The sequence below is a fragment of the Streptomyces sp. bgisy130 genome (assembly GCF_057708345.1).
Window position 1 is genome coordinate 173015 of the sequence record NZ_JBYISA010000012.1, and the last position, 57671, is coordinate 230685.

A 57671-nucleotide genomic window follows, 5' to 3' on the forward strand; every position below is an offset into this window, starting at 1 on the left:
GGGCGGCCTGGAGAAGATGCGCTGGTCGGTCTCCGAGACCGCCGAGTGGGGCGACTACATCACCGGCCCGAGGATCATCAACGAGAACACCAAGGCCGAGATGAAGCAGGTGCTCGCCGAGATCCAGGACGGCACCTTCGCCAACAACTGGATGGCCGAGTACAACGCCGGTCTGCCGAAGTACAACGAGTACAAGAAGGCCGACGAGGACCACCTGCTGGAGACCACGGGCAAGAAGCTCCGCAAGCTCATGAGCTGGGTGGACGACGAGGCGTAAGCCCGGTGACAGGGGGTCGCGGCGATGCTGCGGCCCCCTCGTCCATGGCGCCCCGCGGCGCCTTGTCCGCCGCGTAGAACCACGCACGGGTGATCCTTCCGCAACGGCACAGGACGCGCCCCCCACCGCCACTACACTGCCAAGCACAAGCGCGTCAGGCTCACAGCGTCGTGCGTCTTCCACGCGGCATCCCCCCTTCACCGCCTTCGGCCGTCGGGACGGCCGTCCGCGAAGGACAAGTGAGGACTGAAGACCACGTGAGCTCGAAACCTGTCGTACTGATCGCCGAAGAGCTGTCGCCCGCCACCGTCGACGCCCTCGGCCCGGACTTCGACATCCGGCACTGCAACGGCGCGGACCGCGCCGAGCTGCTCCCCGCCATCGCCGACGTCGACGCCGTCCTCGTGCGCAGCGCGACGAAGATCGACGCCGAGGCCATCGCCGCCGCCCGGAAGCTGCGGGTCGTCGCCCGCGCGGGTGTGGGCCTGGACAATGTCGATGTCTCCGCCGCCACCAAGGCCGGCGTGATGGTCGTCAACGCCCCGACCTCCAACATCGTCACCGCCGCCGAGCTGGCCTGCGGTCTGCTGGTCGCCACGGCCCGCAACATTCCCCAGGCCAACACCGCCCTCAAGAACGGCGAGTGGAAGCGCAGCAAGTACACCGGCGTCGAGCTCAGCGAGAAGACCCTCGGTGTGGTCGGCCTCGGCCGGATCGGCGTCCTGGTCGCCCAGCGGATGTCGGCGTTCGGCATGAAGGTCGTCGCCTACGACCCCTACGTCCAGCCGGCCCGTGCCGCGCAGATGGGCGTCAAGCTGCTGACCCTCGACGAGCTGCTCCAGGTCTCCGACTTCATCACGGTGCACCTGCCCAAGACGCCGGAGACCGTCGGTCTCATCGGCGACGAGGCGCTGCACAAGGTCAAGCCGTCGGTCCGGATCGTCAACGCCGCGCGCGGCGGGATCGTCGACGAGGCAGCACTGGCCACCGCGCTGAAGGAGGGCCGGGTGGCCGGCGCGGGCCTGGACGTCTACGCCGTCGAGCCCTGCACGGACTCCCCGCTCTTCGAGTTCGACCAGGTCGTCGCCACCCCGCACCTCGGTGCGTCGACGGGTGAGGCGCAGGAGAAGGCCGGTATCGCGGTCGCCAGGTCGGTGCGGCTGGCGCTGGCCGGCGAGCTGGTGCCGGACGCGGTCAACGTCCAGGGCGGTGTGATCGCCGAGGACGTCAAGCCCGGGCTGCCGCTGGCCGAGCGGCTCGGCCGGATCTTCACCGCGCTGGCTGGCGAGGTCGCCATGCGCCTCGATGTCGAGGTGTACGGCGAGATCACCCAGCATGACGTCAAGGTGCTCGAACTCTCCGCGCTCAAGGGCGTGTTCGAGGACGTGGTGGACGAGACGGTGTCCTACGTCAACGCCCCGCTGTTCGCGCAGGAGCGCGGTGTGGAGGTGCGGCTGACGACCAGCAGCGAGTCGCCCGAGCACCGCAATGTGGTGACCGTGCGCGGCACCCTCGCGGGCGGCGACGAGGTGTCGATCTCCGGCACGCTGGCCGGCCACAAGAACATCCAGAAGATCGTCGCGGTCGGTGAGCACTCCATCGACCTGGCGCTCGCCGATCACATGGCGTTCCTGCGCTACAGCGACCGCCCCGGTGTCGTCGGCACCGTCGGCCGGATCCTGGGCGAGGCGGGCATCAACATCGGCAATATGCAGGTCTCGCGGGCGGATGTCGGTGGCGAGGCGCTGGTCGCGCTGACCGTCGACGACACCATTCCGCCGAACGTGCTCAGCGAGATCGCCGACGAGATCGGCGCGACCTCGGTACGCGCGGTGAACCTCGGCGACTGACCGCCAGGTCTTCGCAGGTCAACGGGCCCGGGCCCCGCTTTTCGCGGGGGCCGGGCCCGTTTGCGTGCCCGCATCGTACGGGCGCCGGCGTGGTCCGCGAGCGGGCGTCCGGCGTGGTCGCACCGCTCCGGCATTCACCCGAATGGCCTATTCGGGGGTGGGTGCGCGGGAGCCGTCGGCACCGTCGTGGGGCCGCCGGAGCCGTCGGCCGCCGGTCCGCCCGATTCGCAGCCGAGATGTTCGCGTCGCGCAATGGGAACTGCGCGTGCCCCCGCCGGTGCGTGCGGAAGGAGGGAGACGCCATGAATGCACCCCTGGGTGATGCCCCGCAGAGTCTGACCGGGTTGCATGTGGTCGATGCGGACGGCGCGAAGGTGGGCAAGGTCCAGCAGGTCTACCGGGACGATGCCACCAACGAGCCCGAGTGGATCACGGTGCGTACCGGGCTGTTCGGCATGAAGGAGACCTTCATCCCGCTCGCCGGGGCCCGGCGGACCGGCGACGAGCTGCATGTTCCGCACGCCAAGGACACCATCAAGCACGCGCCGCGGATCGATGCCGACGGCCATCTCGACCCCTCCGAAGAAGCCGAGTTGTACCGCCATTACGGGATGGCCCGGCCAGGCGCCGCCGATCCTGGCATAGGTGATCCGGGCACCGTCGATCCGGGCGTTGGTGGTCCGGACACCGGCATCCCGGGTGGCCCCACGGCGCGGAGCGGCCCCCGGGCGGCGGGGGAGGCCACACCTTCCGCCCCCATGCCCGGCGAGCGCGACAAGCCGGCCGTCGGGCCGATGGCGGGCGCCGGGGCCGGGGCCGGTACGCGGGCGGCCGACGCCGGCGACAGCGCGCGCGGCAAGGAGCAGGAGCAGCGGGAGATCGGCACCGAGGAGGGTGAGCGGGGCCGGCGCGAGGGGCCGGACCGGCCGCGGTGAGGGAGCGCATCCAGGGGACGTATACGTACGTTTAAAACGAGTGTCTGGTACGAGCGTATGTGTAGCGATAAGCTGCCCCCATGGGACACCGTGAAGATCTTCTGGAGGGCGCCAAGCGCTGTCTCCTGGAGAAGGGATATGCGCGCACCACCGCCCGCGACATCGTGGCCGCGTCCGGCGCCAACCTCGCCTCCATCGGATACCACTACGGCTCCAAGGACGCCCTGATGCGCCAGGCGATCATCGCGTCCAGCGAGGAGTGGGGGGCCGGGGTCGCCCAGGTGCCTGCCGGTGGCCAGGCGGTGCCGGCCGACGCCGAGCCGCTGGAGCGGTTCGCCGCGGTGTGGGACCTGTTCCTGCAACGGATCGCCACGGAGCGGGAGTTCATCGCCGCGCAGGTCGAGGTGCTGGGGCTGCTGCCCCGTGACGCGGCCCTGCGCGAGGCGATCGGTGAGGTGCTCCCGGAGGGCGGCGAGGGGCTCGTCGCGATCTTCGAAGGGGTGCCGGACACCGAGGTCGACCCGGAGGCGGCCCGGGTCGTCGGCTCCTTCTACCAGGCCCTGCTCACCGGCCTGATGGTCCAGTCGCTGCTCACGCCCGACAGCATGCCCACCGGCCGGGACCTGGCGGCCGCGCTGCGCCGGGTCGCCGCGGGAGAGGTGCTCGGGAAGGGCAAGTGACCACCGCCCGGCGCCCGTCGGTGGAGATTTGCGGCGGCGTGCGGGGCGTGCTGTCCTGAGAGGAAGAGGTTGCGCAGCCGACGCCTGCGGGCGTGGTGAAGAACCGTGCTTGAACGGCCGTCAGGAAAAGGCCGGCCGGTCGGCCGGGCCGGCGCCCGTGGGAGCTGAGCGGCGGATCCACCATCCACGGCACGCCAGTCCCTGTTCACTGGATGCCGGTGACGAAGGACCTGCGCATGACCCAGAATCCGCACGATTCCGCGACGTCGCGAAGGGCGGAGCGGTCGAAGAGGGCGGAGCGGTGGAAGAAGGCGGAGCAGCCGCCACCGCCGGCCGGTGCGCGGCCCGAACCGCGCTGGGCACAACGGGGACCGGCCTCCGCACGCGCCTACGCCCCCGCCTCGGCGCCCACCGTGTGTCCGGTCTGCCGGGGCCCGGTGGAGGGCGAGCTCACCTGCCAGTTCTGCGGGCAGGTCCTGGTGCTGCCGCCCGGAATCCGGCTGTCCTCCGTGGGGCTCCGCTTCGGCGGATTCCTGCTGGAGAACCTGCTGATCATCTGCACCCTGTACATCGGCTGGCTCATCTGGGCCTTTCTCGTCTTCCCGCAGGGACAGACCCCGGCCAAGCAGCTGCTGCACATGCGGGTCATCTACATTCCGGAGGCCCGCGCGGCCCGGTGGTGGCGGATGTTCTTCCGTGAATTCATCGCCAGGGGCATCATCGGCCTGCTCGCGGCCGTCACCCTGTTTATCCCGTACTTCTGGCTGCTGTGGGACCGCAACCGGCAGGAGCTGTGGGACAAGATGGCGACCACGCTGGTGGTCACCGACCGTGAGGACCGGCTCCGGCCGTCCCCGCAGCCGCCCGCCTCGCTCCCCGAGGGACGGAGCTGACGGTCCCGGCCCGGCCCTCCGCGTCGTTCACAGCCGGGCCGCCTTGAGCGCCATGTGCAGCAGCAGCCGGTGCTCGCCGTCGTCCAGATCGAGGCCGGTCAGCTTCTCCACCCGGCCCAGGCGGTAGTAGAGCGTCTGCCGGTGGATGCCCAGGGCCTGGGCGGTGCGGCCGGCCTGGCCGGCGCAGTCGAGGAACACCTCGGCGGTGCGCGCGAGTTCGGCGTGGGCGGGGGCCAGCAGCGGGCCGATGGCCGGGTCCGGTGCGGTGGCCGGCAGGGCGGTCAGCATGCGGTACGGGCCGATGGCGTCCCATTGGGTGATCGGGCCCAGCCGGGGCTCGGCGTGCGCCGCGCGGGCCGCGTCCAGCGCCTCCCGCCAGGTGGCCGGGAGGTCGGTCAACTCCCGGGTGCCGGCGCCGATTCCGGCGGCGCCCGGCCGGGGCGGCGGGGGGTGCCCGGAGCCGCCGCGCGGCGCCTTCCCCTCGGCCGGTACGGCACCCGCGCGCGGCGAGCGCAGCAGATGCTCGGCCACCGTATGGGCCGGGGCGGGTGCCCCGGACGCGCGCAGCCGTACCAGCGCGGCCAGCGCGGGCACCGGCGCCGCGGGCTGCGGCCGGGCGGCGGACCCGGTGCGGCCGCCGCGTCCCGCACCGGAGCGCGCGGCGGGCTCCGCCTCGTCCGTCCCGGCGACCGGGCCGTCCGCCGGGCCGCCGCCGGCCGGCAGCGCACAGGCCGCCAGCAGGCCGGGCAGGCTCGGCAGCGGTGCCGCGTCGGTGTCCGAGGTGTCCCAGGGCAGCACCGCGACCAGGGTGAGCGGCGCGCCGGCGGTGAAGCGCAGGCTGTCCCGCAGCGCATCGCGCAGCCCGGCCGCCGCGGCCGGCTGCCCGTCGGGCGGCGCGATCAGCAACTCTCGCAGCAGATCGCCGAGTTCGGCCCCGGCGCGGGCCTCGTCGGCCAGCAGTGCACCGATCCGGGCGGCGGTCTCCATCGCCTGCGCGATCCGCGGGTCGGGCGGTGCGCCCCGGGTGCCCAGTTCGAGATCGGTCAGATGGCCGTCGTCCAGCAGCCAGACATAGCCGTGCACGATGCCCCGGTGGCGTACGGGCAGACAGATACGGCCCCGGAAGACCCCCGCGGCCGGGTCCGGCGGGATGCGCAGCGCGGTCTTGGCGCGGGCGATCCCGAACGCCTCGAACCAGGCCCGGACCGCCGCCGAGGAGCGGCGCTGAAGGATCGAGCGGGTACGGACCGGGTCCATCACCTCGTCGTCCTCGCCCTCGTGCGCACCGAACGCAATCAGACCGAAATCCCGGTCCTCCAGCGTCGCCGGTGCGCCGAGCGCCGTCGAGATCTCGTCCACGAGCTGCTGGTAGTCGCCCCGCATCGGTCGCCCGGCTCCTCTCCTGTCGTCTCACCACCGGCACCACCGGTGACTCGGACACCTCTCACACCACAGTCACCACTGACACGGTCTCCTCACCCTCATTCTCATACATCTGTCTGAGATCCCGGCCACGAAGGCGTGACAGCTGTCGATGGCCGGGAAGTGGCGCGATCCTTAAGTTTCAGGTGGCTCAATATTGCCGACGCGTTCGCCCGCCCGGTGTCCGCCCGGTACTTGTCACCCTGAATCGTGGAGGTGCCCATGCTGGGTCCCGTGCTCCTGGCCGCAGCGCGCAGTGACAGCATCCGCCGGCTCGTGGCGGCCGCTCCGGTCACCCGGCCCGTGGTGGAGCGTTTCGTCGCCGGCGAGCGACTGGCCGAGTCCATGGCGGCCGTGCGGACCCTGGCCGCACGAGGTCTGGAGGTCACCCTCGACCACCTGGGCGAGGACATCACCGACCCGGCGGAGGCGCTGCGCAATCGCGATGCCTACCTTCAGCTGGCCGCGGCCCTCAAGGAGCTCGGACTCGGTGTCAAGGCCGAGATGTCGGTCAAGCTGTCCGCTTTCGGGCAGGCGCTGCCCGGCGGCCATGAGCTCGCGCTGAAGAACGTCACCCCGGTGGTCGAGGCCGCCGCCGAGGCCGGGACGACCGTGACCCTCGACATGGAGGACCACACCACGGTCGACTCCACCCTCGCGATCCTCGCCGACCTGCGGGAGCGGTATCCCCAGACGGGCGCGGTGCTCCAGTCCTACCTCTTCCGTACGGAGGACGACTGCCACGCGCTCGCCGGGGAAGGCTCCCGGGTGCGGCTGGTCAAGGGCGCGTACAAGGAGCCCGCGGCCGTCGCCTTCCAGGACAAGCGGGAGGTCGACAGGGCCTATGTGCGGTGCCTGAAGATCCTGATGGCGGGGGAGGGCTACCCCATGATCGGGTCGCACGACCCGCGGATGGTGGCCATCGGCCAGGAGCTGGCACACCGCAACGGCCGCAAGCCGGCCGACTACGAATTCCAGATGCTGTACGGCATCCGCGAGGCCGAGCAGCAGCGGCTGGTCGCCGAAGGACACCGTATGCGGGTGTACATCCCCTATGGCACCGACTGGTACGGCTACTTCATGCGCCGGCTGGCCGAGCGTCCCGCGAACCTCGGGTTCTTCCTGAGGTCGCTGGCCACCCGCGGCTGACGGCCGCGGCAGGCGGCGGCCCGCCGTCGCCGGCGATCCCCGGCTGATCGCCCCCGCGAAAGGCCGCTACGGGTGGATGCTGGAAACCGGGGGATGTCCCCGGACGGCACCGCCCGCAGCCGCCCACCCGAAGCGGCCGCGGCCGCACCACCGACGTACGAAAACCGACAGCGAAATCGAAGGAGACACGGCCGCTATGGACGCTGTGACCCAGGTCCCCGTGCCGGTTAACGAGCCGGTCCACACCTACGCCCCCGGCAGCCCGGAGCGTTCCCGCCTGGAAGCCAAGCTCAAGGAGCTGGCCGACAACCCGATCGAGCTGCCGATGACCATCGGCGGCGAGCACCGGATGGGCGGCGGCGAGCGCTTCGACGTCGTGCAGCCGCACAACCACGCCTCCCGGCTCGGTACGTACGCCAACGCCACCGTTCAGGACGCCCAGGACGCGGTCGACGCCGCGCTGGCCGCCGCCCCGGCCTGGCGTGCGCTGTCCTTCGACGACCGCGCCGCGATCATCCTCAAGGCCGCCGACCTGCTCTCCGGCCCCTGGCGCGAGACGATGGCCGCCGCCACCATGCTCGGCCAGTCCAAGACCGCCCAGCAGGCCGAGATCGACACCCCGTGTGAGCTCATCGACTTCTGGCGCTTCAATGTGCACTTCGCGCGCCAGATCCTCGCCGAGCAGCCCCCGGCGAACTCCCCGGGCGTCTGGAACCGCTCGGACCACCGCCCCCTCGAAGGCTTCGTCTACGCGATCACGCCGTTCAACTTCACCGCGATCGCCGGCAACCTCCCGACCGCGCCCGCGCTCATGGGCAACGTCGTGGTCTGGAAGCCCTCCCCGACGCAGACCTACGCCGCCGTGCTGCTGATGCAGCTGCTGGAGGAGGCCGGGCTGCCCAAGGGCGTCATCAACCTCGTCACCGGCGACGGCAAGGACGTCTCCGAGGTCGCGCTGACCCACCCCGAGCTGGCCGGTATCCACTTCACCGGTTCGACCAAGACCTTCCAGTACCTGTGGAAGACGGTCGGCAACAACATCGAGAACTACAAGACCTACCCCCGGCTCGTCGGCGAGACCGGCGGCAAGGACTTCATCGTCGCCCACCCCTCGGCCGACCGCGCCGTGCTGAAGACCGCCATGACCCGTGGCGCCTTCGAGTTCCAGGGCCAGAAGTGCTCCGCGGCCTCCCGCGCCTACGTCCCCGCCTCGCTGTGGAACAGCGGCCTCAAGGAGGAGTTCGCGGCCGAGGTCGACGCCCTGTCCATGGGCGACGTCTCGGACCTGTCGAACTTCATGTCCGCCGTCATCGACGAGCGCTCGTTCGCCAAGAACAAGGCGGCGATCGACCGCGCCAAGGCCGACCCGACCATCGAGGTCGTCGCCGGCGGCACCTATGACGACAGCGAGGGCTACTTCGTCCGCCCGACGGTCCTGGTCTCCACCGACCCGGAGAACGAGATCTTCAAGGACGAGTACTTCGGCCCGATCCTCGGTGTCTACGTCTACGACGACGCCGACTACGACGCGATGCTCACCCAGATGGAGTCCGCTTCGGCGTACGGCCTGACCGGTTGCGTCATCGCCCAGGACCGTGCCGAGGCGGCCCGCACCTGCGAGCTGCTGCGCTTCGCGGCCGGCAACTTCTACATCAACGACAAGCCGACCGGTGCCGTCGTCGGCCAGCAGCCCTTCGGCGGCGGCCGCGCCTCCGGCACCAACGACAAGGCCGGCGCCAAGCAGAACCTGATGCGCTGGACCTCCACCCGCTCCATCAAGGAGACCCTGGTCCCGCCGACGGACTACCGCTACCCGCACATGGGCTGACGTCCGTCCGGCCGCACGCCGACGGCCCGGCACCCCTCTCCCCGGGGGCGCCGGGCCGTTCGGCGTTGCTTCAGGCGCCCCGCGCGGGGCCGGTGATGGCCTCGCCGATCACGAAGCCCTTGGCGGGGCCTTCGGGGATGGTTGCTTCGGTGCCGAAGCGCACCCGGTTTTCGCCGGCGTACGTCGCTTCGTCGGGGCGAGGGTCGGTGAGCACGCTGACGACGCCGTGATCGTCGTATGCGTCGATGAGTACGTACACGGGAATGCCGGCGCGGGCATAAGCGCGGCGCTTGCGGACACGGTCACGCTGCGTGCCGTCGTGCCCGGGGGAGACGACCTCGACGATGAGCCCGACACAGCGGGCGTCGAGGCCGAGACCGTCATCGGTAACGAACTCCTCGTCGTCTTCCGGGGAAACGACTGCGTCCGGGATCCAGACCTTGCGGCCGTGCACGACGTTTATGTCGTTATTGACGACGTACGGGCTCGACTGGCCGTCGAGGTACCGGCTCAGCTCTCGGCGCAGTTGGTTACTGAGCTTGCTGTGGCTGTAGCGACCTGTGGGCGACACCTCGATGAACCCCTCAACGATCTCGGCGCGAAGGCCCTCGGGGAGTTCCATGGCTTTCCATGCCTGCCACAGGAGCTCGTCCAGGTCCAGTCCGGGCGTGGATTCGGGCGCCTCGTGTGCGAGAGCGGTCATGGTGCAGCACCTCCTCCTCAAGTGTGGGCGGGCTTGGCCGGGCGGCACAAGCGACACCGCCAAGCTAGGAAGCCGAGGACGTCCTCGACCTGCGAATGTCCATGGATCACTCGTTCGAGCACACGGTCGCCGTCTCAGATAGTAGGAAGCCCAAGTAATTGTGCAGACATCACGGCCGAGCTGTCCTAGCGTTGTAGAAGCCGAACGTAACGCTCCATCGAGCGATTGCGGATGCGGCCCGGTACGTGAGCGCAGGTGACCCCTGCCGTGCCGAGGCCCCCGCGTTTTCCGGCCGCTTCTGGATCGACGCATCCCATTTTTTCGGGGCTCTGGCATAGGAGACGTGAATCATGGCTGAGACTGCCGTCCGCAGGACCCGTCACTCCGCCCGTACGACCGGCGACGCCGACCGCAGGAATGCCGCGGCCGCCCTCCAGCGTGCCCTCGACCGCCGTGACAACGGCGGCTCCACCGGGCACTGAGCCGATGCGTGTGCGACCCGGGTCGGTCCTGTCGAGGCCGGCGTCGATGCCCTGCCGCTGCTGCTGGCGGATCCGGCTGTCCGTGGCCCGGTGGCTCTTTCTCTCCTGAGCGTTCCGCGCCTGTAGGGGGGCCCAGGATTCCGGGCGCCCCTACAGGCGAGCACTGACTACCGCGCGGGCGAGCGCGTCACCTCGAAGTGGTCGATGCGCTCGCCGGACTCGGCGAGGGCGGTGACCTTCATCCGCGGCCGGCTGCCCGGTGTGACCTCGACGGCGATGAAGGAGTAGCCGGTGTAGCGGACCCGGGACCACTCCACGGTTTCCTTGGTCTTCTTCTGGCCCTTCGACCAGTGGTAGGTGTCCACGTGGTCGAGGTCCTTGACGTGCCCCTCGTAGCTGTCCGGCACCGGGAAGTCGTAGAGGGCCCGGCCCGCGCCGCCCGCGGTCACGTACACGATGCCCTCGCGGGTGGTGTCCACGCTCGCGCCGACCGGCATCTTCTTGGCGACCCGCCCGCTCTTGAGGGCGTCGGTCCGCTCGTAGACGTGGTTGTGGCCGTTGACGACCAGGTCCACCTGGTGCTTCTCGAACAGCGGCAGCCAGGCGTCGCGCACCGCACCGTCCGAGGCGTGCGAATTGGTGGTGGAGAAGGCGCAGTGGTGGAAGAAGACCACGATGAAGTCGATGCCGTCGGCGGCGCGCAGCTCGGCCAGCCGGCGGTCGAGCCAGCGGGTCTGCCGGCCGTCGGTGTAGCCCTGGTTGGCGGGGATCTCGTAGGAGATGTCGTTGGCGTCCAGGGCGACGACGGCGGTGTTGCCGTAGGTGAACGAGTAGACGCCGGGGGCGTTCTCGGCGTCCGGGCCGTTGCCGGGCAGCGACCAGCGGGCGTTCTGGCCGCCGTAGCCGTTGGGGGAGTACCAGGCCTCCATGTCGTGGTTGCCGGTGGTCACCATCCACGGCACGGACTTGGCCACCGACTCGGTCTGCGCGAGGAACTGGTCCCAGACCCGGGCGTCGTAGGCGTCGTGCTCGGAGCCGTCGCCGTCGGTGTCCGCGTAGCAGATGTCGCCCGCGTGCAGGTGGAAGGACGGGTTCTGACCCAGGATCAACTGGTCGTTGGCGAGGGCGTGGTAGCTCACGCCCTGGTCGCCGAAGGCGGTGAAGACGAACGCCTCGGGACGGGCCGGGGCGGTACGGAAGGTGCCGACGGTGGAGAAGCGGCGCGGGTCGGCGGGGTCGAAGCCCTCGTGGCCGACGCCGTAGTAGTACGTCGTCCCCGGGCGCAGCCCGTCCAGCGCGGCGTGCAGGTAGTACTGCTGCACGGCCGGCAGCTTCGCGGACAGCGACGGGGTGTGCAGCGGACGGACCTCGGCCTCGATCTTGCGCCCCAGGTCCCACGGCTTCAGACCCACCCGCAGATACGGCCGCTTGACCGCGAGCGGCACCTGCCAGCTCACCCGCATCTGGTGCTGGGGGTCGGCGCCGAAGGCCAGATGGCGGCCGAACGGGGCGACCAGCGAACCGTCCACGGCGGCCGTCGCGGGCGAGGACAACAGGGTGGGCGACACGCCCTGGGCCGAACCGGCCAGCAGCCCGGAGCCCGCGACCACTCCCGCGGTGGCGGCCGAGGTGCGCAGCAGACCTCTGCGGCTCAGCTTGGTACGGAGGTAGTCATGCTGCTCCGGCATGCTCATCCGGGCCGCCAGCCGCTCCGGGATGCCGACGCGGGGGGTGTGCGAGGGCTGGGGGACGGTCCCCCGGGGATTTCCAGTCATGCCCCGAATTTCCCAGCGTGACCCGACCGTTGAGGGGACGGCGGGTGAACGCGGGCTGTCCGCCTCCCCATGTGTCCGTATGACGGACGTTACGTGTCAATCAATGGGACGGAGAGTAGGGTCCAGACATGTCTCGCAGCATTCGCCTCGCAGTGATCCCCGGTGACGGTATCGGCCAGGAAGTCGTGGCCCAGGGCCTGAAGGTCCTGACCGCGGTCCTCCCGCAGGACGTCAAGCTGGAAACCAAGGAGTACGACCTCGGTGCCCGGCGCTGGCATGCGACCGGTGAGACCCTCCCCGACGCGGAGCTGGAGTCGCTCAAGCAGCACGACGCGATCCTGCTCGGCGCGATCGGCGACCCGTCCGTACCCTCCGGTGTCCTGGAGCGCGGTCTGCTGCTGAAGCTCCGCTTCGCCTTCGACCACTTCGTCAACCTGCGCCCGTCGAAGCTCTTCCCGAACACCTCCACCCCGCTCGCCGGCCGCCCCGACATCGACTTCGTGGTGGTGCGCGAGGGGACCGAGGGTCCGTACACGGGCAACGGCGGCTCGCTGCGCACCGGCACCCCCGCCGAGGTCGCCACCGAGGTCAGCCTCAACACCGCCTATGGCGTGGAGCGGGTGGTCCGCGACGCGTACGAGCGGGCCAACGCCCGCCCCCGCAAGAAGCTCACGCTGGTGCACAAGAACAATGTGCTGGTGTACGCGGGCCACATGTGGAAGAACATCTTCGACAAGGTCGGCCAGGAGTACCCCGAGGTCACCACCGACTACCTGCACGTCGACGCCGCGACGATCTTCTTCGTCACCCAGCCCGAGCGGTTCGATGTGATCGTCACCGACAACCTCTTCGGTGACATCCTCACCGACCTCGCCGCGGCCGTCACCGGCGGTATCGGCCTGGCCGCCTCCGGGAACATCAACCCGACCGGCGACTTCCCCTCGATGTTCGAGCCGGTGCACGGCTCCGCACCGGACATCGCGGGCACCGGCAAGGCCGACCCGACCGCGACGATCCTCTCCGTCGCCCTGCTGCTGCGCCACCTCGGCTACGAGCCGCAGGCCGCCCGTATCGAGGAGGCGGTGGCCGCCGACCTGGAGGCCCGGGACGGCTCGGCGCGGAGCACGGACGAGATCGGTGACGCGCTGGTCGCACGAGTAGCGGGCTGAGGCCCACCGCGCAGACACGCACCACACACAGCGCCGGGCCGCCTCCAGGGGGCCCGGCGCTGTGCGCGTGGGCCCGGCACGGCCGCCGCCCCGGTTCCGGCCGCACGGACCCACGGGCGATAATCGGACGTGGCATCCTTGCCCGCGAGGAAACTCGGACGTCCCAGTAACGACCGGTACGTTCAAGGGCCCTCGTAGGCGCGGCAGCCACCGCACCGGTGCCGCAAGGTGGGGGACCGAACCCCTTACCCCCGGCCGGAGGGCTGGGCCGGTGATGCTCCCCAGCACACGCTGGGAGGTACCCCCCGGTATCGCACACGCAGTGAAGGACATGCATCCATGACGACGCCCACGATCGAGCTCAAGCCCTCCTCGCACCCGCTGTCCGACGCGGAGCGGGAGCAGATCCTGGCCGCCCCCGGCTTCGGCCGCCACTTCACCGATCACATGGTGACGATCAAGTGGACAGAGGGCCGCGGCTGGCACGACGGACAGCTCGTGCCCTACGGGCCGCTCTCCCTCGACCCGGCGACCAATGTCCTGCACTACGCCCAGGAGATCTTCGAGGGCCTCAAGGCGTACCGCCGGCCCGACGGCTCCGTCGCCACCTTCCGTCCGGACGCCAACGCCCGGCGCTTCCAGGCCTCCGCGCGCCGGCTGGCGATGCCCGAGCTGCCCGTCGAGACCTTCATCGAAGCCTGTGACCTGCTCGTCCAGCAGGACAAGGACTGGGTGCCCGCGCACGGCGGCGAGGAGTCGCTCTACCTGCGCCCGTTCATGATCGCGACCGAGGTCGGCCTGGGCGTGAAGCCCGCCAACGAGTACCTCTTCGTCGTCATCGCCTCGCCCGCCGGTGCGTACTTCGCCGGCGGCGTCAAGCCGGTCTCCATCTGGCTGTCCGAGAACCGGGTGCGGGCCGTCCCCGGCGGTATGGGTGACGCCAAGACCGGCGGCAACTACGCCGCGTCGCTGCTCGCCCAGGCCGAGGCCGCGGCGCAGGGCTGTGACCAGGTCGCCTACCTCGACGCCGTGGAGCACAAGTGGGTCGAGGAGCTCGGCGGGATGAACCTGTACTTCGTCTACGGCGACAAGATCGTCACTCCGACCCTGACCGGCTCGCTGCTCGCCGGGGTCACCCGTGACTCCCTGCTGTCCGTCGCCCGCGACCTGGGCTACGCGGCGGAGGAGGCCCGGGTCTCCATCGACCAGTGGAAGACCGACACCGCGAACGGCACCCTCACCGAGGTCTTCGCCTGCGGCACGGCCGCCGTGATCACCCCGGTCGGCACGGTCAAGAGCGCGGGCGGCGAGTGGACCCAGTCCGACGGTGAGCCCGGCAAGGTCACGCTGAAGCTGCGCGAGGCGCTCCTCGACATCCAGCGCGGGGTGGCCGAGGACAAGCACGGCTGGATGCACGAGCTGGGCTGAGCCCGCCACCGAGCCGCCCGGACCCGGCCGACCTCCGCGGGGGTCTCCGTCGCCGGGGCCGGGGGAGTGGCCGCCCGGGCGCGCGGCGCCGCGACCGGGCGCGGGTCCCGGACGGTGAGCGCCAGGTACGCGATCCCGCCCACGGCCGCCGCGAGCAGGAAGCTGAGGTCGATGCCGCCGGTCAGGGGGAGCAGCGGCCCCTGGTAGAGCGGGGTGTCCACGCCCGTCAGGCCGACCACGGAGCCCAGCGCCCAGGCCAGCGTCGCCCGGACGTGCCAGCCGGCCCGGTACCAGTACACGCCGCCGCGGGTGCCGCGGTTGTAGACCTGGAGCGACTCCGGGTCGTAGGCACCGCGGCAGCGGATGAAGCCGATCACGGTGATCACCGCCCAGGGCGTCCCGACGGCGGTCATCAGCAGCACGAACGAGGTCATCGCGTCCTGCGCCGCCCACAGGAAGTGGCCGGCGTAGACCAGCGTGGTCGCGAGCGCGGCGACGACATAGGTGGCCTGGGTGCGGGTCGCGCGCGGCAGGATCGCGTCCAGGTCGAGGCCCATGCTGTAGAGCATCAGACCGGAGTTGCCGACCGAGCCGGCCGAGGCGTTGAGCAGCAGCAGCGCCAGGTACCAGAACGGCGCGCCGGCCACCAGCGGGCCCGCGTAGTCCGCGCCCGCCCCGACCGCGAGCGCGGTGAACGTACCGAAGAGCTGCGGCACCAGGAGGCCGATCACCAGGCCCAGACAGGTGGCGCCGAAGACCTTCCGGCCGCTGTGCCGGCGCGGGGAGATGTAGCGGCTGTAGTCACCGAGCAGCGTGATGAAGGCGATCGGGCCGCTCAGGCCCGCGGAGACGGCGGCCAGCAGCCAGGTCTGCCAGAAGCCGCCGAGCAGGTAGGAGCTGCCGGGCGGTGCGGCGGTGGTGAAGGTGTCCGCGTAGGCGGCGATGCCGATGGCCAGCAGGACGGTCAGTCCGATGGCGAGCACCTTGCTCAGCCGGAGCAGCACCCGGTAGCCGTAGACCGCGCCGACGGCGGTGGCGCCCGCCAGCAGGGCGTAGACCAGGGCGTAGGTGGTGCCGCTCGACGGCAGCCCGGTCAGCCGGTGCAGCGCGCCCACCACCGCGTCGCCGCCGACCCACAGGGTCAGTGCGGTGTAGCCCAGCGACAGCAGCAGGCCGATGACCGAGCCGATCAGCCGGCCGCGCACCCCGAAGTGGGCACCGCTGCTGGTGGACAGGTTGGTGGCGCTGCGCAGCGAGACCAGGGCGAGCGGGGCGGTCAGCAGGGTGCCGACGAGGGTGCCCGCCACCAGGGAGGTCACCGAGGGCCAGAAGCCGAGCCCGAAGGAGACCGGGAGCCAGCCGAAGATCACCACACCCAGGGCGAGGTTCGACCCGAGCAGGATCGAGATCAGGTCGCGAGGGCCGCTGGTGCGTTCCTCGTCCGGGATGGTGTCGACTCCGCGTTGTTCGATCGGCATGAGGGCTCCCCTGAGAGGCCGGACAACAGTGTGCGAGCAGCGCTGCGGGCGGTGCTCCGTGCTGGGGGCGGTGCGCGTGAGGCGCGCTGCCCGCGCTGCGAGCTCATTTAGAGCGGCGTTCCATCACGCCGAATTGTTAGAGCAGCGCTCAATGTGACGCATGCGTGTGTCCTCGGTCAATGCTTTCCCATTGACGATTTTCGTGGTTAGAGTGTTGCTCTAATCGAGCGGGAGGTGTGGACGGGATGCGGTTGACCCCGACGGAACGCGACCGGCTGCTGCTGTTCGGCGCGGCCGAGCTGGCGCGGACGCGCCGGGCCCGTGGGCTGAAGCTGAATGTGCCCGAGGCGACCGCGTTGATCGCGGACACAGTCTGCGAGGCGGCGCGGGACGGGCGCCGCCTCGCTCAGGCCATCGAGGCGGCCCGCGGTGTGCTCGGCCCGGACGATGTGCTGCCGGGCGTGGCCGACATCGTCACCGAGGTGCATGTGGAGGCCGTCTTCGACGACGGCTCCCGGCTCGCGGTGGTCAGCGACCCGATCGGCGCCCGCCCGCCGGCCGGCCGGAGCGACGAGGCCCCCGCGCCCGGCGCGGTGCTTCCCGGCCCGGCCGGCCCGGAGCCCGCGCCCGCCGTGGTGCTGACCGTGCGCAACACCGCGACGGTGCCCATCAGCGTCACCTCGCACTTCCACTTCTTCGAGGCCAACCCCCGGCTGGCCTTCGACCGGGCCGCCGCGTACGGCATGCGGTTGTGCGTCCCGGCCGGCTCGTCGGTGCGGTTCGACCCCGGCGGCGCCGAGGAGGTCGGTCTGGTCCCGGTCGGCGGCGACCGGATCGCGATCGGCTTCGCCGGTCTCGTCGACGGCCCATTGGACGCGCCGGGCGCCAAGACGGAAGCGCTGCGGCGGGCCGCCGCCTGCGGCTACCTGGGAGCGGAGGAACAGGCATGACCGGCAGCATCGATCCCCACGAGTACGCGTCGGTGCACGGTCCGCGGGCCGGTGACCGGGTCGTCCTCGGTGACTCGGGACTGGTCGTCCGGGTCGAGTCCGACGCCCAGAAGCCCGGCGACGAGTTCCTGGCCGGCTTCGGCAAGACCGCCCGCGACGGGCTGCACCTCAAGGCCGCCGCGGTCCGCGATACCTGCGACGTGGTGATCAGCAACGTCCTCGTCATCGACGCGGTCCAGGGCATCCGCAAGGTATCCATCGGCATCCGCGAGGGCCGGATCCACGCGATAGGGCGGGCCGGCAACCCCGACACCCTCGACGGGGTCGATGTCGTCGTCGGCACGGGCACCTCGATCGTCTCCGGCGAAGGCATGATCGCCACCGCGGGCGCCGTCGACACCCATGTCCATCTGCTCTCGCCGCGCGTCATGGAAGCCTCGCTGGCCTCCGGCGTGACCACGATCATCGGCCAGGAATTCGGACCGGTCTGGGGCGTCGGCGTCAACTCCCCCTGGGCGCTGGGGCACGCCTTCAGTGCCTTCGACGCCTGGCCGGTCAACATCGGCTTCCTCGGCCGTGGTTCCTCCTCGGGCGAGGCCCCGCTGGTCGAGGCGCTCGCCGAGGGCGGCGCCTGCGGCTTCAAGGTGCACGAGGACATGGGCGCCCATGCCCGCGCCCTGGACACCGCGCTGCGGGTCGCCGAGGAGCACGACGTCCAAGTGGCGCTGCACAGCGACGGCCTCAACGAGTGCCTCACCGTCGAGGACACCCTGCGCGTCCTGGACGGCCGGACCATCCACGCCTTCCATATCGAGGGCTGCGGCGGCGGCCATGTCCCCAACGTCCTCAAGATGGCCGGAGTCCCCAACGTCATCGGCTCCTCCACCAACCCCACCCTCCCCTTCGGGCGGGACGCGGTCGCCGAGCACTACGGGATGATCGTCTCGGTGCACGATCTGAAGACGGATCTGCCCGGCGACGCCGCCATGGCCCGCGACCGCATCCGCGCCGGGACGATGGGCGCCGAGGACGTGCTGCACGACCTCGGGGTGATCGGCATCACCTCCTCCGACGCACAGGGCATGGGCCGCGCGGGCGAGACCGTCCGGCGCACCTTCGCGATGGCCGGCAAGATGAAGGCCGAGCTGGGGCCCCTCCTTCCCCGGAACGGGGAGTCCGGCGACGGCGACCACGACGACAACGCCCGCGTCCTGCGCTACATCGCCAAACTCACCATCAACCCCGCCATCGCGCACGGTCTCTCGCACGAGATCGGGTCGATCGAGGTCGGCAAGATGGCCGATGTCGTGCTGTGGAAGCCGCAGTACTTCGGCGCCAAGCCGCAGCTGGTGCTGAAGTCCGGATTCCCCGCCTACGGCGTCACCGGTGACCCGAACGCCGCCACCGACACCTGCGAACCCCTGGTGCTCGGCCCGCAGTTCGGGGCGTACGGCGCGACACCCGCCGAGATCTCGGTCGCCTTCGTCGCGGCCGCCGCGGTCGAGCAGGGCGGCGACCACCTGCCCACCCGCCGCCGCCGGGTCGCCGTCCGCGACACCCGGGGCATCGGCCCCGGCGACCTCGTCCACAACTCCCGGGTCGGACAGGTCCAGGTCGACGGGCGCAGCGGACTGGTCACCCTCGACGGCGACCCGATGCGCTCCGAGCCGGCCGACACCGTCTCGCTGTCCCGGCTGTACTTCCTGTGAACCGCACCGCCGCCGCACCCCACCGCCGGCGCCCATCCGCCGGCACCACCCCCACAGACCCTGAGGACCCCCGCATGAACACCCCTGTCGCCGACGGCTTCCGTATGCCCCCGGAGTGGGCCCGGCACGAGCGCACCTGGATGGCCTGGCCCGGCCCCGGCTTCACCTTCGGCGAGGAGGGCGGCGAGACGCTCGCCGGGGCCCGCCGTGCCTGGGCGGCCGTCGCCCGTGCGGTCCGCCGCTTCGAGCCGGTCACCGTCGTCGCCGGAACCGGCCGGTCGGCGGGCGCCCGCGCACTGCTCGGTACGGACATCGAGATCGTCGAGCGCCCGCTCAACGACGCCTGGATGCGCGACATCGGCCCCACCTTCCTCACCGACGGCGCGGGCCGACTGGCCGCCGCCGACTGGGTGTTCAACGGCTGGGGCGCCCAGGAATGGGCCTGCTGGGACCTCGACGAGAAGATTGCCGAGCAGGTCTGCGCGCTGGCCGGCGCCCGCCGCTACGCCACCTCCCTGGTCAACGAGGGCGGCGGCCTCCACATCGACGGTGAGGGCACCGTGCTGCTCACCGAGACCGTCCAGCTCGACCCGGGCCGCAATCCCGGCCGTACGCAGGAGGAGGTCGAGGCCGAGATCCACGCCCACCTCGGCACCACCAAGGCGATCTGGCTGCCGCGCGGTCTGGCCGCCGACTACGGGCAGTTCGGCACCCGCGGCCATGTCGACATCGTCGCCGCCTTCGCCCGCCCCGGCACCGTCCTCGTGCACACCCAGCCCGACCCCGACCACCCCGACCACGCCATCTGCCAGGAGATCGGGAAGCTGCTGCGCGCCTCCACCGATGCCCGGGGCCGGCAGCTGGAGGTCATCGAGGTGCCCGCGCCGACCGTCATCGAGGAGGACGGTGAGCTGGTCGACTACTCCTACATCAACCACTACCTCTGCAACGACGGCGTGGTGCTGTGCGGCTTCGACGATCCGCGCGACGAGGAAGCGGCCGGGATCTTCCGCCGGCTCTTCCCCGGCCGGACGGTGACCCTCGTCGACGCCCGTACGATCTTCGCAGCGGGTGGCGGTATCCACTGCATCACCCAGCAGCAGCCGAAGGTCTGATCCGCAGACCTGCCCCAGCCGACCCGGAGGTCCCCGTGCCCGGTCCCGCGCGCCGCCCCAGGCGCCGGCTCAACCAGCCCCGCGAGCAGGTCCTGGCCGCGGCGATGGCGACCATCGCCGCCGAGGGCCTGGACCGGCTGACCATGGCCGGACTGGGCCGCGAGGTCGGCATGAGCAGCGGCCACATCCTCTACTACTTCGGTACGAAGGACGAGCTGCTGCTCCAGACCCTCCAGTGGAGCGAGGAGCAGCTCGGCGCCGAGCGCCGGGCCGCCCTCTCCCGCCGCGTCCCGGCCCGGGAACGGCTGGACGCCCTGGTCGACCTCTACCTCCCCGAAGGCCACCGCGACCCGCGGTGGACGCTGTGGCTGGAGGTGTGGAACCGCTCCCAGAACGCCGACGACGAGGCCCGCGAACGCCAGCTGGAACTGGAACTGGCCTGGCACCGCGACCTGGTGGCCCTGCTCGTCGAGGGCATCTCGAAGGGCGAGTTCCGCCCCGTCGACCCCGAACGCTTCGCCACCCGCACCCGCGCCCTCCTCGACGGCTTCGGCTCCCAGCTCGTCGTCGGCCTCCCGGGTACCGAGCGGGAGGAAGTGGGGGACCACGTACGGGAGTTCCTGGACGAATCGCTGTCCGTCCCCCGGGACTGACCGCAGCTTCTCGCGCCCGGCCCGGGCCGCACCCCGGCGGCGGGGTCGGTGGCGACGCTATGCCGTAGGGGGGAGGCGTGCTGCGGCTGTGCCACGGGCCGGCGTCCGCGCCGGTGACCACAAGGCACGTAAGTACCTCCGATCGTTGCCGCTCGCGCCCTTGTCGCGGGCCCCCGGGTCCGCGACCGTAACCGGCTATGGGACGAGAGCAATGGAAGAAGATCTGGGTCGGCTCGGCCGGCAACATGGTCGAGTGGTTCGACTGGTTCGTGTACGCCAGTTTCGCGGTCTACTTCGCGGATTCGTTCTTCCCCAAGGGGAATGACACCGCGAACCTCATGAACACCATGGGGATCTTCGCGGTGGGCTTCTTCATGCGCCCGGTGGGCGGATGGGTGCTCGGCCGGGTCGGCGACCGCAAGGGCCGCAAGGCCGCACTCACACTGACGGTCACCCTGATGTCCGCCTCGGCGGTCCTGATCGCCGTCGCGCCCACCTACGGGGTCGCGGGCTACGGCGGAGTCGCCGTGCTGCTCATCGCGCGGATGCTCCAGGGACTCTCGGTCGGCGGGGAGTACGCGGCCAGCGCGACCTACCTCACCGAGGCCTCCGCGCCCGGCCGCCGCGGCTTCGCCTCCAGCTTCCAGTACGTCTCGATGACCGCGGGCCAGCTGCTCGGCCTCGGCCTCCAGATCGTGCTGCAGCGCACCCTGTCCGAGGACGCCCTGCACAGCTGGGCCTGGCGGATCCCGTTCATCATCGGTGCGCTGGGCGCCGCCATCGTCTTCTATCTGCGCCGCAACATGCTGGAGACCGAGGTGTACGCCGGGGACGACAGCGCCCACGCCGACCCGGCCCGCGGCACCCTCAAGGCGCTGCTGGCCCACAAGCGCGAGGCGTTCCTGGTCATCGCGCTCACCATGGGCGGCACGGTCGCGTATTACACGTACACGACCTATCTCACCAAGTACCTCTCGGGCAGCGCCGGTCTGCCCAAGCCGACCGCCTCCCTGGTCAGCTTCTGCGCCCTGTTCATCTTCATGTGCATCCAGCCGCTCGCCGGAAAGCTGTCCGACCGGATCGGCCGCCGTCCGCTGCTGATCACCTTCGCGGTCGGCTCGACGTTCCTGACCGTGCCGATCATGACGCTGCTCCAGCACGCCGGCAGCTTCTGGCCCGCCCTCGGGCTCTCGCTGCTCGCCCTGGTCGTCGTCACCGGCTACACCTCGATCAACGCCTGTGTGAAGGCCGAACTGTTCCCGACCGGCATCCGTGCGCTGGGGGTGGCCCTGCCGTACGCCATCGCCAACGCGCTGTTCGGCGGTACCGCGGAGTATGTCGCCCTGTGGTTCAAGGAAGGCGGCATCGAGTCCGGCTACTACTGGTACGTCGCCGGCTGCGCCGCGGTCTCGCTGATCGTCTACATCACCATGCGCGAGACCCGGTCCATCGATCTGCACCGGGTCGGCAAGCAGGACGAGGGCACGGGAGCCGAACGGGCGCGGGTGGGGGAGCCGGCCGCCGACTGAGGACCGCCCGTCCTGGCCGGAACCGGCCTTCGCCGCCCGCGGCAGGGCCGGTTCCGGGATAGGCGCGTGGGGCACCGGCTGGTTGGCTGGGGGCATGAAGATCACCAGACAGTTATGCCTGCCGCTGCTGCTCACCGGCCTGCTGGCCTCGGCCGTCGCGGCCCCGGCCACGGCGACGGCCCGGACCGGCGGGGCCCACCCGGCCACGGCGCCGCCGGCCACGGTGCGCCCGGCCGCCTCCCGCCCCGCCGCCGACGACATCAGGGAAAGGCTCGCGGCCGTGCCCGGGATGCGGGTGGTCAAGGAGAACCCCGCCCCGGCCGGCTACCGCTCCTTCGCGCTGACCTACCGCCAGCCCGTCGACCACCGGCACCCCGGGAGGGGCAGCTTCGAGCAGCGGCTGTCGCTGCTCCACCGGTCCACCGCCCGGCCGATGGTGCTCTACACCAACGGCTACGACCTCAACTACCAGGCTCCCGCGTACCGTTCCGAGCCGACCGAGATCCTGGACGGCAACCAGATCGGCGTCGAGCAGCGGTACTTCGGCACCTCCCGCCCCCGACCCACCGACTGGTCGAAACTCGACATCTGGCAGGCGGCGACCGATCACCACCGGCTGATCCGGGCCCTCAAGACGCTCTACCGTGCCGCCTGGATCTCCACCGGCGGCAGCAAGGGCGGCATGGCCACCGTCTACCACCGGCGCTTCTACCCGCACGATGTGGCCGGCTCCGTCGCGTACTCGGCGCCCAACAACACCGACGACCGGGACGACACCGCCGAGGACCGCTTCCTGGCGCGGGTCGGCTCGCCCGCCTGCCGGAGCGCGCTCACGGCGGTGCAGCGCGCGGTGCTGGGGCCCCGGCGCGCGGAGATGGCGGGCCGCCTCGCACGCTGGGCCGCGAGCCAGGGCGACACCTTCCACACCATCGGCAGCGCCGACCGCGCCCTGGAGCTCACCGCGCTGGGGTTGCCCATGCGCTTCTGGATGCAGAAGGAAGAAGCGGACGACTGCGGCGCGATCCCCGGGCCCTCCGCCGCCGGCGACGAGCTGTACACCTGGTTCGCCGGGGTGACCAGCCTCCAGGGCTTCACCGACCGCCACATGGCCCCCGTCACCGCGTCCTTCTACCAGTTGGGCACCCAGCTCGGCTATGTGTCGCTCGCGGCCCCGCAACTCGCCGGACTGCTGCGCTACCCCGGAATCCAGGAGATGCGCACCTATGTGCCGCGCAGCATTCCGCTGCGCTTCGAGCCGGACGCCATGCCCGACATCGACCGCTGGGTACGGCACCACGGCAGCGAGCTGCTCTTCGTGTACGGCGAGATGGATCCCACCCGGGCCGAGCCCTTCCGTACGGGCAAGGGCAGCCGGGACGCGCACATCTACCTGGCCCCCCGCACCAACCACCTCGCGCGCATCGAGAAGCTGGCGCCCCGGGACCGGGCACGGGCCACCGCCGCGCTCCTGCGCTGGGCGGGCGTGCCCGGCCGGACCACACAGCAGGATGGCCCGCCCGCATCGTGAGACGTTCCGCTGTGTCACCCGGGGTTGTGGCACACTGCGGACCGTGCTCTCGTTCGCCATGATTATTGGCAGCAGGCGCGCCGGTCCGCAGTGACCGCCCCGTACGAACCGAGTACGGCGCGGCCACCGTCGTCCCAGACCCGCGCGCAGACCTCTCGCACCCGCGAGAGGTTTTTTCGTTTCCGGCCCACATCTCACCGGAGGCGGAGCGCGAGGGAACATGGAGGGGCGGTGGAACCGGTTATTCCGGTAGACCGAGATCCCGACAGGAGCCAGACCAGCATGACGGACGCACCCGACTCCCACTCGTCCACCCCCGCCGACATGGTGTCCGACGACTTCCACGTCTTCGACACCACGCTCCGCGACGGCGCGCAGCGCGAGGGCATCAATCTCACGGTCGCCGACAAGCTGACCATCGCCCGGCATCTCGAAGAGTTCGGGGTCGGCTTCATCGAGGGGGGCTGGCCCGGCGCCAATCCGAGGGACACCGAGTTCTTCCAGCGGGCCCGCGCGGAGATCGACTTCCGGCACGCCCAGCTGGTCGCGTTCGGCGCCACCCGCAAGGCCGGGGTCCGCGTCGAGGACGATCCGCAGGTCGCCGCGCTGCTGGAGTCCGGTGCCCCGGTCATCACGCTGGTCGCCAAGTCCCATGTCGGGCATGTGGAACTGGCGCTGCGCACCACCCCCGAGGAGAACCTCGCGATGGTGCGGGACACCGTCCGGTACCTGCGCGACCAGGGCCGCCGGGTCTTCCTCGACTGTGAGCACTTCTTCGACGGCTATGCCCTGGACGCCGTCTACGCCAAGCAGGTCGTTCGCACCGCGAGCGAGGCCGGCGCCGATGTCGTGGTGCTCTGCGACACCAACGGCGGGATGCTCCCGGCGCAGATCACCGCCGTCGTCCGGACCGTCCTCGCGGACACCGGGGCGCGGCTGGGCATCCACGCCCAGGACGACACCGGCTGTGCCGTCGCCAACACCCTGGCCGCGGTGGACGCGGGCGCCACCCACGTCCAGTGCACCGCCAACGGCTACGGCGAGCGGGTCGGCAACTCCAATCTCTTCCCGGTCGTCGCCGCCCTGGAGCTCAAGTACGGGCGCCGGGTGCTGCCCGAGGGCAAGCTCGCCGAGACCACCCGGATCTCACACGCCATCGCCGAGGTCGTCAACCTCACCCCCTCCACCCACCAGCCCTATGTCGGTGTCTCCGCCTTCGCCCACAAGGCCGGACTGCACGCCTCCGCCATCAAGGTCGACCCGGATCTCTACCAGCACATCGATCCGGCGCTGGTCGGCAACAGCATGCGGATGCTGGTCTCCGACATGGCCGGCCGGGCGTCCATCGAGCTCAAGGGCAAGGAGCTGGGCATCGATCTGAGCGGCGACCGTGAACTGGTCGGCCGGGTCGTCGAGCGGGTCAAGGAGCGGGAGCTGGCGGGCTATACGTACGAGGCCGCCGACGCGTCCTTCGAGCTGCTGCTGCGCGATGAGCTCCAGCGGGCCGAGGGCGGCCGGCCGCGTAGCTACTTCACGGTGGAGTCCTGGCGGGCGATCGTCGAGGACCGCCCGGACGGTACGCACGCCAACGAGGCGACCGTGAAGCTGTGGGCCAAGGGGGAGCGGATCGTCGCCACCGCCGAGGGCAACGGCCCGGTCAACGCGCTCGACCGGGCGCTGCGGGTGGGGCTGGAGCGGATCTATCCGCAGCTGGCCCACATGGAGCTGGTGGACTACAAGGTCCGCATCCTGGAGGGCGCCCTGGGCACCGGCTCGATCACCCGGGTCCTGGTCTCCACCAGCGACGGCCGGGGCGAGTGGTCCACGGTCGGGGTCGCGGAGAACGTGATCGCCGCGTCCTGGCAGGCGCTGGACGATGCCTATGCGTACGGGCTGCTGCGGGCCGGGGTCGAGCCGCAGGAGTGACCGCCGCGGCCACGCCGCGACCGCGGCCCCGCACGGCCCTCGGGGGAGAGGCCGGCGCGGGGCCGCGGTCGTGGGGCGGAGCGGCGGGCTCAGGCTTCCGGGGCCGCCTTGACGGCCGAGATGTCGAAGGTGAGCTTGACCTTGTCGCTGACCATGACGCCGCCGGTCTCCAGCGCGGCGTTCCAGGTCAGGCCCCAGTCGGAGCGCAGGATCTCGGCGCTGCCCTCGAAGCCGACCCGCTCGGCGCCGTAGACATCGGTGGCCGCGCCGTGGAACTCCAGGTCGATGGTGAGCGGCTTGGTGACGTCCCGGAGGGTCAGATCGCCGGTGAGGCGGTAGCGGTCACCGCCCACGCGCTCGGCGGCGGTGCTGCGGAAGGTCATCAGCGGGAAGGTCTCGGCGTCGAAGAAGTCGGCGCTGCGCAGATGGCCGTCGCGGTCCGCGATCCCGGTGTCGATGCTGGCGATCGTGACGTCGAGGGAGGCGGTGGAGCGGGCCGGCTCGGACCCGTCGAGGTGCAGCGAGCCCTCGTACACACCGAAGGCGCCGCGGACGTTGGTGACCATGGCGTGCCGGACGGTGAAGCCGATGGTGCTGTGGGCCGGGTCGATGGTGTAGTCGCCGGTCAGTGCCGCGAGTCCGGGGTCCGCGTCGAGGACGGCAGCGGTGGCGGCGGGGGCGTTGCCGGCGGTGTCGGCGGTGTGCTTGCGGTTGAACAGAGCCATGGCTCCTCCTCAAAGACGGTGCGCTCGGTCTGCGCGAAGTTTTGTTTAAGCTTCAATGAGATTCACGGTAACCCTATCTGGTTCAACATTCAACCTCTTGGTCCGAACGGGCTCCGCCGGCCGGGTGGCGGTCGGCGTTCCGGCGCGGTCATTGCCGCGCGCCGACGGCCCGTGCTAGACCATCGGGAACTCCCAAGTGCGCAGCGCCACCCCTCAGTTGACGCCCTGGAGAGGACCGACCGTGTCGCCAGTCCCCGCCCTGCCCGTCTGGTCACGCCGAGGATTTCTCGCCCTCTCCACCGTAGGCGCGCTCGGCCTCGCGGCCGCCCCCGTGCACGCCGCCCCCGGGCCGGCCGCCCCGGCCGACGAGTTCACCGCCCTCCGCCGCCGCTGGTGCGAGCTCACCCTGGGCACCGGCTTCGACCCCACCGCCCCGCCCTACGCCGCCGCCCTCCAGGAGACCGGCGCCCTCGCGAGCACCTTCCAGGCGCGCATGCGCCCGGCCGCCGGCTCCCTCTGGCCCGACTGCCGCTACGACCCGCCCTCCGGCATCACCCAGAGCTACAGCCGGCTGCACACCATGGCCCATGCCTACGCCCAGCCCGGCACCGGCCGCACCGGCGACCCCGCCCTGGCCCAGGCCCTCGTCACCGGCCTCGGCCACCTCGAAGCCACCGTCTACCGCACCGACACCACCCGCTACGGAAACTGGTGGGAGTGGCAGATCGGCAGCCCCCGACTCCTCCTCGACACCCTCGCGATCCTCGACGAGCGGCTGCCCGACGGCGGCGGCCTCCCCGACGACCTGCGCACCCGCGCTCTGGCCGCCGTCGACCACTTCGTGCCCGACACCCTGCTCGGCGACTACACCGGGACCAGCACCGGCGCCAACCGCGTCGACCTGTGCCGGGTGGTCGCGCTGCGCGGCGTCCTCGGCCGGGCCCCCGACAAGATCGCGCTGGCCCGCGACGCCCTCTCCCCGGTCTTCCCATACGTCACCGAGGGCGACGGGCTCTACGCCGACGGCTCCTTCGTCCAGCACACCTGGGTCGCCTACTCCGGCACCTACGGCTATGTCCTGCTGGACGGCCTCGGCCGGCTGTTCGCACTGCTCGGCGGCTCGTCCTGGCAGCTCACCGACCCGGCCCGGCAGATCATCTTCGACAGCGTCGAGCGGGCCTGGGCCCCGCTGCTCCACAACGGCCTGATGATGGACATGGTCAACGGCCGCGCCATCAGCCGCGGTTACCTCCGCAGCGACGAACGGCACATCCTGCGCAGCGACCACTACCACGGCCATGCGCTGATCGCCGCCGTCGCGCTGCTCGCCCGCAGCGCGAGCGCCGCCGAGCGGGACCGCTGGCACGCCATGATCAAGGGCTGGATCGCCCGCGACCGCACGCTGCCGGTCCTCACCGACCGGCAGTACCCCGTCGCCGACCTCGCCCGGCTCGGCGAGATCGCCCGCAGCCCGGCGGCCCCCGCCCCCGAACCCGTCGGCCACCGGCTGTTCCCCGCCATGGACCGCGCCGTGCACCGCCGCCCCGGCTGGGCCGCCGGGCTGGCCATGGCCTCCGACCGGATCGCGTACTACGAGAACGGCAACGGGGAGAACCCGCGCGGCTGGCACACCGGTGCCGGCATGCTCGCCTGGTGGGGCGCGGATTTCGGCGGTGACCAGTACACGGACGCCTTCTGGCCCACCGTCGACCCCTACCGGCTCCCCGGCACGACCGTGTCCACCAAGCGGCTGGCCGACAACGAAGGCGGCGGCTGGGGCGAGCCCAAGCCCGCCGCGCGCTGGGTCGGCGGCACCACCGACGGCACCTTCGCCGCCATCGGCCAGGACCTGCGCGGCCTCGCCTCCACCCTCACCGCCCGGAAATCCTGGTTCGCGCTCGCGGACTGCCTCGTCTGCCTGGGCGCCGGCATCACCGCCCGCGACGGGGTGCCCGCCGAGACCATCGTCGACAACCGCTGCCTGGGGGAGTCCGGCACCGCGACGCTCACCGTCGACGGCGTCCCGCAGCCCGGCACCCTCGGGGAGACCACCGCCTTCCGCCGCGCCCACTGGGCCCACCTCGCCGGCCACGGCGGCTATGTCTTCCCCGGCGGCGCCCCCCTCACCGCGCTGCGCGAGGCCCGCACCGGCTCCTGGCACGACATCAACAGCACCTCCTCCACCGAGCCGTTCACCCGCCGCTATCTCACCCTCTGGCACGACCACGGCACCGACCCCACCGACGCCTGCTACGCCTACCTCCTGATGCCGGGCGCCACCCCCCGCACGCTCGCCGCCCGGGCCGCCGACCGGCGCTGGCTGACCGTGCTCGCCAATGACGCGGGGCGGCAGGCGATCGCCGTCGACCCGCTCGGCGTAACCGCCGGCAATTTCTGGCGGGCGGGCCGCGCGGGGCCGCTCGCCGCCGACGGCCCGGCGAGCGTGCTGGTACGGGAGCGGCGGCGCGGGTGGCCGGCGGGCCGCGGCGGCACCGCGCGGCTGTGCGTCGCCGCCCCCGAGCGCACCGGCGATACGCTGGAGATCACCTGGTCACGGCCGGTGCGCGAGGTGCTCGCCCATGACCCGGCGATCGCGGTGCTGGCCACCGGGCGGGCCCTGCGACTGCGCGTGACCCCCGGCACGAGCTGCGCCACCCACACCTGCACCGTGCGGCTGGGCTGACCGAAACCGGCCCGCCCGACCAGCCGGTCACCACAACATCGCTCCGCGCCTGTTTGTGGGGCCCATACAGACGCCGTACGGGCCCGCCACCCGAACGGGCGCCGGGACGCGGGGCGCGTACAGCACGGTTCTGTACTGCCTGCCCACCAAATCGCATGCGACGTTGTACGAAACCGACATCGGTGCGCGGCGCCTCACCCACGTACCGTCGATGCATGACCACTGTCGAAGATGTGCCCGCCGGCGCCAACGACGCCCGCGGGCGCGTCGCCGAACTGCACGCCATCCGTGAGCAGGTTCGGCGAGGCCCCAGCGAGCGTGCCACCGAAGCGCAGCGTGCCAAGGGCAAGCTGACGGCCCGCGAGCGGATCGAGCTGCTGCTGGACGAGGGTTCGTTCAACGAGGTCGAGCCGCTGCGGCGGCACCGGGCGACGGGCTTCGGCCTGGAGGCGAAGAAGCCCTACACCGACGGCGTGATCACCGGCTGGGGCACCGTCCACGGCCGGACCGTCTTCACCTACGCGCACGACTTCCGGATCTTCGGCGGCGCGCTGGGCGAGGCGCACGCCACCAAGATCCACAAGATCATGGACATGGCCATCCAGGCCGGTGCGCCGCTGGTCTCGCTGAACGACGGCGCCGGCGCCCGTATCCAGGAGGGCGTCTCCGCGCTCGCCGGCTACGGCGGCATCTTCCAGCGCAACACCAAGGCGAGCGGGGTCATCCCGCAGATCTCCGTCATGCTCGGCCCGTGCGCGGGCGGCGCCGCCTACAGCCCCGCCCTGACGGACTTCGTCTTCATGGTCCGCGAGACCTCGCAGATGTTCATCACCGGCCCCGACGTGGTGCGCGCGGTGACCGGCGAGGAGATCACCCAGAACGGCCTGGGCGGCGCCGATGTGCACGCCGAGACCTCCGGCGTGGCGCACTTCGCCTACGACGACGAGGCCACCTGTCTGGAGGAGGTCCGCTACCTCCTCTCGCTGCTGCCCGCGAACAACCGCGAGAACCCGCCGACGGTGCCCTGCGAGGACCCCGCCGACCGCTCCGGTGACGCGCTGCTCGACCTGGTCCCGGCCGACGGCAACCGCCCGTACGACATGCGCAAGGTCATCGAGGAGATCGTCGACGACGGCGAGTACCTCGAGGTCCACGAGCGCTGGGCGACCAACATCATCTGCGCGCTGTCCCGGCTCGACGGCCGCGTGGTGGGCATCATCGCCAACCAGCCGCAGTCGCTGGCCGGTGTGCTGGACATCGAGGCGTCCGAGAAGGCCGCCCGCTTCGTCCAGATGTGCGACGCCTTCAACATCCCGATCGTCACCTTCCTGGACGTGCCTGGCTTCCTGCCCGGCGTCGACCAGGAGCACGGCGGCATCATCCGGCACGGCGCCAAGCTGCTCTACGCCTACTGCAACGCCACCGTCCCGCGGATCTCCCTCGTCCTGCGCAAGGCGTACGGCGGTGCCTACATCGTCATGGACTCGCAGTCCATCGGCGCCGACCTCACCTACGCCTGGCCCACCAACGAGATCGCGGTGATGGGCGCCGAGGGCGCCGCCAACGTCATCTTCCGCAAGCAGATCGCCGAGGCGGACGACTCCGAGGCCATGCGGGTGCGCATGGTCAAGGAGTACAAGTCCGAGCTGATGCACCCCTATTACGCGGCCGAGCGCGGCCTGGTCGACGACGTCATCGACCCCGCCGAGACCCGCCATGTGCTCATCCGCGCCCTGGAGATGCTGCGCACCAAGCATGCGGACCTGCCGGCCCGTAAGCACGGCAACCCGCCCCAGTAGCCACCCACCGCACCCGCCACCGGCACCACGCCCACCGCGACGACGGAGAAGACACCGTGAATCCTGCCCACCGCACCGATCCCATCCGCGTGGAGAAGGGCCAGGCCAGCGAGGAAGAGCTCGCCGCCCTGACCGCTGTCCTGCTGGCCCGCGCCGCGCATCGGCCGGCCGCGCCTGCGCGTCCCCGCGCGACGGCCGCCCGTTGGCGGCGGCTGGAGCGGCAGAGTGGCTTCCATGGGGCTACCAGCTGGCAGCGGTGACGCTTCGCTGATTGCGCCGACTTGGGGCCCCGTTTTTGCGGGGTCCCTTGTTTGGCTGCGGGTGCCGTTGTGGCTGGGCGCGCAGTTCCCCGCGCCCCTGTTTGTGTGGATGTCCGGTGCCCCGCCCGCAGGACCGGAGCAAACGCCGGGGTGCCTTACCTCTGGGAGCCGCGTCGCCCGCGCCGAGGACGGGGTACCGGGCGTCCCCTCCGACCCGCCACCCACAAACAGGAGGCGAACGGCGCGCAACCCACCGTGTTCCGGTTTGGCATGGGGTGTCCGGATCAAGGCGTAGGTTCGCCCCAACCCTGGGGAGCAGAGCTGTTCAAGCGGTGCTCCCCATGCTGGCATGCGCTCGTCATCCCTTCTCCTGGTGTTCCCGCGTCGCGGGCCTAGGACGACCGGAAGGAAAAGCCCATGCTCAGCACGCTCAGTGCTGGTGCCGCAGTGGCATCGTTGCTCCTCGCCGGATCGGCATCCCCCACCACCACCGCCCGGTTCGGCGACGACCCGCCGACCGGCAAGATCACCATTACCGTCGCCACGGTCAACGGCTCGGGGTGCAGACCCGGCAGCGCCGCAGTGGCCATCGCGCCCGACAACACGGCCTTCACCGTCACGTACAGCGAATACCTCGCCCAGGCGGGCGGCGGCAGCAAGCCCACCGACTCCCGCAAGAACTGCCAGATCGCGCTGAACGTGCATGTCCCGCAGGGCTTCACGTACGCCATCGCCCGGGCCGACTACCGGGGCTACGCCTCCCTGGCGCCGGGGGCCAAGGGGCTGGAGACGGCCGGGTATTACTTCCAGGGCCAGCAGCAGACGACCCGGAAGAGCCACAGCTTCACCGGGCCCTACGACACCAACTGGCAGACCTCGGACGAGACCGACATCGACGCGCTGGTGTACGCACCCTGCGGCGAGGAGCGGTACTTCAACATCAACACCGAGTTGAGGGTGGACGGCAAGTCGGCGGACCCCAAGGCCACCAGCTACATGGCCATGGACTCCACCGACGGCAGCATCAACACCCTGTACCACTTCGCGTGGAAGGAGTGCCCCGGGCGCCGCTGACGCCGGGAAGCCGTCCCAGGGGGCCGTGGACCGGCGCGTACGGGCTCCTGGGACGACGAAGGCCCCCGCACCTCAACGGTGTGGGGGCCTTTCGTCGTTGCGCGCGTGCGGGCACGGGGGGCCCGGACGCGTCCCGCTAGCGCAGCCGCGCCATCAGTGCGTGCTCCACGAGCGTGATGAGCGCGCTCTTGGCCTCGCTGCGGTGCCGCGCGTCGGTGATGATGATCGGCGCGTCCGGGCCGATCTGGAGCGCCTCACGCACCTCGTCGGGCGTGTACGGCTGGTGGCCGTCGAAGCCGTTGAGGGCGATGACGAACGGCAGTCCGCTGTTCTCGAAGTAGTCGACCGCGGGGAAGCAGTCGGCGAGACGGCGGGTGTCGACCAGTACGACGGCGCCGATCGCGCCGCGGACCAGGTCGTCCCACATGAACCAGAAGCGGTCCTGACCCGGCGTACCGAAGAGGTACAGGATCAGGTCCTGGTCCAGGGTGATCCGGCCGAAGTCCATCGCCACGGTCGTGGTCGTCTTGTCCGGCGCGTGCGTGAGGTCGTCGATCCCCGCCGAGGCGGAGGTCATCACGGCTTCGGTACGCAGCGGATTGATCTCTGAGACGGCCCCGACGAACGTGGTCTTGCCCACGCCGAAGCCGCCCGCCACCACGATTTTCGCGGAGGTGGTGGAGCGGGCTGCACCGCTAGAGCTTGCGAAGTCCACTGAGCACCCTTTCGAGCAGTGTCACATCTGGCTGTCCGCCGGCGGTCTCGTCCCCGCCGGGCTGATGGATGGCGACGAGTCCGGCCTCTGCCAGGTCGGCGACGAGGATCCGGGCGACGCCGAGGGGAATGGAGAGAAGCGCGGAGATCTCGGCTACTGACTTGATCTCACGGCAGAGGTGGCAGATGCGCTGGTGCTCCGGCAGCTGGCCTTGCAGCTTGGCGGGGTCGGCGGTCGTGCTGACCAGCGCCTCGATGGCGAGCTGGTAGCGCGGCCGGGTCCGGCCTCCGGTCATGGCGTACGGGCGCACCAGCGAGTTGTTGGTGCCGCCGGTGGAGGCGGGCTCGGGCGCGCGCCGTTGCGGCTGCACCGGCTGGATGCGCGGTGCCTGGGGCTGGTCGTACACCGGCGGCTCGTACGGCTGGGAGTCGTACGGCCGGGGCTGTTGCTGCGGGGGCCGCTGCGGCCGGCGGCTCGGCGCAGACGGGAAGTTGAAGCGGTTGTTATGGGTCTCGCCCACAGGCCCGGACTCCTGTCCGGAACCGTACGGGTATCCGCTCGGGGGCGTTGCCACGTCTCCTCCTCCAACTTGCCTGTCTGACGCCGGTCGCGCCACCGAACCATAAGGCGCGGTGGCGGGAAACGCACTGCCTGTCTTTTAGTTGAGAAGACTTCCTTGAAGCTCGGCGCGCAGATCCGGCGTCAGTACCGTCCCCGCGCGGTCGACCAGAAGGGCCATCTCGTAGCCGACCAGGCCGATGTCGCACTCGGGGTGCGCCAGCACGGCCAGCGACGATCCGTCGGAGACGGACATGATGAAGAGGAAGCCACGCTCCATCTCCACCACGGTCTGGTTGACGCTACCGCCCTCGAAGATGCGGGACGCGCCGGAGGTCAGCGACGTCAGGCCGGAGGCCACCGCCGCCAACTGATCGGCTCTGTCACGAGGGAACCCCTCGGACATGGCGAGGAGGAGACCGTCCGCGGAGACCACGACCGTGTGGGACACCCCAGGGGTGTTGTCCACGAAGTTGGTGATCAACCAGTTCAGATTCTGCGCCGCCTGGCTCATCGGGCTCACACTAACGCTCCTGATCGTAGGTGCTGCCGGGGCCGAAGCCCTGTTGGTCATTCTGGGGGACCCCGGAGGGGTCCGTACCGACGTTGCGTCCCTGCTGGACGCCGCGGCGCAGGTTACTCAGCCTGCCGCGGACGTCCTCCGGGGCGCGGGAGACCTGGGGGCCGCCCTGCGGGGTCTGCTCCGCGGCACCTTCGACCAGGTTGGCCTTGGGCACCCGCCGGGGGAGGCCGGAAGAGGTGACTCCGCCCGCCTTCGGCTCGCGCAGCTGCTCCGCCCGCTCCCACCGCTCGTCGTTGGAGCTGCGCCAGTCGGAGCCGTCCTGGCCGGTCTCCGGCGCGCTCCGCTGCTCTTGCACCTGCGGTGCTTGCTGGTCGCGGCCTCCGCGGCGCGGAAGGCCGGCGTCCGTCAGCGAGGGGGCATCGCTCGGTGTGGGGCCCGGACGCTGGAATGGTACGCGCTCAGCGGCGTCAGCGGGAGCGGCAGTTGTATTCCGGTCAGATTCCGCTTCGGTCCCGAAGTAGCCCTCGAATGCAGGGCGTTCGGGCCATTCGCCCGGCTGTGCCGCCTCGTGGGAGCCGAAGGGCTGCTGGCCGGTGGTCTCCGCGAAGCCGGGGTCGCCGAACGCGTGGGCACCGTGCGACCGGTCGCCGTAGAGCGGTTGATCGGCTTCCGCATATGTCTGGGCCGGGTAGTCCTGGTACGCGCCGCCGGAGGGCACCTCGTCACGGAAGAGCGGACGCTCGTCCTGCTGGTACCCGGGCGCCGGCTCACCGGACGTCTGGGCCTCCAGTGCGGCCCGGCGCTCCTCGCGGACCAGCGAGCGGCCCACCATGTCCAGGTCACCGGAGTCCGGCCGGCCGTAGCGGCTGTCGTCGAAGCCCAGCTCGGCGGCGGTGCGCTGCTGGTTCTCGTACGCCGTGTGCTGCTGCTGCTCCGGCACGATCCGGGAGACCGTGAAGTCGTCGTCGAACTGCTCGTCGCCGCCACCACCGTGGGTGATCGCCTCGGGCAGCATGACCAGCGAGGTGGTGCCCGCCTGCTCGCCGGAGGGGCGCAGCTGTACCCGGATCCCGTGCCGGTCGGCCAGCCGGCCGACCACGAACAGGCCCATGCGCTGGGAGATCGCGGCATCCACGCTCGGCGGGTTCGCCAGCTTGTGGTTGATGTCCGCGAAGTCCTCGGGGGTGAGCCCGATGCCCTTGTCGTGGATCTCGATCATCACCCGGCCGTCGGGCAGCCGGGTCGCGGCCACCCGCACCTTGGTCTGCGGGGAGGAGAACGTGGTGGCGTTCTCCAGCAGCTCGGACAGCAGGTGCACGAGGTCGGTCACGGCGGTGCCGTGGATCTCGCTCTCGGGGACGCCGGTGAGGTCGATGCGCTCGTAGGACTCGACCTCACTGATCGCCGCCCGCAGGACGTCGACCAGCGGCACCGGCTGGTTCCAGCGGCGGCCGGGCTCCTCGCCCGCGAGGATGAGGAGGTTCTCGCCGTTGCGCCGCATACGGGTGGCCAGGTGGTCGAGCCGGAAGAGGCTCTCCAGCTGGTCCGGGTCCGCCTCGTTGTTCTCCAGGTCGGTGATCAGCTCCAACTGGCGCTCGATCAGACCCTGGTTGCGGCTGGAGAGGTTGGTGAAGATCGCGTTGACGTTGCCCCGCAGCAGCGCCTGCTCGGCGGCGAGCCGGACGGCCTCGCGGTGCACCTGGTCGAAGGCGCGGGCGACCTCGCCGATCTCGTCGGTGGTGGAGATCGGGATGGGCGTCACCCGGGTGTCGACCCGGCCCGGGTCGGTCCGCGAGAGCTGGTCGACCAGCATCGGCAGCCGCTGCTCGGCGATGCCGAAGGCGGCGGTGCGCAGCTGGCGCATGTTGCGGCTCATCCGGCGGGCCATCAGACCGGCCACGACGAAGGCGATGATCAGCGCGGCGAGCACGATGCCGGAGTCGATGAAGGTCGACTGGCGGGCGTCGTTGGAAATCTGCGCCGCCTCGTTCACGGCCTTGTCCGACAGGTCCTTCTCGATGGACCGGTACATGTCGAACTTGCCGGTGGCGGCCGCGAAGTAGGTGTCGGAGGTGAGGCCCCGCGCGCCCAGCGTCTCGGGCGCGGCGCCGGAGACGATCAGGGTGCCCATCTGGTCGATGGACGGCGGGGCGCGGAACGGCCGGCCGGCGGCCTGCGCCTGCTCCTTCGCCCGCGCGATCTTCTGCTGCGCGGCCTGCTTGAGCGACGCGCCGTCCGTCTTGAGGCGCTCGACATCCTCGGGCGTACCGCCGGAGGTGTACTCGCCGATGGCGATGCCCTCCAGGTAGCGGTACGACGCGAAGGCGGTCAGCTGAAGCTTGTGCTCCTTGCCGCCCTGCGGGGACGCCGGGTCGACCAGGAGGTGGGTGCCGATGGACCGCTGGAGCGACACGGCGGCCTTGGCCAGCGCGACGGCGTAGACGGTACGGCCGTAGGAGGTGATGTTGCCGGTGCCCAGGCCGAGTTCGTTGGCGAACTCCATCAGCGGGTGCTGGACCTCGACATAGCCCTCTTCGGTCTGCACACCGCGCAGCTTGGAGGTGTAGGCGGCCTGGCGCAGCTGCTGGAGCTTGGGCTCGGACTTCTCGAACGCGGCGAGGCGGCGCTTGAGGCCCGGCTTGTCCGGCATGGCCTTGGCGGCCTGGTGGAACTTCTCGGCGGCGGCGTCGGTGGCGTCCCGCGCGCCCTGCACGGCCGGGTCGTCCTTCTTGCCCTTCAACAGCGGCGCCGCGGTGCGGTCCCGCTCGTCGAGCAGGGCGTTGCTGTAGGTGAGCGACGCACGGACCAGCTTCGCGGTGTTCTCCGCGTCCTGGGCTTCCTGCCAGGTGGCGAACGAACTGTCCACCCGCAGCCCGCCGAAGATCAGGGCGAGGATTACGGGGATCAGCAGAATGGCGTTCAGGCGGGTCGCCACGCGCCAGTTGCGCGGGGAGTACTTTCCGCCACTGACCGGAGGCTTCGCGACCGAATTTTCGGGCGCGTCGGAAGCCGGTAGGCCACCTCTGGGCGGCGGTGTGAAGTTGCCCCGCCGCGATTCCTGCGGCTCGGGGCTCGCCTTGCTTCGCCTCACTCGACCAACAACCTCTCGGCGCCGGCACTGACTTGCTGTGCCGCTTCTTCTGGGCGTTCCTACTCCGGAGTTCAGCGAATTTCAGCACGTCAGGGCGGTGCGTTCCAAACACTGGGTAAAGCGGGAGCAGGCGCTAAAGGGCCCGAGATAAAAGGGGCGTTAAGGGCGAGCCGCGCCAAAATGCAGGAGAATTGTGAGCGCAGCGAAGCCGGGCATGCGCGCGGGGTGTCGAAACCCTGCTGATTCACTGTCGAAACGTTATGAAGCAAAATTGTGGGCGTGTCGAAGGACACAGATCGACTCAGGGATGCCGTAATCCGGTCCGGGGCAGGGGGACGCGCCCCCGCCCCTGACAACTGCCGCGCGGCCCGCGCCGAATGGCGGCGGGCCGGTGGCGACGGGCTACTGGAGCCGGGCCATCAGCGCGTGCTCCACGAGCGTGATGAGCGCGCTCTTGGCCTCGTTGCGATGCCGGGCGTCGGTGGCGATGATCGGCGTCCCCGGGCCGATCTGGAGCGCCTCACGGACCTCGTCCGGCGTGTGGGGCTGGTACCCCTCGAAGCCGTTGAGGGCGATGACGAACGGCAGTCCGCTGTTCTCGAAGTAGTCGACGGCCGGGAAGCAGTCGGCGAGACGGCGGGTGTCGACCAGGACCACCGCGCCGATCGCGCCGCGCACCAGGTCGTCCCACATGAACCAGAAGCGGTCCTGACCCGGCGTACCGAAGAGGTACAGGATCAGGTCCTGGTCCAGGGTGATCCGGCCGAAGTCCATCGCCACGGTCGTCGTGGTCTTGTCCTGGACGTGGCTGAGATCGTCAACACCCGCCGAGGCCGAGGTCATCACGGCCTCGGTGCGCAGCGGGTTGATCTCTGAGACGGCCCCGACGAACGTGGTCTTGCCCACGCCGAAGCCACCCGCCACCACGATCTTGGCGGAGGTCGTGGCGCGGGCCGTAGTCCCGTCCGAACCGCTGTCAGAGCTTGCGAAGTCCACTGAGCACCCTCTCGAGCAAGGTCACGTCTGGCGTGCCACCGGCTTCACCGCTGCCGCCCGGCTGGTGGATCGCCACCATCCCGGCTTCCGCCAGGTCCGCGACCAGAATCCGCGCCACACCCAGCGGGATGTGCAGCAGCGCGGAGACCTCGGCGACCGACTTCACCTCACGGCACAGGTGGCAGATCCGCTGGTGCTCGGGCAGCAGCCCGGGCACCTGGGAGGGGTCGGCGGTCGTGCTGACCAGCGCCTCGATGGCGAGCTGGTAGCGCGGCCGGGTCCGGCCTCCGGTCATGGCGTACGGGCGCACCAGCGGCTGGTCACCTTCGTTCCCGTACGGCGCTTGGCTGTAGGCGCCGTACGGGCCGGAAGTGGCAGGTGGCGGGGTCATGGGTCCTCCGGGCGGGACAACTGATGTTGGGCCGGTGGGGGGTGCGGCACATGGATGGTTGGTGCTGTACGGAGCGGCGCTGCGGGCGCCGTTCAGTGCAGCAGGCTGCCCTGAAGTTCGGCGCGCAGATCCGGTGTCAGCACCGTCCCCGCGCGGTCGACCAGCAGAGCCATTTCGTAGCCGACCAGGCCGATGTCGCACTCGGGGTGCGCCAGCACGGCCAGCGACGATCCGTCGGAGACGGACATGATGAAGAGGAAGCCACGCTCCATCTCCACCACGGTCTGGTTGACCGTCCCGCCCTCGAAGATGCGGGACGCGCCGGAGGTCAGCGAGGTCAGGCCGGAGGCCACCGCCGCCAACTGATCGGCACGGTCACGGGGGAAGCCCTCGGACATGGCGAGGAGCAGACCGTCCGCGGAGACCACCACCGTGTGCGACACCCCGGGGGTGTTGTCCACGAAGTTGGTGATCAACCAGTTCAGGTTCTGCGCCGCCTGGCTCATCGGACTCAACTAACGCTCCTGCTGGTGAGTGGGATCGACAACGCCGTGCGTGCCGGTGGACGACGTCCCGGCCTCTCGGCCTTGCTGAATACCCCGACGGAGATTGGTCAGCCGCCCGCGCACGTCACTGGGCGCACGCGAGACCTGGGGACCGCTCTGGGTCGACTGCTGCTGTTGCGCGGTGCCCGCGACGAGGTTCGCGCGCGGGACCCGGCGGGGCAGCCCGGAGGTGGTGATACCGCCCGCGGCGGGCTGGCGGATCTGCTCCGCCTGCCGCCACGTCTCGTCGTTCGGCGAGCTGCGCCACTGGCTGGCGGCCTCGGCCGGCGCCGTGCCGCGCGCACCGTTGACCGGTGCCTCGCCGCGCACGCCGGTGCGTGCCTCGCCGCGCTGCGGGGCGTCCGGTGCGGCCTGGCGGCGGGGCGGCCGCGGTGCCTCGGGCTCGGCGTCGCCCTGGGGCGGTACCCCGGCAGCGGCGGCCGCCGGGTGGTTGAACCAGTTGGACTCGATGGTGTCGAAGATCGGCGTACGGCCGTCACCGGGACCGGCGTCCGCGTCACCGAGCACATCGGCGGACGGCGCACCGCTGTCCTGCGGCCGCTGCACCGGGAACTGCCCGGTGCCCTGCGACTCGTCGGCGTACGCGGCCCGGTCGGCGTCCGGCCGCTGGTACTGGCCGGTCTCGAACTGGCCGGTGTCGTACTGGCCGGTGTCGCTGTCGGGCCGCTGGTACTGACCGGTGTCGCTCTCGGGCCGCTGGTACTGGCCCGTGTCGTAGCGACCGGTCTCGTACTGGCCCGTGTTGCCGTCCGGCATCGGGAACTGCCCGGTGTCGGCGGGGCCGTTGTTGCCCGCACCCTGGCCGGCCGGACGCGCGTCCTGCGGGCGGGGGCCGCGCGGGGCGCTGTCCGCGGTGGGCGGCGGACCGTTGAAGTCGGGACGGGCGAACGCCGCGGTGTCACCGGGGCCGCCGCTCGGCGGTGTGGGCCGCTCGAAGCTGCCGGTGGTCTCCGGCTCCTCGTGGCCGCGCGGCCGCTCCTGCGTCTCGCGGGGCGTCAGCGGCCAGTCGTCGGAGCCACCGCGGTCACGGCGCGCGCCCCAGCTCGTACCGCCGGGCTGCTGAGTGCCCTGGCCGCCGCCCTGACCGCCGGCGGGCGGACCGCTGGGCAGTTCGGCCGCGGGGCCACGGGCGGGCAGCTGCGGACGCTCCTCGCGGCGCGGGGCGCCGGTCGGCGGGGCGACCGTGGGCGCCGGGCCGCTGTCCGCGCCGCGGGTGGGCAGCGAGGGACGCGAGCCGGCGGGACGGCCGGCGGCCGGGCGGGCGTCGCCGCCCTGCGCCGGGGCGCCGGGCGAGCCCGCACCGGGCGGGGCCGTACGGCCGGAGGGCGCCGGGGCACCGAAGGCGCCGGGCGCACCGCCGCCGGGGCCGCCGCGGCCGGGCAGCGCGGGACGCCCGCCGGCCGACGGGCCCGAACCGACCTGACCGCGCGGCTGGAGCCCCGCGAGCCGGCTGGACGGCGTGCCGCCGTGGTCGCCGCCGCCCTTGGCGCTGCTGGGCGCCGGCTTCTTGCCGCCCTGGGCGACATCGACCGGCAGCATGACCAGCGCGGTGGTGCCGCCGGAGTCGGAGGGCCGCAGCTGGATACGGATGCCGTGCCGCAGGGACAGCCGGCCGACCACGAACAGCCCCATCCGCCGGGAGACCGAGACGTCCACGGTCGGCGGGCTGGCCAGCCGCTCGTTGATCGCCGACAGGTCCTCGGGGGACAGGCCGATACCGGTGTCGTGGATCTCGACCAGCACCCGGCCGTCGGGCAGCGCGTGACCGGTGACCTTGACCTTGGTCTGCGGGGAGGAGAACGAGGTGGCGTTCTCCAGCAGCTCGGCGAGGAGGTGCACGAGGTCGTTGACGACCCGGCCGGCGACCTCGGTCTGCGGTACGGCGTTGAGCTCGATCCGCTCGTACTGCTCCACCTCGGAGGCGGCGGCACGGAGCACGTCGACCAGCGGCACCGGCCGCGTCCACCGGCGCCCCGGCTCCTCACCGGCGAGGACCAGGAGGTTCTCACCGTTACGGCGCATGCGGGTGGCGAGGTGGTCGAGCTTGAAGAGCGAGGACAGCTGGTCCGGGTCGGCCTCGCGGGACTCCAGTTCGGAGATCAGCGAGAGCTGACGCTGGATCAGGCCCTGGGAACGGCGCGAGAGGTTGGTGAACATCGCGTTGACGTTGCCCCGCAGCAGCGCCTGCTCGGAGGCGAGGCGGACCGCCTCGCGGTGCACGTCGTCGAAGGCCGCGGCCACCCGGCCGATCTCGTCCCGGCTGTGCACACCGACGGACTCGACGGAGGTGTCGACGTCCTGCGGGTCGGACTCGGACAGCTGCTTGACCAGCTCGGGCAGCCGGTCCTGGGCGACCCGCTGCGCGGTGTCCTGGAGCCGGCGCAGCGAGCGGACCATGGACCGGGCCACGACGAACGCGCCGACCAGCGAGACACCGAGGACGAGCAGGATCAGCGCACCGCTGACGATCGCGGACTGGGTCGCCTCGTTGCGCAGCTCGCGGGACTTCTGCTCCATCTCGGAGAGCAGCGTGGTCTCGATCCGCGACATCTCGTCGATCTTGACGGTGTCGGAGTCGTACCAGTCGAGGTACCGGTAGTCCTGGCTGCGGATGCCGGAACCGCTGGCGAAGGCGCGGTGCGCGAAGGCCACCGCGGCCTTGATCTCGTCGTTGTTGCCGTCCAGACCACGGGTGAGCGCGCCGGCGCTGTTCTCCCCGTTGCTGGTGTAGATCTGCGAGAAGCGGTCGCGGGCCGCCTTCTCGTTGTTCTCCGCGTTACGGCCGGCCAGCCGGTCGTTGGAGGACAGCTGCGGGCCGCCCTCGTGGGCGAGGCCGGCACTGACCAGGGCGCGCTGGATCGACGCGTACTCCTTGGCCGACGAGAACGCCGCCAGCGCACGGGTACTGCGGATCATCTCCGGGTTGCTGGTCGCCTGGGCCATGTCCTGGGAGAGCGACAGCAGCGAGTTGATCAGCTGGTTGTAGCTGGTGACCGTCCGGGTCGAGTTGTCCGTGTCCTTGTAGGCGTTGTTGCGGATCTCGTTGAGGGTGTTGAGCTGTCGGGTGATCTCCAGGACGGTCGCCCGGACACCGGTCATCGTGGCGTCCTGGCCCCGGATGTCATCGGTGGCCTGGTTGAACGACAGCCGGGCGCGGTCGGTCGCCTCGCGGGGCGCGACGACGTTGGCGTCGTCCTTGGCGTTCCCGCTGCCGGCCAGCGGACCGGCCGACTTGTCCCGCTCCACCTGCAACGCGTCGGCGAGCTCGGTCGCCTGCCGGGTCATCTCGGTGAGCAGCTGCATCTTGTCGAGCTGGTCGATGTTCTCCAGCGACGTGCCGATGCGCATACCGCCCAGCGTGGTCGCGGCGACCACGGGAAGCGCGAGCAGGGAGACCAGACGGGTGCTGATGCGCCAGTTGCGCAGTGCTATTCGCGACCCGGGGCCACTGGCCCCCTTCGACGCCTTGGGCTTACCGCTGTCCGCGGCGTCATTGCCCGGCGCCTGGCCGCCCCCGTCGACGGGCAGTGTGCTGCCCCCGGCGGAACCGTTGCCCTGGGCGCGCTGGGGCGAGGAGGCGCGGTCGGTTCCGCCGCGCAGCTCCGGGTCCGCCGCAGCGCTGCCATCCCTCTTGAAACGTCCCTGCACTAGCGTCGCAACCTCTGGACCAGGCGTCCCACCTCGGCGGGACGGTGTCGAGTCGTATGGGGACCGCAAAGTCCCCCCATGGCGGTCGTGATGACCGGCGGGCTGCCCTCTCGATCGGAGCGGACGGCACCGCCGCGCGGCGCTTCGTTGCGCCCTGCGCGCCGGCTCAAACATGCGGCGGTCCGTGGAATTCCAGCACAGTGCAGGATCTCCAACAAGAGCGGAGTCCCGCACTGTGACTTGGGTGACGCAATGTATGGAAGGCGTTACGACGTGTCGAAGATTTCACCGTCGATAACGGACTTTTATCCGCGAGTCGGCCGCCCCTCCAGGCTGTCCCAGGTGCGGTGATCGGGAGCGGAACGTGCACTTCAATCCGCCATTGTCCGATTCGCCCAGGGTTGTTGATCATGGAAAATGCGGCATTTGTCGCACAGTTCGTGAGCAAACTCACAGGAAGATCATTGAGTCCCCCTGCGCATCGCAGGGAATAGCGCGCTTAGCCTGACGCTTTACACAGTTGCCGAGAATGACAAGGCAGCTTTCCGCAAGCCCTTATCCCCACTCCGATGACGCGAGGCATGCAGCAGTGAAGACGACGATGATGTTCCGCAACATAGCCAACCCGCGGCGCACCACCCTGGCCCACCTCACCGACGCCGAGGAGCTCGGCACCGAGGCCCCGGAGCACACCGTCGACCTGCCGGCCCAGACCGCCAACCCCCGCCGTACGGTCCTGATGACCGCTCCCGAGCAGGGCGTCCCGGCGTAATCAGCGGCGGAACGGCAGCAGCCCCGCGATAGCCTGGAGTGTCAACTCCGGCCAGTGATCAATGAGGGGCAACGGCAACCCGTGCGCATCGCAAGATTCTCCATCGACGGCAACGTCGGCTTCGGCGTCCTCGAAGGCGGCGAACTCGACGTCATCAAGGGGCATCCCTTCGCGGAATTCGAGCGCTCGGGCCAGAAGGTCCCCCTCGACAAGGTCCGGCTGCTGCCGCCGGTCCTCCCCAACAAGGTCGTCGCGATCGGCCGCAACTACGCCGAACACGCCGCCGAGCTGGGCAACACCGTCCCGGACGTCCCGGTCACCTTCTTCAAGCCGTCCACCTCGGTGATCGGCCCCGGTGACCCCATCGCGTACCCCTCCTTCTCCCAGGAGGTGCACCACGAGGCGGAGCTCGCCGTCGTCATCGGCCGGATGTGCCGTGAGGTGCCCCGCGAGCGCGTCAAGGACGTGATCCTCGGCTACACCTGCGCCAACGACGTCACCGCCCGCGATGTGCAGCAGCGCGAGGCGCAGTGGGCCAGGGCCAAGGGCTTCGACAGCTCCTGCCCGCTCGGCCCCTGGGTCGAGACCGGGCTGGACCCGGCCGACATCGCCGCCGGCCTCGCCATCCAGTGCACGGTCAACGGCGAACAGCGCCAGCTCGGCCGCACCAGCGACATGGTCCGCCCGGTGGAGGACCTGATCGTCCACATCACCGAGGCGATGACCCTGCTCCCCGGCGACGTCATCCTCACGGGCACCCCGGCCGGGGTCGGCCCCCTCAACGTCGGCGACGAGGTCGCCGTCACCATCGAAGGCATCGGCACTCTCACCAACAAGGTGATCAAGCGTGGCTAACGCGACCCCCGTCCGCGTCCGTTTCTGTCCCTCCCCGACCGGTAACCCCCATGTCGGCCTGATCCGTACCGCCCTGTTCAACTGGGCCTACGCACGGCACAACAAGGGCACCCTGGTCTTCCGGATCGAGGACACCGACGCGGCCCGCGACTCCGAAGAGTCCTACCAGCAGCTGCTGGAGTCGTTCCACTGGCTCGGCTTTGACTGGGACGAGGGCCCCGAGGTCGGCGGCCCGCACGCGCCGTACCGCCAGTCGCAGCGCATGGACCTCTACAAGGACCTCGCCGACAAGCTCCTCGCCGCCGGCCACGCCTACCACTGCTACTGCACCACCGAGGAGCTCGACGAGCGCCGCGACGCCGCCCGCAAGGCCGGCAAGCCCTCCGGCTACGACGGCAAGTGCCGCGAGCTCAGCGCCGAGCAGAAGGCCGCGTACGACGCCGAGGGCCGCACCTCCATCGTCCGCTTCCGGATGCCCGACGCGCCGATCACCTTCACCGACCTGGTGCGCGGCGAGCTGACCTTCACCCCGGAGAACGTCCCGGACTACGGCATCGTCCGCGCCAACGGCGCCCCGCTGTACACCCTGGTCAACCCGGTCGACGACGCCCTGATGGGGATCACCCACGTCCTGCGCGGCGAGGACCTGCTCTCCTCCACCCCCCGCCAGATCGCCCTCTACCGGGCCCTGATCGAGCTGGGTGTGGCCAAGGAGATCCCGGCCTTCGGCCACCTCCCGTACGTGATGGGCGAGGGCAACAAGAAGCTCTCCAAGCGCGACCCGCAGGCCAACCTCAACCTCTACCGCGAGCGCGGCTTCCTCCCCGAGGGCCTTCTCAACTACCTTGCGCTGCTCGGCTGGTCCTTCTCCGCCGACCAGGACCTCTTCTCGGTGCAGGAGCTGATCGAGAAGTTCGACATCGCGGACGTCAACGCCAACCCGGCCCGCTTCGACCTGAAGAAGGCCGAGGCGATCAACGCCGACCACATCCGGCGCCTGGACGTGGAGTCCTTCATCACGGCCTGCGAGCCCTGGCTGACGGCCCCGCACGCCAACTGGGCCCCCGAGGACTTCGACGAGGCCGCCTGGCGGGCCATCGCCCCGCACGCCCAGACCCGCCTCACGGTCCTCTCCGACATCACCGCCAATGTCGACTTCCTCTTCCGCGCGGAGCCTGTCGAGGACGAGGCGTCCTGGACGAAGGCGATGAAGGGCGACCCGGCCGCCCTGCTCACCACCGCCCGCGCCAAGCTGGACGCCGCCGACTGGACCGCCGGCCCCGAGCCCCTCAAGGAGGCCGTCCTGGCCGCCGGTGAGGAGCACGGCCTCAAGCTCGGCAAGGCCCAGGCCCCGGTCCGGGTGGCCGTCACCGGCCGCACGGTCGGCCTGCCGCTCTTCGAGTCCCTGGAGATCCTGGGCAAGGAGCGCACCCTCCAGCGCATCGACGCGGCCCTGGCCAAGCTGGCCGGCTGACCGCCCCCTGCGCCCCCGGGCCCGGATGCCGCACGGCGTCCGGGCCCCTCGCATATCCGCTGCCTTTAGATTGGCGGTATGCCCCTGCAAGCCGTCCTGTGGGACCTCGACGACACCCTCTTCGACTACACCGGGTCGGACCGGGCCGGTGTCCTGCGGCACCTGCGGACCGAGGGCCTCCTCGACGCGTACGGCGGCGAAGCGGCGGCCCTGGAGCGCTGGCGGACGGCCATGGAGACCGAGTTCGCCCGCTTCCTCGCCGGTGAGGTGGGCTTTCTCGACCACCGCAGAGGCCGGGCCCGGACGTTCCTGGGGACGCCGCTCTCCGACACCGAGGCGGACGCCTGGTTCGGCCGGTACATCGCGCACTACGAAGCGTCCTGGACGCTCTTCCCGGACTCCGCGCCCGCCCTGGCGGCCCTGGCCCCCCCGTACGGCAGGCGGTGCTGTCCAACGCCACCACCGCCAACCAGGAGCGCAAGCTGACCGCCCTGGGGATCCGCACCCGCTTCGAGGCGGTGCTCTGCTCCGACGCGCTGGGGTGCGCCAAGCCCGCCGCGGAGGCGTTCACGGGCGCCTGTCAGGCGCTCGGCCTAACCCCCGACGAGGTCGTCTACATAGGCGACAAGCTCGACATCGACGCGCTCGGCGCCCGGGACGCCGGGCTGACGGCCGTATGGCTGGACCGTGCGGGCACCGGTGAGGAGCTGCCCGAGGGCGTGCGTCGGATCGCGAGCCTGGCGGAGCTCCCCGAGCTGTTGCGCGGAGTTATCGGTTTTGGTGCGCCGTCCACGATCAGGTAATGTTCTTCCTGCGCCGCCCGAGAGGGCCGAGAGGCCCGGCCGGGAGGCGCAGTCAAAATAAAACCCCCCACGGGGGGTTGCGCTTTGATGGCCTATGGTGTAATTGGCAGCACGACTGATTCTGGTTCAGTTAGTCTAGGTTCGAGTCCTGGTAGGCCAGCTCGCAGAGCTTATCTGCAAAGCCCCCGTTGTGTAGCGGCCTAGCACGCTGCCCTCTCAAGGCAGTAGCGCCGGTTCGAATCCGGTCGGGGGTACAGATCCTTCCCAGGGAGACAGTCCGGGTCGCACCCGCTGTCACTCATGCAGGATCGCTAGGGCCCCCGTTGTGTAGCGGCCTAGCACGCCGCCCTCTCAAGGCGGTAGCGCCGGTTCGAATCCGGTCGGGGGTACTGGTCTAAACCACCATGGGCTATGGTGTAATTGGCAGCACGAGTGATTCTGGTTCATTTAGTCTAGGTTCGAGTCCTGGTAGCCCAGCGCGGAGCATCCTCGTGAAGCTCCCAACTGCAAGAAGACTTGCCCCCGTTGTGTAGCGGCCTAGCACGCCGCCCTCTCAAGGCGGTAGCGCCGGTTCGAATCCGGTCGGGGGTACAGAAAGAAAAGGCCCCCCGCATCATGCGGGGGGCCTTTTCGTGTCAACTACCGCTTCCCGGGTGCCGGTTGGACTCCGCCGGCCCGGAGCGGACGCCCCGCTGCGCTCGATCGGCCCCGCCGGCCACTTCCCCCTCTTGTCGGTCACTCCCCCCTTGCGCCCTCCATTGGGGAGTGTCACTATCTAAGTATGGATAGCGAAGCTATCCGGTGTCGGAAGGGGGCTGCCATGAGCGGCAAGCCGGTGCAGGGGCGGATGACGGCGGACGGTGGCCGGGAGGTGGTGGTCTTCCTCATCGGGATGCGCTTCAACAGCTGGCGTGCGGTGCGCAGTTGGCTGCCGGTGTTCCTGGCCATGCCGCGCATGATCAAGGGGCTGGCCCGGGATCCGGACAGCGGGATGATCGGGTACCGGCTGCTGCCCGGACTGCCGAGGCACTTCGCCGTCCTCCAGTACTGGGACTCGAAGGAGAAGCTGTTCGCGTACGCCGCGGATCAGAGCGGCGAGCACCGGCCGGCCTGGGCGGCGTTCAACCGGCGGGTGCGGGAGGGGCGGAACAAGGTCGGCTTCTGGCACGAGACCTATGTCGTCCCGGCGGGCTCGCACGAGAGCATCTACCTCAATATGCCGTCGTACGGGCTGGGGGAGGCCCTGGGGACGGTGCCGGTCGGCCGCCGCGGGGAGCGGGCCGCGGACCGGATGGCGGCCTGAGCGCCCGGGGCGGCCCGTGCTGACGCAGGGGCCGCCCCTTCGGCGTCGTGGCCGATTGCTCCTCGCCCCGCGGCGGGGCGCTCAGCCGGTGCGCCGCAGGCCCTCGGAGAGGCGGGCCGCCGCGTCGATGACCGCCTGGGCGTGCATCCGGGCCGGGTAGCGGGTCAGCCGCTCGATCGGGCCGGAGACCGATACGGCGGCCACCACGCGGTTCGAGGGGCCACGTACGGGGGCGGAGACCGAGGCCACGCCCGGCTCCCGCTCGCCGATCGACTGGGCCCAGCCCCGGCGCCGTACGCCGGACAGCGCGGTGGCCGTGAAGCGCGCGCCCTGGAGGCCGCGGTGCAGCCGCTCGGGCTCCTCCCAGGCCATCAGGATCTGGGCGGCCGAGCCGGCCTTCATGGGGAGCGTGGAGCCCACCGGGACGGTGTCCCGCAATCCGGACAGCCGCTCCGCCGCCGCCACACAGATCCGCATATCGCCCTGCCGGCGATAGAGCTGGGCGCTCTCGCCGGTCACATCGCGTAGGTGGGTGAGCACCGGACCCGCCGTGGCCAGCAGGCGGTCCTCACCGGCCGCCGCGGCCAGCTCGGACAGCCGCGGGCCCAGGATGAACCGGCCCTGCATGTCCCTCGCCACCATCCGGTGGTGTTCCAGTGCCACGGCCAGCCGGTGGGCCGTGGGTCGTGCGAGCCCTGTCGCCGCGACCAGCCCGGCGAGGGTGGCCGGACCGGACTCCAGGGCACTCAAAACCAGAGCTGCCTTGTCGAGAACGCCGACGCCGCTAGAGTTGTCCATGCAACGATACTCGCGTCTCACACTGTGAAACGCAAGTTCAATTTTCCAGGGAAGTCGTCAATCTGTAGGTGTGGCCCTCGACCAGGGCCCGGCGTACGGCCCGGCAAGGGGAATTCTGCGGGCATCGCGCACGGACGAGAAAGGCCGGCAATGCGGCCGGTCGGAGGGAAAGCGATGGGACGGACACTCGCGGAGAAGGTCTGGGGCGACCATGTCGTCCGGCGCGCGGAAGGCGAGCCCGACCTCCTCTTCATCGATCTGCACCTGCTGCACGAGGTCACCAGCCCGCAGGCGTTCGACGGCCTTCGCAAGGCCGGCCGCCAGGTGCGCCGGACGGACCTGACCATCGCCACCGAGGATCACAACACCCCGACCCTCGACATCGACAAGCCGATCGCCGACCCGGTCTCGCGCACCCAGCTGGAGACGCTGCGCAAGAACTGCGCGGAGTTCGGGGTCCGGCTGCACCCGCTGGGCGATGTCGAGCAGGGCGTTGTCCACGTCGTGGGACCGCAGTTGGGACTGACCCAGCCCGGCACCACCGTGGTCTGCGGTGACAGTCACACCTCCACCCACGGAGCCTTCGGCGCGCTGGCGTTCGGCATCGGCACCAGCCAGGTCGAGCATGTGCTGGCCACCCAGACGCTGCCGCTGGCCCCCTTCAAAACCATGGCGATCACCGTCGACGGTGAGCTGCCCGAGGGTGTCACCGCCAAGGACCTGATCCTGGCGATCATCGCCCGGATCGGCACCGGCGGCGGCCAGGGCTATGTCCTGGAATACCGCGGTTCGGCCATCGAGCAGCTGTCGATGGAAGCCCGGATGACCATCTGCAACATGTCGATCGAGGCGGGCGCCCGGGCCGGCATGATCGCGCCGGACGAGACCACCTTCGACTACCTGCGGGGCCGCGACCACGCCCCGCAGGGCGCGGACTGGGACGCCGCGGTCGAGTACTGGAAGACGCTGCGCACCGACGACGACGCGGTCTTCGACGCCGAGGTGCGCATCGACGCCTCCGCGCTCGCGCCGTTCGTCACCTGGGGCACCAACCCCGGCCAGGGCGCGCCGCTTTCGGCGAGCGTCCCCGACCCGGCTTCGTACGAGGACGCCTCGGAGCGCTTCGCCGCCGAAAAGGCCCTGGAATACATGGGGTTGACGGCCGGTCAGCCGCTGCGGGACATCAAGGTGGACACCGTCTTCGTAGGTTCGTGCACCAACGGCCGTATCGAGGACCTGCGCTCCGCGGCCGGGATCCTGGAAGGCCGCAAGGTCGCCGACGGCGTACGGATGCTGATCGTCCCCGGCTCGGTCCGGGTCTCCCTGGAGGCCGTCGCCGAGGGGCTGGACAAGGTCTTCACCGCGGCGGGCGCCGAATGGCGGCACGCGGGCTGCTCGATGTGCCTGGGCATGAACCCCGACCAGCTGGCGCCCGGTGAGCGCTCCGCGTCCACCTCCAACCGCAACTTCGAGGGCCGGCAGGGCAAGGGCGGGCGTACGCACCTGGTCTCGCCGCAGGTCGCCGCCGCAACGGCGGTTCTCGGCCATCTGGCCTCACCGGCCGACCTGGCCGCAACGGCCGGCCAGTCCCACGTCGCCACGCCCGCGGGAGTCTGAACCATGGAAGCTTTCACCGCCCACACCGGCCGGGCCGTCCCGCTGCGCCGCAGCAACGTGGACACCGACCAGATCATCCCGGCCCACTGGCTGAAGAAGGTCACCCGCGACGGCTTCGAGGACGGGCTGTTCGAGGCCTGGCGCAAGGACCCGGAGTTCGTCCTCAACCAGGAGCGTTACAAGGGCGCCACGGTGCTGGTCGCCGGCCCCGACTTCGGTACCGGCTCCTCGCGTGAGCACGCCGTCTGGGCGCTTCAGAACTACGGCTTCAAGGCCGTCATCTCCTCGCGGTTCGCGGACATCTTCCGTGGCAACTCCCTCAAGAACGGGCTGCTGACGGTGGTGCTGCCGCAGGAGACCGTCGACCGGCTCCTGACGCTGCTGGAGAACGATCCGGCCGCCGAGGTGACGGTGGACCTGGTCGGCCGGCAGGTGCGCGCCGAGGGCGTCACCGCGGACTTCGAGCTGGACGAGAACGCCCGTTGGCGCCTGCTGGAGGGGCTGGACGACATCAGCCTCACCCTTCGGGAGGAGTCGTCCATCGTGGATTACGAGGCGAACCGGCCGTCGTTCAAGCCGCGTACCATCGAGGTCTGACCTCGGGTTTTATGGCTCAAAGCTATATTGCGTACGATGCGCCCCCTGTGCAGTTGGCAGGGGGCGCATCGTCGTGTTGAGGCGTCTGTTGAGGCCCCGTGAAGCGACAACTCGCCGCAGATGGCACAATTAGCGCATGGAACGCGACGACCAACTCGAGCTCTACGGTCTCGTCGCCGACCGTCTCAAGGACGCACATACAAGAGTGCGGACACTGCAAGTCCCGGAGGGCGTACGGATGGCGCTGACCCGGAAGCTGCTCGTCATCACGGCTGCGGCTAAACACGATCTTGCGGACGCGGCAAGGCGTCTGGAGTGCTTCATGGCTGACCTCGACGAAGGTCGTTATCCCGAAGATGTGCACACCGATGGAAGTCCGTGAAGGTCGAGTTCGTTGCGGCACAAGGGTGATTAGCCCGTTTCGTGTTTGATTTGCGGTATATATCTGCCTAACGTGCGAAAAAGCTTGGAAACTTTCGTTCCAGCAATGTCTCCGAAGGGGAAGACGTGAACAAGGCGCAGCTCGTAGAAGCCATTGCCGACAAGCTCGGCGGCCGCCAGAACGCCGCGGACGCCGTGGACGCCGTACTGGACGCAATCGTCCGTTCAGTTGTCTCCGGCGACCGCGTTTCGGTCACCGGATTCGGCTCGTTCGAGAAGGTTGACCGTCCGGCCCGCTACGCCCGCAACCCGCAGACGGGTGAGCGCGTGCGGGTCAAGAAGACCTCGGTGCCGCGCTTCCGCGCCGGTCAGGGCTTCAAGGACCTGGTGAGCGGCTCGAAGAAGCTCCCCAAGGGTGGCGAGGTCTCCGTCAAGAAGGCGCCCAAGGGCAGCCTGACCGGCGGTGCCGCCATCAAGAAGGCCGCCGCGAAGAAGGCCACCGCCAAGAAGGCCGCCGCCAAGAAGACGACGGCGAAGAAGGCAGCGGTGAAGAAGACCACCGCGGCGAAGAAGACCACCGCCAAGAAGACGACGGCGAAGAAGGCTCCCGCCACGAAGGCCGCCGCCAAGAAGACGACGGCGAAGAAGACCACCGCGAAGAAGGCGACGGCGAAGAAGACCGCCCCCGCGAAGAAGGCGACGGCGAAGAAGGCCCCCGCGAAGAAGGCCACGGCACGCAAGACCACCGCCAAGAAGACCACCGCGCGCAAGCGGTAATTCGGCAGCGGCGACGCCACGCGTGGGGCCGGTCTCCCTTCGGGGAGCCCGGCCCGCGGTGCGTCCGGGGCCGTGCGGAGGAGCGGGCCGCAGCTCTTCTCCCACCGCCTTACTGGTTCCCGCCGCCGTACGGGCGGCCGGAGGGGCCCGGGACCTCCTCGTCTAGGCTCTCTCCCATGCAGGCCACCGCGTATACGTACGACTCCGAGACCCGTTCCGGCAGCGTGCTGCTGGACGACGGCACCCCGCTGCCCTTCGACGCGGCGGCCTTCGACGCCGGCGGTCTGCTGCTGCTGCGGCCCGGTCAGCGGGTCCGGATCGACCTCACCGGCGAAGGGGACGACCGCAGGATCGTCCTGATCACGCTCCAGACGCTCTGACCTGCGGCGGCGGCAGCCGCTTCGACCCCTCCGGCGCGGCCGCCCCCGCCATGAGCCGCGGCGCCTGGAGCGCCGTGTGCGGGCCCACGCCCAGCGTCAGCGCGGCCAGCAGATCCTCGCCGGTGTCCACGTCCCGGCGTACCGACGGCGCCTTCGGCCCGGTGATCTCCTGCGCTCCGGACGCCAGGTGACGGGCCCGCGACGCGCCTCCGAATGCCGGTTCCAATTCCGCGCCGGAAGTCGCGGTCAGAAGTGTTGTCCCGATATCCGCCGCATCCGCGAGAAATGCACGGGGAAATAGCGAAGCGGAATGGAGCACCAGTTCCAGCTCGGCGGGGCGCAGGGCCGGCAGATCGGCGTTCAGCGCGGCGACCGGCGCGCCCGGACGACGCGCCCGGACCGCGCTCGCTCCATGGGCCAGCGCCGCGTTGAGCCCGCGGGCCGGTGTGTCGGGCACGATCCGCGCGCCGAGCGCCGACAGGCGCTCTCCAGCCAGTTGGTCATCCGTGACAACCGCCACATCCCGGACGTTGTCGCAGGCCAGCGCCGCTGTCACGGTGTCCAGGGCGAAGGCGAGGGCCAGCTGTGGCCGAAACTCTTCCCCCGCGGCCCGAGAGAGCCTGCTCTTGGCCCGCACCAGCGGCTTCAGCGGCACCACCAGGCTCCAGCCCACATCCGCTCCGTCTCGTCGCATCGGCGTCATTCTCACCTGCCGCCGCCGCTCTCCGGGAGCGTCGGGGTTACGGTGTTCTCGACATAGCGGGTACCTGGGGCGACACTTGTGCGGCTGCCGGCCCGCAGCAGCTTCGCAGGTCCCACAAGGAGGGTGTCCCAGTGTCCCGCCGCAGAATCGGCTTCTGGTACCGCTTGGCCGCGGTCATCTGCAAACCGCCGCTCCTGGTTCTGTTCAAGCGGGACTGGCAGGGAATGGAGCACATTCCGGCCGACGGCGGATTTATCACCGCGGTCAACCACAACTCGTATCTCGATCCGCTCTCCTATGCGCACTATCAGTACAACACCGGGCGGGTCCCCCGATTCCTCGCCAAGGCCGGACTCTTCAAGAGCGGCTTTGTCGGCCTGATGATGCGCGGCACCGGACAGATCCCCGTCTACCGGGAAACCACCGACGCCGCCAACGCGTTCCGCGCCGCCGTCACCGCCATCGAGAAGGGCGAATGCGTCGCGTTCTACCCCGAGGGCACCCTCACCCGCGACCCCGACCTGTGGCCCATGCAGGGCAAGACGGGTGCCGCGCGGGTGGCGCTGCTGACGAAGGCGCCGGTCATTCCCGTCGCGCAGTGGGGCGCCAACGACGCGATGCCGCCGTACGCCAAGGAGAAGAAGCTCCGGCTCCTCCCGCGCAAGACACTGCGGGTACAGGCGGGGCCGCCGGTCGACCTGAGCGCCTTCTACGACCAGGAACCGACCGCCGAGGTGCTGCGGGCCGCCACCGACGTCATCATGACCGCGATCACCGAGCAGCTGGCCGTCGTCCGCGGCGAGCCCGCGCCGGTCGAACCGTACGACTGGCGCAAGGCGATCGCCCGGGAGCGCCGCGCCGCCCGGGAAGCCGCCAAGGCCACCCAGGGCGCCGGAGCGGCCCACACCCCCGCCGAACCGGCCGCCGCCACCGAACCGGCCGTCGGCCCGCAGCAGGCCCGAAGCACCCAGCAGGCACAGGAGGATGAAAGCAAGTGACGCGCTGCGCCGTCTACGGCACGGGGTCCTGGGGCACCGCCTTCGCGATGGTGCTCGCCGACGCGGGATGCGAGGTGACCCTGTGGGGGCGCCGCGCGGCCCTGGTCGACGCCATCAACAGCGGCCGTACGAACCCCGACTACCTGCCGGGGGTCGAGCTGCCCGCGTCCGTACGGGCCACCACCGACCCGGCGGACGCGGCCCGCGGTGCGGAGTTCGCCGTGCTGGCCGTCCCCGCCCAGACGCTGCGCGGCAATCTCGCCGAATGGGCGCCCCTGCTGCCCGACGGCACGGTCCTGGTCTCGCTGATGAAGGGCGTCGAACTGGGCACGGCCAAGCGCATGAGCGAGGTCATCGAGGAGGTCGCCAAGGTGCCCGCGGAGCGGGTCGCGGTGCTGACCGGCCCCAACCTCGCCAAGGAGGTCGCCGCCCGGCAGCCCGCCACCGCGGTCGTGGCCTGCGCCGACGAGGCGGTCGCCCGGCGCTTCCAGGCCGCCTGCCACACCTCGTACTTCCGCCCGTACACCAACACCGACGTGGTGGGCTGTGAACTGGGCGGCGCGGTCAAGAACGTCATCGCGCTCGCCGTCGGCATCGCCACCGGCATGGGCCTGGGCGACAACGCCAAGGCGTCCCTGATCACCCGCGGTCTCGCCGAGACGACCCGGCTCGGCCTGGCCATGGGCGCCGACGCGCACACCTTCGCCGGCCTGGCCGGTATGGGCGACCTGGTCGCCACCTGCTCCTCGCCGCTGTCGCGCAACAACACCTTCGGCACCAACCTCGGCCGGGGCATGACGCTCCAGGAGACCATCGCGGTCACCAAGCAGACCGCCGAGGGCGTCAAGTCCTGCGAATCCGTGCTGGATCTGGCCCGCAGGCACGGGGTCGACATGCCGCTCACCGAGACGGTCGTGGAGATCGTCCACGAGGGCAAGCCGCCGATGGTCGCCCTCAAGGACCTGATGTCGCGCAGCGCCAAGTCCGAGCGGCACTGAAAACGCTACGGAATGTGCCGTTCCGGCGCCGTTCGCCCGAGGCCCGTCACCCACGGTGTCCGTGCGCGACGCCACCAACGGCCGCCGCAGCACTGACTCCGTGCCGGTCAGCAGGTACCCTCAAGCCGATATGAGCAGCGAGACCTCCCACCACAAGCCCCGCGTCGCCGTCGTGTTCGGCGGCCGCAGCTCCGAGCACGCCATCTCCGTGCTCACGGCCGGCGCCGTGCTGCGCGCCATCGACCGCGAGAAGTACGACGTGCTGCCCATCGGCATCACCACGGACGGCCGCTGGGCGCTGACCGCCGACGACCCCGAGCGGATGGCCATCGCGGACCGGCAGCTGCCCACCGTGGCCGCGCTCACCGAGTCCGCCGAGGGCGCCGTGGTGCTCCCCGTCGACCCGACCAACCGCGAGGTCGTCTACAGCGAGCCGGGCTCGGTGCCCAAGGCGCTCGGCGAGGTCGACGTCGTCTTCCCCGTCCTGCACGGCCCCTACGGGGAGGACGGCACCCTCCAGGGTCTGCTGGAGCTCTCCGGGGTGCCCTACGTCGGTTCCGGCGTGCTCGCCTCCGCCGTCGGCCAGGACAAGGACTACATGAAGCGGGTGTTCACCTCCTTCGGGCTGCCGGTCGGCCCGTACGAGGTCATCCGCCCGCGGGAGTGGGAGAACGATCCGGCGGCCGCCCGCCGGAAGATCGTGGACTTCGCCGCGGAACACGGCTGGCCGCTCTTCGTGAAGCCCGCGCGGGCCGGCTCGTCCATGGGCATCACCAAGGTCGACGACCTCGGCGGCCTGGACGAGGCGATCGAGGAGGCCCGCCGGCACGACCCCAAGATCCTCGTCGAGTCGCTGCTGCGCGGCCGCGAGATCGAGTGCGGGGTGCTGGAGTTCGAGGACGGCCCGCGGGCCAGCGTGCCGGCCGAGATCCCGCCGGTCACCGCGCACGACTTCTACGACTTCGAGGCCAAGTACATCGACTCGGCCGACGGGATCGTGCCGGCGCCGCTGACCGCCGAGCAGACCGCGAAGGTCCAGGAACTGGCGGTCGCGGCCTTCGACGCGGCGTCCTGCGAGGGCCTGGTGCGCGCGGACTTCTTCCTCCAGGACAACGGCGAGTTCGTGATCAACGAGATCAACACGCTGCCCGGATTCACGCCCATCTCGATGTACCCGCGGATGTGGCAGGAGAGCGGAGTGAGCTACCCGGAGCTGATCGACCGGCTCCTCCAGGCCGCGCTGCATCGCTCCACGGGGCTGCGCTGAGCCACGCCGGTTCCCGGGGCCGGTCCCGGCCTGCCCCGGCGGACCGGCGCCGGAACCCTAGACCCCTGCGGGAACGGACTTCTTCACGGCGCCCGCGAGGTCGGTGAGCACATCGACCTCGGGGGCGTACTTCCCGGGCACCGTCACCTCGACATACGCCTTGCGCAGCACGGTCGTGAAGCGGTAGCCGTCATCCTGCTTCTCGAAGAGCCAATCGACGCCATTGACTTCCGCCGCGTTGGCGTTGGGGTTGTAATGTTCACTCCCGTACGTCAGGACGTCGGGCTTCGGCACCCCGCAGCGCAGTTTCACGGCAGGATCGCCCCACATGGCAGTGAAGTCGGAGACGGGCTCGGCATCACCGCGCTCCAGCCCGTCCACGGTCCGCGGCAACTTCTTGTGGAGCGCCGTGCAGTACCGCGCCGCCGCACCCTTGGGGGAGGGAACGGCCACGTCCTCGGAAGGAGTGCAGCTCACCGCGGCGAACAGCACGGTGAGTGCGGGCAGGGCCAGGTGCCGACGGCGCGTTGCGGAGATCACCCGGCCGAGGATACGGGGAGCTAGAGATGCACGACCGGGCAGGTAAGGGTGCGGGTGATGCCCTCCACTTGCTGGACCTTCGCGACCACCATGCGGCCCAGCTCGTCGACGGTGCCGGCCTCGGCGCGCACGATGACGTCATAGGGCCCGGTCACGTCCTCGGCCTGAAGCACGCCTTGGATCTTGGAGATCACCTCAGCTACCGCCGAGGCCTTGCCGACCTCGGTCTGGATCAGGATGTAGGCCTGTACCACGGAACCTCCAGGGCGGCTACGAGGATCATGTGGGAAGAAGGGACGCCACGGTACCGCGTCACCGTGCGGAGCGGGGAGACCCGCGCGGTGAACTCGGCAAGTGCGGCACAGTCGTCAGCCACGTACGGACCGTCCGTACACATGGGAAGGGCAACAGCATGAAGGGCACCGTGGGCGAGCTGGGGGAGTTCGGGCTGATCAGGGAGCTCACCTCCCGGCTCACCACCACTCCGGCCGTACGGATCGGGCCGGGTGACGACGCCGCGGTGGTCACCGCGCCGGACCGGAGGGTGGTCGCCAGCACCGACATCCTCCTGGAAGGCCGGCACTTCAGGCGCGACTGGTCCACCGCCTACGACGTCGGCCGCAAGGCCGCCGCGCAGAACCTCGCCGACATCGCGGCGATGGGCGCGGTGCCCACCGCGATCCTGCTCGGCCTGGTCGTCCCCGCGGACCTCCCCGCGACCTGGCCGACCGAGCTGATGGACGGGCTGCGCGACGAATGCCAGGTGGCGGGCGCAGCGGTGGTCGGCGGGGACGTCGTACGCGGCGAGACCATCACCGTCGCCATCACCGCGCTCGGCGATCTGCGCAACCAGGAGCCGGTCACCCGGGCCTGTGCCCAGCCCGGCGACGTGGTCGCGGT

50 protein-coding genes, 5 tRNA genes and 2 pseudogenes (2 of these 57 running past the window's edge) are annotated in these 57671 nt (G+C 70.7%); 40 read left to right on the top strand and 17 right to left on the bottom strand.

The genetic code is table 11. From position 1 onward, the window contains the following. The 5 genes from ilvC to AC3EUV_RS18580 all read left to right on the top strand — a co-directional run. Nucleotides 1–277, top strand: the end of a protein-coding gene (gene ilvC / locus AC3EUV_RS18560; protein ID WP_432142038.1) for a ketol-acid reductoisomerase. 722 nt of this gene lie to the left of the window's left edge; only the last 277 of its 999 coding nucleotides appear in the window; the start codon falls outside the window, past its left edge; its stop codon occupies nt 275–277. A gap of 257 nt (nt 278–534) precedes the next feature. Then, nucleotides 535–2127, top strand: coding sequence for a phosphoglycerate dehydrogenase (gene serA / locus AC3EUV_RS18565; protein ID WP_435603375.1), 1593 nt, complete (start codon nt 535–537; stop codon nt 2125–2127). Nucleotides 2128–2429: 302 nt separating this feature from the next. Continuing rightward, complete coding sequence (locus AC3EUV_RS18570; RefSeq protein WP_435603376.1) at nt 2430–3062, top strand: PRC-barrel domain-containing protein; 633 nt, start codon at nt 2430–2432, stop codon at nt 3060–3062. Nucleotides 3063–3142: 80 nt separating this feature from the next. After that, nucleotides 3143–3742 carry a TetR/AcrR family transcriptional regulator gene (locus AC3EUV_RS18575; protein WP_435603377.1) on the top strand — a complete coding sequence of 200 codons (600 nt, stop codon included), beginning with the start codon at nt 3143–3145 and terminating at the stop codon, nt 3740–3742. Between the two features lie 236 nt (nt 3743–3978). Continuing rightward, nucleotides 3979–4635 (top strand): RDD family protein, encoded by a 657-nt coding sequence (locus AC3EUV_RS18580; protein ID WP_435603378.1) that lies wholly within the window; start codon nt 3979–3981, stop codon nt 4633–4635. Nucleotides 4636–4662: 27 nt separating this feature from the next. Here AC3EUV_RS18580 and AC3EUV_RS18585 read toward each other — a convergent pair whose 3' ends face one another. Next, nucleotides 4663–6018 (bottom strand): helix-turn-helix domain-containing protein, encoded by a 1356-nt coding sequence (locus AC3EUV_RS18585; protein WP_435603379.1) that lies wholly within the window; start codon nt 6016–6018, stop codon nt 4663–4665. A gap of 261 nt (nt 6019–6279) precedes the next feature. On the opposite strand from AC3EUV_RS18585, the gene AC3EUV_RS18590 reads away from it, so the two are divergent. Both AC3EUV_RS18590 and pruA read left to right on the top strand, forming a co-directional pair. Further along, nucleotides 6280–7206: a proline dehydrogenase family protein gene (locus AC3EUV_RS18590; protein WP_432142044.1), complete on the top strand. Its 927-nt coding sequence runs from the start codon at nt 6280–6282 to the stop codon at nt 7204–7206. Between the two features lie 196 nt (nt 7207–7402). Continuing rightward, nucleotides 7403–9034, top strand: a complete 1632-nt coding sequence (gene pruA / locus AC3EUV_RS18595; protein WP_432142045.1) for an L-glutamate gamma-semialdehyde dehydrogenase — start codon at nt 7403–7405, stop codon at nt 9032–9034. A gap of 70 nt (nt 9035–9104) precedes the next feature. Here pruA and AC3EUV_RS18600 read toward each other — a convergent pair whose 3' ends face one another. Continuing rightward, the gene (locus AC3EUV_RS18600; RefSeq protein WP_432142046.1) at nt 9105–9737 is read right to left on the bottom strand and encodes a Uma2 family endonuclease; all 633 of its coding nucleotides are present in this window, start codon (nt 9735–9737) and stop codon (nt 9105–9107) included. A 350-nt stretch (nt 9738–10087) separates the two neighbouring features. On the opposite strand from AC3EUV_RS18600, the gene AC3EUV_RS18605 reads away from it, so the two are divergent. Next, nucleotides 10088–10219 carry a hypothetical protein gene (locus AC3EUV_RS18605; RefSeq protein ID WP_018087223.1) on the top strand — a complete coding sequence of 44 codons (132 nt, stop codon included), beginning with the start codon at nt 10088–10090 and terminating at the stop codon, nt 10217–10219. Nucleotides 10220–10386: 167 nt separating this feature from the next. On the opposite strand, the gene AC3EUV_RS18610 is transcribed toward AC3EUV_RS18605, so the two are convergent. After that, nucleotides 10387–11994, bottom strand: a complete 1608-nt coding sequence (locus AC3EUV_RS18610) for a purple acid phosphatase family protein (protein ID WP_435603380.1) — start codon at nt 11992–11994, stop codon at nt 10387–10389. Between the two features lie 128 nt (nt 11995–12122). On the opposite strand from AC3EUV_RS18610, the gene AC3EUV_RS18615 reads away from it, so the two are divergent. After that, nucleotides 12123–13163 (top strand): 3-isopropylmalate dehydrogenase, encoded by a 1041-nt coding sequence (locus tag AC3EUV_RS18615; protein WP_435603381.1) that lies wholly within the window; start codon nt 12123–12125, stop codon nt 13161–13163. Between the two features lie 339 nt (nt 13164–13502). Then, a complete protein-coding gene (locus AC3EUV_RS18620; RefSeq protein ID WP_432142049.1) occupies nt 13503–14591 on the top strand; it encodes a branched-chain amino acid aminotransferase in 1089 nt (362 codons plus the stop codon). 47 nt (nt 14592–14638) lie between these two features. Here the strand turns inward: AC3EUV_RS18620 and AC3EUV_RS18625 are convergent. Beyond that, nucleotides 14639–16069 (bottom strand): annotated as a pseudogene (locus tag AC3EUV_RS18625) (cytosine permease); the annotation flags it as partial. A 245-nt stretch (nt 16070–16314) separates the two neighbouring features. Here AC3EUV_RS18625 and ureA point away from each other — a divergent pair. From ureA to cimA, 7 genes are all read left to right on the top strand, one after another. Further along, nucleotides 16315–17019, top strand: coding sequence for an urease subunit gamma (gene ureA / locus AC3EUV_RS18630; protein WP_432142051.1), 705 nt, complete (start codon nt 16315–16317; stop codon nt 17017–17019). Next, on the top strand, nt 17016–18728 hold the full coding sequence (locus AC3EUV_RS18635; protein ID WP_435603382.1) for an urease subunit alpha: 1713 nt from the start codon (nt 17016–17018) through the stop codon (nt 18726–18728). The genes ureA and AC3EUV_RS18635 overlap by 4 nt, the downstream gene beginning before the upstream one ends. A gap of 74 nt (nt 18729–18802) precedes the next feature. Continuing rightward, entirely contained in the window at nt 18803–19843 is a 1041-nt protein-coding gene (locus AC3EUV_RS18640; protein ID WP_435603383.1) for an agmatine deiminase family protein, read from the top strand. 35 nt (nt 19844–19878) lie between these two features. Continuing rightward, nucleotides 19879–20496, top strand: coding sequence for a TetR/AcrR family transcriptional regulator (locus tag AC3EUV_RS18645; RefSeq protein ID WP_432142054.1), 618 nt, complete (start codon nt 19879–19881; stop codon nt 20494–20496). A gap of 197 nt (nt 20497–20693) precedes the next feature. Continuing rightward, nucleotides 20694–22025, top strand: coding sequence for an MFS transporter (locus AC3EUV_RS18650; protein WP_435603384.1), 1332 nt, complete (start codon nt 20694–20696; stop codon nt 22023–22025). 94 nt (nt 22026–22119) lie between these two features. Further along, nucleotides 22120–23553, top strand: coding sequence for a S28 family serine protease (locus AC3EUV_RS18655; protein WP_435603385.1), 1434 nt, complete (start codon nt 22120–22122; stop codon nt 23551–23553). Nucleotides 23554–23835: 282 nt separating this feature from the next. Then, the gene (cimA, locus tag AC3EUV_RS18660; protein ID WP_435603386.1) at nt 23836–25479 is read left to right on the top strand and encodes a citramalate synthase; all 1644 of its coding nucleotides are present in this window, start codon (nt 23836–23838) and stop codon (nt 25477–25479) included. Between the two features lie 89 nt (nt 25480–25568). On the opposite strand, the gene AC3EUV_RS18665 is transcribed toward cimA, so the two are convergent. Next, nucleotides 25569–26204: a YceI family protein gene (locus tag AC3EUV_RS18665; protein ID WP_435603387.1), complete on the bottom strand. Its 636-nt coding sequence runs from the start codon at nt 26202–26204 to the stop codon at nt 25569–25571. Between the two features lie 241 nt (nt 26205–26445). On the opposite strand from AC3EUV_RS18665, the gene AC3EUV_RS18670 reads away from it, so the two are divergent. The 4 genes from AC3EUV_RS18670 to AC3EUV_RS18685 all read left to right on the top strand — a co-directional run bounded on the left by AC3EUV_RS18670 (nt 26446) and on the right by AC3EUV_RS18685 (nt 32020). Continuing rightward, nucleotides 26446–28887, top strand: coding sequence for a polysaccharide lyase 8 family protein (locus AC3EUV_RS18670; protein ID WP_435603388.1), 2442 nt, complete (start codon nt 26446–26448; stop codon nt 28885–28887). 215 nt (nt 28888–29102) lie between these two features. Continuing rightward, a complete protein-coding gene (locus AC3EUV_RS18675) occupies nt 29103–30686 on the top strand; it encodes an acyl-CoA carboxylase subunit beta (RefSeq protein ID WP_432142060.1) in 1584 nt (527 codons plus the stop codon). Between the two features lie 56 nt (nt 30687–30742). After that, nucleotides 30743–30946 (top strand): acyl-CoA carboxylase epsilon subunit, encoded by a 204-nt coding sequence (locus AC3EUV_RS18680; RefSeq protein WP_432142061.1) that lies wholly within the window; start codon nt 30743–30745, stop codon nt 30944–30946. A gap of 417 nt (nt 30947–31363) precedes the next feature. Continuing rightward, nucleotides 31364–32020 (top strand): DUF4360 domain-containing protein, encoded by a 657-nt coding sequence (locus AC3EUV_RS18685; protein ID WP_432142062.1) that lies wholly within the window; start codon nt 31364–31366, stop codon nt 32018–32020. A gap of 136 nt (nt 32021–32156) precedes the next feature. Here AC3EUV_RS18685 and AC3EUV_RS18690 read toward each other — a convergent pair whose 3' ends face one another. From AC3EUV_RS18690 to AC3EUV_RS18725, 8 genes are all read right to left on the bottom strand, one after another. After that, on the bottom strand, nt 32157–32735 hold the full coding sequence (locus AC3EUV_RS18690) for a GTP-binding protein (protein WP_073760799.1): 579 nt from the start codon (nt 32733–32735) through the stop codon (nt 32157–32159). Next, entirely contained in the window at nt 32716–33309 is a 594-nt protein-coding gene (locus tag AC3EUV_RS18695) for a DUF742 domain-containing protein (protein WP_432142063.1), read from the bottom strand. The genes AC3EUV_RS18690 and AC3EUV_RS18695 overlap by 20 nt, the downstream gene beginning before the upstream one ends. 84 nt (nt 33310–33393) lie before the next feature. Continuing rightward, nucleotides 33394–33807: a roadblock/LC7 domain-containing protein gene (locus AC3EUV_RS18700; protein ID WP_018087204.1), complete on the bottom strand. Its 414-nt coding sequence runs from the start codon at nt 33805–33807 to the stop codon at nt 33394–33396. 10 nt (nt 33808–33817) lie between these two features. Next, complete coding sequence (locus tag AC3EUV_RS18705) at nt 33818–36907, bottom strand: nitrate- and nitrite sensing domain-containing protein (protein ID WP_435603389.1); 3090 nt, start codon at nt 36905–36907, stop codon at nt 33818–33820. A gap of 402 nt (nt 36908–37309) precedes the next feature. Further along, nucleotides 37310–37903, bottom strand: coding sequence for a GTP-binding protein (locus AC3EUV_RS18710; RefSeq protein WP_432142065.1), 594 nt, complete (start codon nt 37901–37903; stop codon nt 37310–37312). Further along, complete coding sequence (locus AC3EUV_RS18715) at nt 37884–38294, bottom strand: DUF742 domain-containing protein (protein WP_435603390.1); 411 nt, start codon at nt 38292–38294, stop codon at nt 37884–37886. Before AC3EUV_RS18715 ends, AC3EUV_RS18710 begins: the two co-directional genes overlap by 20 nt. Nucleotides 38295–38386: 92 nt before the next feature. Beyond that, a complete protein-coding gene (locus tag AC3EUV_RS18720) occupies nt 38387–38800 on the bottom strand; it encodes a roadblock/LC7 domain-containing protein (protein WP_018087200.1) in 414 nt (137 codons plus the stop codon). A 9-nt stretch (nt 38801–38809) separates the two neighbouring features. Then, complete coding sequence (locus AC3EUV_RS18725; protein ID WP_432142066.1) at nt 38810–42508, bottom strand: sensor histidine kinase; 3699 nt, start codon at nt 42506–42508, stop codon at nt 38810–38812. Nucleotides 42509–43097: 589 nt separating this feature from the next. On the opposite strand from AC3EUV_RS18725, the gene AC3EUV_RS18730 reads away from it, so the two are divergent. The 10 genes and pseudogenes from AC3EUV_RS18730 to AC3EUV_RS18775 all read left to right on the top strand — a co-directional run bounded on the left by AC3EUV_RS18730 (nt 43098) and on the right by AC3EUV_RS18775 (nt 47715). Then, on the top strand, nt 43098–43280 hold the full coding sequence (locus AC3EUV_RS18730) for a hypothetical protein (protein WP_328548176.1): 183 nt from the start codon (nt 43098–43100) through the stop codon (nt 43278–43280). Between the two features lie 81 nt (nt 43281–43361). Continuing rightward, a complete protein-coding gene (locus AC3EUV_RS18735) occupies nt 43362–44135 on the top strand; it encodes a fumarylacetoacetate hydrolase family protein (RefSeq protein WP_432142067.1) in 774 nt (257 codons plus the stop codon). After that, on the top strand, nt 44128–45609 hold the full coding sequence (gltX, locus tag AC3EUV_RS18740; protein ID WP_432142068.1) for a glutamate--tRNA ligase: 1482 nt from the start codon (nt 44128–44130) through the stop codon (nt 45607–45609). Before AC3EUV_RS18735 ends, gltX begins: the two co-directional genes overlap by 8 nt. A gap of 78 nt (nt 45610–45687) precedes the next feature. After that, nucleotides 45688–46412 (top strand): annotated as a pseudogene (locus AC3EUV_RS18745) (HAD family hydrolase). Between the two features lie 88 nt (nt 46413–46500). Beyond that, a tRNA-Gln gene (locus AC3EUV_RS18750) sits at nt 46501–46572 on the top strand. Between the two features lie 21 nt (nt 46573–46593). Further along, nucleotides 46594–46666: transfer RNA gene (locus tag AC3EUV_RS18755), tRNA-Glu, on the top strand. Nucleotides 46667–46728: 62 nt separating this feature from the next. After that, nucleotides 46729–46801, top strand: a tRNA-Glu gene (locus AC3EUV_RS18760). Nucleotides 46802–46817: 16 nt separating this feature from the next. After that, nucleotides 46818–46889, top strand: a tRNA-Gln gene (locus AC3EUV_RS18765). A gap of 41 nt (nt 46890–46930) precedes the next feature. After that, a tRNA-Glu gene (locus AC3EUV_RS18770) sits at nt 46931–47003 on the top strand. A gap of 229 nt (nt 47004–47232) precedes the next feature. Further along, complete coding sequence (locus AC3EUV_RS18775) at nt 47233–47715, top strand: DUF4188 domain-containing protein (protein WP_435603391.1); 483 nt, start codon at nt 47233–47235, stop codon at nt 47713–47715. Nucleotides 47716–47796: 81 nt separating this feature from the next. Here AC3EUV_RS18775 and ndgR read toward each other — a convergent pair whose 3' ends face one another. Continuing rightward, on the bottom strand, nt 47797–48513 hold the full coding sequence (ndgR, locus tag AC3EUV_RS18780) for an IclR family transcriptional regulator NdgR (RefSeq protein WP_432142071.1): 717 nt from the start codon (nt 48511–48513) through the stop codon (nt 47797–47799). A gap of 174 nt (nt 48514–48687) precedes the next feature. Here ndgR and leuC point away from each other — a divergent pair, with 174 nt between their 5' ends. The 5 genes from leuC to AC3EUV_RS18805 all read left to right on the top strand — a co-directional run bounded on the left by leuC (nt 48688) and on the right by AC3EUV_RS18805 (nt 52265). Then, complete coding sequence (gene leuC, locus AC3EUV_RS18785; protein WP_432142072.1) at nt 48688–50130, top strand: 3-isopropylmalate dehydratase large subunit; 1443 nt, start codon at nt 48688–48690, stop codon at nt 50128–50130. Between the two features lie 3 nt (nt 50131–50133). After that, nucleotides 50134–50727, top strand: coding sequence for a 3-isopropylmalate dehydratase small subunit (gene leuD, locus AC3EUV_RS18790; protein WP_435603392.1), 594 nt, complete (start codon nt 50134–50136; stop codon nt 50725–50727). A 136-nt stretch (nt 50728–50863) separates the two neighbouring features. Next, entirely contained in the window at nt 50864–51109 is a 246-nt protein-coding gene (locus tag AC3EUV_RS18795; RefSeq protein WP_386690827.1) for an SCO5555 family protein, read from the top strand. A gap of 125 nt (nt 51110–51234) precedes the next feature. Continuing rightward, nucleotides 51235–51885: an HU family DNA-binding protein gene (locus AC3EUV_RS18800; RefSeq protein ID WP_432142074.1), complete on the top strand. Its 651-nt coding sequence runs from the start codon at nt 51235–51237 to the stop codon at nt 51883–51885. Nucleotides 51886–52061: 176 nt separating this feature from the next. Next, complete coding sequence (locus AC3EUV_RS18805; RefSeq protein WP_387237319.1) at nt 52062–52265, top strand: hypothetical protein; 204 nt, start codon at nt 52062–52064, stop codon at nt 52263–52265. Here the strand turns inward: AC3EUV_RS18805 and cofC are convergent. Continuing rightward, on the bottom strand, nt 52246–52968 hold the full coding sequence (gene cofC, locus AC3EUV_RS18810; RefSeq protein ID WP_432142075.1) for a 2-phospho-L-lactate guanylyltransferase: 723 nt from the start codon (nt 52966–52968) through the stop codon (nt 52246–52248). The two genes, AC3EUV_RS18805 and cofC, sit on opposite strands and share 20 nt — an antisense overlap. 131 nt (nt 52969–53099) lie before the next feature. On the opposite strand from cofC, the gene AC3EUV_RS18815 reads away from it, so the two are divergent. The 3 genes from AC3EUV_RS18815 (at nt 53100) to AC3EUV_RS18825 (ending at nt 56231) form a co-directional block, all read left to right on the top strand. Continuing rightward, on the top strand, nt 53100–53966 hold the full coding sequence (locus AC3EUV_RS18815) for a lysophospholipid acyltransferase family protein (RefSeq protein WP_432142076.1): 867 nt from the start codon (nt 53100–53102) through the stop codon (nt 53964–53966). Then, entirely contained in the window at nt 53963–54964 is a 1002-nt protein-coding gene (locus AC3EUV_RS18820) for an NAD(P)H-dependent glycerol-3-phosphate dehydrogenase (RefSeq protein ID WP_432142077.1), read from the top strand. The genes AC3EUV_RS18815 and AC3EUV_RS18820 overlap by 4 nt, the downstream gene beginning before the upstream one ends. 130 nt (nt 54965–55094) lie before the next feature. After that, nucleotides 55095–56231 (top strand): D-alanine--D-alanine ligase family protein, encoded by a 1137-nt coding sequence (locus AC3EUV_RS18825; protein WP_432142078.1) that lies wholly within the window; start codon nt 55095–55097, stop codon nt 56229–56231. A gap of 57 nt (nt 56232–56288) precedes the next feature. Here the strand turns inward: AC3EUV_RS18825 and AC3EUV_RS18830 are convergent, their stop codons facing one another. Continuing rightward, nucleotides 56289–56768, bottom strand: coding sequence for a DUF3515 domain-containing protein (locus tag AC3EUV_RS18830; RefSeq protein ID WP_435603401.1), 480 nt, complete (start codon nt 56766–56768; stop codon nt 56289–56291). 23 nt (nt 56769–56791) lie between these two features. Then, entirely contained in the window at nt 56792–57025 is a 234-nt protein-coding gene (locus AC3EUV_RS18835) for an Lrp/AsnC ligand binding domain-containing protein (RefSeq protein WP_042149276.1), read from the bottom strand. Nucleotides 57026–57183: 158 nt separating this feature from the next. Here AC3EUV_RS18835 and AC3EUV_RS18840 point away from each other — a divergent pair, with 158 nt between their 5' ends. Beyond that, nucleotides 57184–57671, top strand: partial view of a thiamine-phosphate kinase gene (locus tag AC3EUV_RS18840; RefSeq protein ID WP_435603393.1) — the 5' portion only. It continues 481 nt past the right edge of the window; 488 of the gene's 969 nt are visible here — the first part of the coding sequence; the start codon lies at nt 57184–57186; its stop codon lies beyond the right edge, outside the window.

Excerpts from the sequence above, each read along its gene's own strand:
- AC3EUV_RS18575 (WP_435603377.1), top strand. The coding sequence starts at position 3,143 with ATGGGACACCGTGAAGATCTTCTGGAGGGCGCCAAGCGCTGTCTCCTG.
- AC3EUV_RS18775 (WP_435603391.1), top strand. The coding sequence starts at position 47,233 with ATGAGCGGCAAGCCGGTGCAGGGGCGGATGACGGCGGACGGTGGCCGG.
- AC3EUV_RS18700 (WP_018087204.1), bottom strand. The coding sequence starts at position 33,807 with ATGAGCCAGGCGGCGCAGAATCTGAACTGGTTGATCACCAACTTCGTG.
- AC3EUV_RS18795 (WP_386690827.1), top strand. The coding sequence starts at position 50,864 with ATGGAACGCGACGACCAACTCGAGCTCTACGGTCTCGTCGCCGACCGT.
- cimA (WP_435603386.1), top strand. The coding sequence starts at position 23,836 with ATGACGGACGCACCCGACTCCCACTCGTCCACCCCCGCCGACATGGTG.
- AC3EUV_RS18635 (WP_435603382.1), top strand. The coding sequence starts at position 17,016 with ATGACCGGCAGCATCGATCCCCACGAGTACGCGTCGGTGCACGGTCCG.
- leuC (WP_432142072.1), top strand. The coding sequence starts at position 48,688 with ATGGGACGGACACTCGCGGAGAAGGTCTGGGGCGACCATGTCGTCCGG.
- cofC (WP_432142075.1), bottom strand. The coding sequence starts at position 52,968 with ATGACGCCGATGCGACGAGACGGAGCGGATGTGGGCTGGAGCCTGGTG.
- AC3EUV_RS18590 (WP_432142044.1), top strand. The coding sequence starts at position 6,280 with ATGCTGGGTCCCGTGCTCCTGGCCGCAGCGCGCAGTGACAGCATCCGC.
- AC3EUV_RS18655 (WP_435603385.1), top strand. The coding sequence starts at position 22,120 with ATGAAGATCACCAGACAGTTATGCCTGCCGCTGCTGCTCACCGGCCTG.
- ndgR (WP_432142071.1), bottom strand. The coding sequence starts at position 48,513 with ATGGACAACTCTAGCGGCGTCGGCGTTCTCGACAAGGCAGCTCTGGTT.
- AC3EUV_RS18685 (WP_432142062.1), top strand. The coding sequence starts at position 31,364 with ATGCTCAGCACGCTCAGTGCTGGTGCCGCAGTGGCATCGTTGCTCCTC.
- AC3EUV_RS18640 (WP_435603383.1), top strand. The coding sequence starts at position 18,803 with ATGAACACCCCTGTCGCCGACGGCTTCCGTATGCCCCCGGAGTGGGCC.
- AC3EUV_RS18675 (WP_432142060.1), top strand. The coding sequence starts at position 29,103 with ATGACCACTGTCGAAGATGTGCCCGCCGGCGCCAACGACGCCCGCGGG.
- AC3EUV_RS18825 (WP_432142078.1), top strand. The coding sequence starts at position 55,095 with ATGAGCAGCGAGACCTCCCACCACAAGCCCCGCGTCGCCGTCGTGTTC.
- AC3EUV_RS18620 (WP_432142049.1), top strand. The coding sequence starts at position 13,503 with ATGACGACGCCCACGATCGAGCTCAAGCCCTCCTCGCACCCGCTGTCC.
- AC3EUV_RS18650 (WP_435603384.1), top strand. The coding sequence starts at position 20,694 with ATGGGACGAGAGCAATGGAAGAAGATCTGGGTCGGCTCGGCCGGCAAC.
- AC3EUV_RS18585 (WP_435603379.1), bottom strand. The coding sequence starts at position 6,018 with ATGCGGGGCGACTACCAGCAGCTCGTGGACGAGATCTCGACGGCGCTC.
- AC3EUV_RS18715 (WP_435603390.1), bottom strand. The coding sequence starts at position 38,294 with ATGACCCCGCCACCTGCCACTTCCGGCCCGTACGGCGCCTACAGCCAA.
- AC3EUV_RS18805 (WP_387237319.1), top strand. The coding sequence starts at position 52,062 with ATGCAGGCCACCGCGTATACGTACGACTCCGAGACCCGTTCCGGCAGC.
- AC3EUV_RS18600 (WP_432142046.1), bottom strand. The coding sequence starts at position 9,737 with ATGACCGCTCTCGCACACGAGGCGCCCGAATCCACGCCCGGACTGGAC.
- AC3EUV_RS18570 (WP_435603376.1), top strand. The coding sequence starts at position 2,430 with ATGAATGCACCCCTGGGTGATGCCCCGCAGAGTCTGACCGGGTTGCAT.
- AC3EUV_RS18610 (WP_435603380.1), bottom strand. The coding sequence starts at position 11,994 with ATGACTGGAAATCCCCGGGGGACCGTCCCCCAGCCCTCGCACACCCCC.
- AC3EUV_RS18580 (WP_435603378.1), top strand. The coding sequence starts at position 3,979 with ATGACCCAGAATCCGCACGATTCCGCGACGTCGCGAAGGGCGGAGCGG.
- leuD (WP_435603392.1), top strand. The coding sequence starts at position 50,134 with ATGGAAGCTTTCACCGCCCACACCGGCCGGGCCGTCCCGCTGCGCCGC.
- pruA (WP_432142045.1), top strand. The coding sequence starts at position 7,403 with ATGGACGCTGTGACCCAGGTCCCCGTGCCGGTTAACGAGCCGGTCCAC.
- AC3EUV_RS18605 (WP_018087223.1), top strand. The coding sequence starts at position 10,088 with ATGGCTGAGACTGCCGTCCGCAGGACCCGTCACTCCGCCCGTACGACC.
- AC3EUV_RS18720 (WP_018087200.1), bottom strand. The coding sequence starts at position 38,800 with ATGAGCCAGGCGGCGCAGAACCTGAACTGGTTGATCACCAACTTCGTG.
- AC3EUV_RS18615 (WP_435603381.1), top strand. The coding sequence starts at position 12,123 with ATGTCTCGCAGCATTCGCCTCGCAGTGATCCCCGGTGACGGTATCGGC.
- AC3EUV_RS18665 (WP_435603387.1), bottom strand. The coding sequence starts at position 26,204 with ATGGCTCTGTTCAACCGCAAGCACACCGCCGACACCGCCGGCAACGCC.
- ureA (WP_432142051.1), top strand. The coding sequence starts at position 16,315 with ATGCGGTTGACCCCGACGGAACGCGACCGGCTGCTGCTGTTCGGCGCG.